Consider the following 57,671-nt stretch of genomic DNA (forward strand, 5'->3'; position numbering starts at 1 on the left):
CGCTACCCGTAGCGACGTGATCATGGCTACCGGCCGTTCGGACTACCCGAACCAGGTCAACAACGTACTGGGCTTCCCGTTCATCTTCCGCGGTGCCCTGGACGTACGCGCCAAGCGCATCAACGAAGAAATGAAAGTGGCCGCGGCCAATGCCCTGCGCGAACTGGCCAAGCTGCCGGTTCCTCAGGAAGTGTGCGACGCCTATGGCGGTATCAAGCTGGAATTCGGTCGTGAGTACATCATTCCGAAACCAATGGATGCCCGTCTGATCACCCTGATCTCCGACGCCGTTGCCAAGGCAGCGATCGAGACCGGCGTGGCGACCCTGCCGTATCCGAAGCACTACCCGCTGAAAAGCGTGGATGACGTGTTCAACGGCTAAGTCGTTGTAGCGCTTCAACCGAAAGCCCCGGCTCTGGTGAGTCGGGGCTTTTTGTTGTCTGCAGGTTATGTGGTGTCTGTCCGGCTGCCTTCGCGAGCAGGCTCGCTCCCACAGGGTTTAGTGTTGTTCGCGGATCTCATATGCACCGCTGATCCATTGTGGGAGCAAGCCTGCTCGCGAAGGCGGTGTCACAGGAAACCTGGGTGCTAAAAAGCCCCGCCTTCCAGAGAAGAGCGGGGCTTTTTGCATTGCGCGATGGGATCAGAACAAATCGATCGGCGCCGCTTCGTCCGCTGGTAGCGGGCTGCCCGGCGCATTGCCGTTGCCCAGCTCATTGACCGACGGTGGCGTGTCTTCGGCCTTGAACAGTTCGAAGTAAGCCCCAGGCGTGCCTGGAGTCGCTGCGCGGCCGCTGACCGGATCGACGCGCAGGCTCAGGATGCCTTCCGGCTCTGGTTGCGTGTGCGGCGGCAGGCCTTTGAGTGCCGCACCCATGTAGTTCATCCAGATCGGCAGTGCGACGGTGCCGCCGAACTCCTTGCGGCCCAGGCTTTCAGGCTGGTCGAAGCCGGTCCAGACGGTGGTCACGTAATCGGCGTTGTAGCCGGAGAACCAGGCGTCCTTGGATTCGTTGGTGGTGCCGGTCTTGCCGGCGATATCGCCGCGGCCCAGGGCCAGGGCGCGACGCCCGGTGCCAAGTTTGATCACGTCCTCGAGCATGCTGTTGAGGATATAGGTGGTGCGGCCATCGACAATGCGCTCAGCCACTGCCGGAGCCTGTGGTGCCGGTTGGACGGTCAGTGCTTCGCCCGGCGTGGCGTTGACCGTAAAGGCCCCGGCGACTGGCGCGGCGATACCGTCGCTGGCGGTATCGCCCTTGGGAACGCTCGGCGGGTTGGCGACAAACAATGTATCGCCATTGCGGCTTTCGACCTTGTCGATGATGTACGGGGTGATCTTGTAGCCGCCGTTGGCAAAAGTGCTCCAGCCGGTAGCGATTTCCATTGGCGTCAAGGTCGCGGTGCCCAACGCCAGGGACAGGTTGGGCGGCAGGTCCTGCTTGTTGAAGCCAAAGCGGGTGATGTAGTCGATGGTTTTGCCAACGCCCATCGCCTGCAGCAGGCGGATCGACACCAGGTTGCGCGACTTGTACAGCGCTTCGCGCAGGCGGATCGGGCCGAGGAAGGTATTGGTGTCGTTTTTCGGACGCCAGACCTTGTCCAGGTACTCGTCGACGAACACGATTGGAGCATCGTTCACCAGGCTGGCGGCGGTGTAGCCGTTATCCAGCGCGGCGCTGTAGACGAATGGCTTGAAGCTCGAGCCTGGTTGGCGCTTGGCCTGCAATGCGCGGTTGTAGTTACTCTGTTCGAAGGCGAAGCCGCCGACCAGTGCACGGATCGCACCGTTTTGCGGGTCGAGGGACACCAGCGCACCTTGGGCTTGCGGGATCTGGCTGAATTTCAGCGAATCGTCCGGTTGGCGCTGCACGCGAATCAGGTCGCCGACCTGCGCCACGTCCGACGGCTGCTTGGGATTGGCACCCACGCTGTTGGTGTTCAGGAACGGGCGAGCCCATTTCATGCTGTCCCAGCCTACGTGCTCGCTGCCCGTGCGGGTGAGGACCTGCAGGCCGTTCTTGTCGACCTGGGTGACGATGGCCGGCTCAAGGCTGCTGATGGTGCGCTGTTTGGTCAGTTCGGTCGCCCACGCCTCGCGGGTCTTGCCCGGCAGGCGTGATTCAGGGCCGCGATAACCGTGACGCTGGTCGTAGGTCATCAGGCCTTCGTGGACGGCGGTATTGGCCATTTCCTGCAGATTGCTCGGCACCGTAGTGGTGACGCGGAAACCTTCGGTGTAGGCGTCGCTGCCATAGCGGCCGACCATTTCGGCGCGGGCCATTTCGGCGATGTAAGGGGCATTCACTTCCGGTGTCGGCACGTGATAGCTGGCGTTCAGCGGCTCGTTGATCGCGGCGGTGTAATCGGCTTCGGTGATTTTGCCGAGCTTGTACATGCGCCCCAGGATCCAGTCGCGACGTTCCTTGCTGCGTGCCGGGTTGGCGAGCGGGTTGAAGCGTGACGGGGCTTTCGGCAAGCCGGCGATCATCGCCATCTGCGCCAGGCTGACGTCACGAATCGACTTGCCATAGTAAACCTGAGCTGCCGCTTCGATGCCGTAGGCACGGTTGCCCAGATAGATCTTGTTGACGTACAGCTCAAGGATTTCGTCCTTGGTCAGCTGCCGTTCGATTTGCAGGGCCAGAAGGATTTCAGTGGTTTTGCGAGAAAAACTGCGCTCGCTGGTCAGGAAGAAGTTCTTCGCCACCTGCATGGTGATGGTGCTGCCGCCGGACTGGATGTGGCCGCTTTTGACCAGTTGGCTGGCGGCGCGCATCAGGCTGCTGGGATCGACCCCGTAGTGATTGGCGAAGTTATCGTCTTCAGCACTTAGTAACGCATTGATGAAATTGGGGGGAATGTCGGCGAAACGGATCGGAGTGCGGCGCATTTCGCCAAACTCTGCAATCAGTTTGTTGTCGCTGCTGTAGACCCGCAGCGGAATCTGCAACTGGATGCTTCTCAGCGCCTCCACGGATGGCAATCCGGGGCTAAGGTAAAGAAACGCCCCGCTCAGACCCAAAAGCAGTCCGCAGAAAACCGCGACGATGGACCAACCGAGAAATTTCAGCAGACGAATCAAGGCTTTTGGATATCCAGGGCAAAAAATGAATTAGGCATCAGGGTTCAGGCTAAAGGCAAACAACCCGCGCTTGAGAAAAAGCGGAAAAAAACGCTCGGCATTATAAGCATTTTTCTGTCGCAGGCGTCATTGGCGGCTGCTGTCAAGACGGGCGGATGGAACGCAACACACATTACAGAGTCCGTAACTCACGGATAGTCATAGGGAATTGCTAGTGCCAGGACTCTTCAATAAAAAAGCCAATACGCTTTTGGGCATCGACATCAGCTCCACATCGGTAAAACTGCTGGAACTGAGCCGCCAGGGCGAACGCTATCGGGTCGAGGCCTATGCGGTCGAGCCACTGCCCGCCAGCGCGGTTATCGAGAAGAACATCGCCGAACTCGAAGGTGTGGGTCAGGCGCTCGCTCGTGTGCTGACCAAGGCCAAAACCAGCCTCAGGAACGTGGCCGTGGCCGTAGCCGGTTCGGCGGTGATCACCAAGACCATCGAGATGGATGCCGGTCTTTCCGACGACGAGATGGAAAGCCAGCTGAAAATCGAGGCCGATCAGTACATCCCCTATCCACTGGACGAGGTTGCCATCGACTTCGAAGTCCAGGGTGTGTCAACGCGCAACCCCGAGCGGGTCAATGTGTTGCTCGCGGCCTGCCGCAAGGAAAACGTCGAAGTTCGGGAAGCCGCCCTGACGCTGGCCGGCCTGACCGCTCGCGTGGTCGACGTGGAGGCTTATGCCCTGGAGCGATCATTCGGCTTGCTGGAAAATCACTCGGCAATCTCCGAGGGGCGCCTGGTGGCGGTGGTCGACATCGGCGCAACCATGACGACGCTGAGCGTGCTGCTTGGCGGGCGGATCATCTACACCCGTGAACAGTTGTTCGGTGGTCGTCAACTGACCGAAGAGATCCAGCGTCGGTACGGCCTGACGACCGAGCAGGCGGGGCTGGCGAAGAAGCAGGGGGGGTTGCCGGACGATTACGTCAGCGAGGTATTGCAGCCGTTTCGCGAGGCATTGGTGCAGCAGGTCTCGCGTTCACTGCAGTTTTTCTTTGCCTCCGGCCAGTACCACGCGGTCGATCACATTCTGTTGGCGGGTGGCACTGCGTCAGTCTCCGGTCTGGATCGACTGATCGAGCAGCAATTACGCACGCCGACGCAGGTGGCCAACCCGTTTTCCAACATGATGCTGAGCAGCAAGGTCAACGCCATGGCGCTGGCCAGCGACGCGCCCGCCCTGATGATCGCCTGCGGGCTGGCCCTCAGGAGTTTCGACTGATGGCGCGGATCAATCTTTTACCCTGGCGCGAAGAGCTTCGCGAAGAGCGCCGCAAGCGCTTTTTGTTGACGCTGGTCGGCGTGTTGGTGGGGGCGACCGGTGCGGTTTTGATCGCAAACCAGGTCATCAGTAACGCCATTGACCGGCAGGTTGCGCGTAACGATTACATCGGCCAGCAGATCGTCGTGGTCGACGAGCGGATCAAGCAGATCAGTGACCTCAAGGCTCGTCGCCAGCAATTGATCGAGCGCATGCGCATCATTCAGGACCTGCAAGGCAATCGGCCGATCAGCGGGCGAATTTTTGATCAGCTGGCCCGGACGCTGCCTGACGGGGTCTATTTCAGCGAAGTGAAAATGGTCGGCAAGACCTTGTCCATCACTGGCGCGGCGGAATCCAACAACCGTGTTTCCGACCTGATGCGCAATCTGGATGCCTCCGACTGGTTCGATGCGCCCAGCCTGACGGAAGTCAAGGCGACCACCGCCGGCCAGCTGGATCAGACGAATGTCTTTCAACTGACCGTTCGTCAGACCCAGCCTGCAGCGGTCGAGGGCGGGAAATGAGTCTGTCCGAATGGTTCGAAGGCCTGCGCAAGATCGATATCAATGATCTGGACACCCATAACATCGGCTCCTGGCCGCCGACGATCAAGGTTGTGGTGGGTGTACTGGTCATGGCGCTGGTGCTGGCGCTCGGTTACAGCTTTTCCACAGGTGAACTCGAGAACCAGCTCACTCTCAAGCGCGAGGAAGAGTCGACCCTCAAGGAGCAATTCGCGACCAAGGCTCATATGGCGGCGAATCTGGAGCTGTATACCCAGCAAATGAAAGAAATGGAGAACTCCTTTGGCGTACTGCTGCGGCAACTGCCCAGTGATACCGAAGTGCCCGGCCTGCTGGAAGACATCACCCGCACCGGCCTGGGCAGCGGCCTGGAGTTTGAAGAGATCAAGCTGCTACCGGAGGTCACCCAGCCGTTCTACATCGAGTTACCAATCCAGATTACCGTCACCGGCGCCTATCACGACCTGGCCACCTTCGTCAGCGGTGTGGCCGGACTGCCACGCATTGTCACCCTGCATGATTTCGACCTGGCACCGGTCAGTTCCGACGGCGGCCCCAAATTGCGTATGAGCATTTTGGCCAGGACCTATCGCTACAACGACGAGGGGCTGCACCCATGAGCCCGATTCGTGTTTTTTCCATGGTCGTGGTGTTAGTCCAGCTGACGGGCTGTGGTAGCGGTAATGACTTCAGTGATCTGGACGCCTACATGAACGAAATGCGCCTGCGGGCGCCGGGCAAGATTGAACCAACGCCGACATTCCGGTCTTACCCGACATTCACTTACAGCGCCGCCAACCTGCGCAGTCCGTTTTCCCGGCAGGTCAGGATCGACCTGGCCGGTCAGCCGCGCGGCTCGCGCAACGTCAAGCCGGACCCCAACAGGGTCAAGCAGTACCTCGAGGGCTTCAACATCGAGCAGTTTGAAATGGTCGGCACGATTTCCAATGCGTCCGGCTCCTTTGCGCTGCTACGGGGTGCCGGCGGGGTACACCGGCTTAAAGTCGGAGATTATCTGGGGCGTAACGATGGCCGGATCGTCGCTATCAACGCCTCGCAAGTCGATGTGGTGGAAATCGTCCCTGATGGCCAGGGGGCCTGGCTGGAGAGGCCGCGGACCCTCCCTTTGAAAGAACACTCATAGTGGAACTCGAATAATGAACAGGATTTTCTCCACCCTCGGTATGTCGCTATGGATAGCGCTGCTTTCGCCGATGGTACAAGCGGCCAACCTCAAGGCGCTGGATGTCGCTGCGCTGCCGGGGGACCGCGTCGAGTTGAAGCTGGCGTTCGATGGGCAACCTCCGAGGCCCCATGGGTATACGACAGAGTCCCCTGCACGGATCGCACTGGACTTGCCGGGTGTCGTCAGTCAGCTGGCGAACAAGACTCGCGACCTTGGCAGTGGCAATGCCCGAAGCGCGACGGTGGTCGAGGTCAAGGACCGCACGAGGTTGATCATCAATCTGACCCAGTTGACCCCTTACGACACACGGGTCGAAGGCAATAACCTGTTTGTGGTGGTGGGCCAGGGCGCCAAAAGCGCAGCACCCAGGCAGCCGGCCGCTGTAGTTCCAACTCCGACCCCGGCCCCGGCGCGTGCACCTGCAACAACGACGAAGGCTATCCGCGCGGTGGATTTTCAGCGCGGCACTCAGGGTGAAGGCAATGTGGTAATCGATTTGTCGGATCCGTCCATCGCGCCAGACATTCAGGAGCGCGAGGGCAAGATCGTTCTCGGTTTCACCAAGACCCGATTGCCCGAGCCGCTACGCGTGCGCCTGGACGTCAAGGACTTCGCCACACCGGTGCAATTCGTCAATGCCAGCGCCACAGGCGACAAGGCCACGATCACGATCGAGCCCAGCGGTGCCTTCGATTATTCGACCTATCAGACCGACAACAAGCTGACCGTGAGCATTCGCCCGATGACGGTAGATGACCTGCAGAAGCGTAACGCCGACCGCTACGCCTACAGCGGTGAAAAGCTCTCGCTGAATTTCCAGGACATCGATGTGCGTTCGGTACTGCAACTGATCGCCGATTTCACCAATCTCAATCTGGTGGCCAGTGACACCGTGCAGGGTGGCATCACGTTGCGTTTGCAAAACGTGCCCTGGGATCAGGCGCTGGACCTGGTGTTGAAAACCAAGGGGCTGGACAAACGCAAGATCGGCAATGTGCTGTTGGTGGCGCCGGCCGATGAAATCGCCGCCCGGGAACGCCAGGAGCTGGAGTCGCAGAAACAGATCGCCGAGCTGGCACCGCTGCGCCGGGAACTGCTGCAGGTCAATTACGCCAAGGCAGCCGATATCGCCAAGTTGTTCCAGTCGGTGACCAGTGCCGAGGCGAAAGTCGACGAACGGGGTTCGATCACCGTCGATGAGCGCACCAACAACATCATTGCCTACCAGACCCAGGACCGACTCGACGAGCTGCGGCGAATCGTGGCGCAACTGGATATCCCGGTGCGCCAGGTGATGATCGAAGCACGGATCGTCGAAGCCAATGTCGATTACGACAAGAGCCTCGGCGTGCGCTGGGGCGGTTCGATCCAGAACAAGGGCAACTGGAACACGTCAGGCGTGAGCAACGGCGCCAACGGGTCGTCCACCATCGGCACGCCGGGAAGCACCAGCACCAATACACCGTTCGTCGATATGGGGGCCGCGGCCAATACCTCAGGGATCGGCATCGCGTTCATCACCGATAACGTCTTGCTTGACCTGGAGCTGACGGCCATGGAGAAAACCGGCAACGGCGAAATCGTCTCGCAACCCAAGGTGGTCACGTCCGACAAGGAAACCGCAAAAATCCTCAAGGGCACCGAAATTCCCTATCAGGAAGCCAGCTCCAGCGGCGCTACTTCGGTCTCGTTCAAGGAGGCTTCGCTGTCGCTGGAAGTGACGCCGCAAATCACCCCGGACAACCGGATCATCATGGAGGTCAAGGTCACCAAGGACGAGCCGGACTACCTGAACAAGGTGCAGGATGTGCCGCCAATCAAGAAAAACGAGGTCAATGCAAAGGTGCTGGTGAACGATGGCGAGACCATCGTCATTGGTGGCGTTTTCTCAAATACTCAAAGCAAGGTTGTAGATAAGGTGCCATTTCTTGGCGATGTGCCGTATCTTGGCCGCCTTTTCCGGCGTGACGTGGTTTCGGAGAAAAAATCCGAGCTGTTGGTGTTTCTCACTCCGCGTATCATGAATAACCAGGCGATTGCTGTGAGTCGTTGATTCTGTGCGAAATTTGATTCTTGTAGGACCGATGGGCGCTGGAAAAAGCACCATCGGCCGGTTGCTGGCCAAAGAGCTGCGCTTGCCATTCAAAGATTCCGATAAGGAAATTGAATTACGCACGGGCGCCAATATCCCATGGATCTTCGACAAGGAAGGCGAACCGGGCTTTCGTGACCGTGAGCAGGCAATGATTGCCGAGCTGTGCGATTACGACGGTGTGGTGCTGGCGACCGGTGGTGGCGCAGTCATGCGCGAAGCCAATCGTCGGGCGCTGCATGCCGGTGGGCGGGTGGTTTATCTGCATGCGTCCGTCGAGCAGCAGGTCGGTCGTACCTCCCGCGACCGCAATCGGCCCTTGTTGCGCACTGCCGATCCGGCCAAGACCCTTCGTGACCTGCTGGCGATCCGTGATCCGCTGTATCGGGAAATTGCCGATCTGGTGGTGGAAACCGATGAGCGGCCGCCGCGAATGGTCGTGCTCGATATTCTCGAACGCTTGCAGCAGCTGCCTCCCCGTTAATGCGCGGCGCGAAATGCGCTATCCTCGGCGTCTGCCACAACCGCTCAAGGTTGTGGCGAACGGCTATCAAACGGCGTCACACCAGCAGGGGCCGTGGATCGTTAACTCAAGGCAGGAATCCTGATTCCATCTTCACTGTGGGGACACATGCAGACACTCAAGGTCGATCTAGGCGAGCGCAGCTACCCGATTCATATTGGCGAAGGTCTGTTGGATCAGCCTGAGCTGCTGGCCCCGCATATTCGCGGTCGGCAAGTGGCGATCATCTCCAACGAAACCGTGGCGCCGCTCTATCTCGAACGTCTGACCCGCAGCCTTGCGCAGTTTTCGGTGATTTCCGTGGTGCTGCCCGACGGCGAAGCCTTCAAGACCTGGGAAACCCTGCAACTGATTTTCGATGGTCTGCTGACCGCGCGGCATGATCGTCGCACCACAGTGATCGCCCTCGGTGGCGGTGTGATTGGCGATATGGCCGGTTTTGCGGCGGCCTGCTACCAGCGCGGCGTCGATTTCATCCAGGTCCCGACCACGTTGCTGTCGCAAGTCGACTCTTCGGTGGGCGGCAAGACCGGTATCAACCACCCGCTGGGCAAGAACATGGTCGGCGCCTTCTATCAGCCGAACGTTGTGCTGATCGACACTGCCTCCCTCAACACCCTGCCGGCCCGCGAGCTGTCCGCCGGTCTGGCCGAAGTCATCAAGTACGGGCTGATCTGCGACGAGCCGTTCCTGAGCTGGCTCGAAGACAACGTCGACCGCCTGCGCAGTCTGGATCAGCAAGCCCTGACCTATGCCATCGAACGCTCTTGTGCGGCCAAGGCCGCAGTCGTCGGGGCTGACGAAAAAGAGACTGGCGTGCGGGCTACGCTCAACCTGGGCCATACCTTTGGCCACGCCATCGAAACCCATATGGGGTACGGTGTCTGGCTGCATGGCGAAGCGGTCGCTGCTGGCACTGTAATGGCGTTGGAAATGTCCGCACGCCTGGGCTGGATCAGCGAACAGGACCGCGACCGCGGCATTCGTCTGTTCCAGCGCGCCGGCCTGCCGGTCATTCCACCTGAAGAGATGACCGAAGCCGATTTCCTCGAACACATGGCAATTGATAAAAAAGTGATCGACGGTCGTTTGCGCCTGGTGCTGCTGCGCCGCATGGGCGAAGCGGTGGTGACCGACGATTATCCGAAAGAGGTTCTACAGGCCACGCTGGGAGCGGATTACCGCGCCCTGGCTCAGCTTAAAGGTTAATAAGAACGCGATGACTAGTTTGCATGCCGACGAGGCTTTCCTCGGCCATTTCCAGTTGAGTCACGACCCTTTTGCTCCACGGGTGCCTGGCTTCAAGTTTTTCCCGGCCCAGCGCAAACCGGTGCTGGGGCAGTTGCACCACCTGGCGCGCTACAGCCAGTTGCTGCTGGTGGTCACTGGCCCGCAAGGCAGTGGCAAGACCCTCTTGCGTCAGGCCTTGGTGGCCAGCACCAACAAGCAGTCAGTGCAGAGCGTGGTGGTTTCCGCCCGGGGCGCTGGCGACTCTGCCGGCCTGCTGCGCCAGGTCGCCCAGGCGCTGGACATTGCCCAGGCCGAGACCGGTGCCATTCTGGATCAGGTGGTGCAGTTGGCACTCACCGGGCAGGAAGTCTATCTGCTGGTGGATGACGCCGAGCAGCTCGATGAGTCTGCGCTCGAGGCCTTGATGACGCTGGCCGCCGGTGCACCGGAAGGTCGCCCGCATGTGTTCCTGTTCGGCGAGACGTCGCTGATTGCCCAGCTTGAGGCTTTGCAGCTCGAGGAAGAGCGCTTCCACGTCATCGAGTTGCAGCCTTACACCGAAGAAGAAACCCGCGAATATCTGGACCAGCGTCTTGAGGGGGCGGGCCGGGGTATCGAACTTTTCACCGCGGATCAGATCTCTGATATTCACGAAAGCTCCGACGGTTGGCCTGGCAACATCAATCAGGTCGCCCGCGATGCGATGATCGAAGCCATGATTGCCAGCCGTTCAGCGGTGAAGCGTCCAAGTATGGGGTTCAATATGCCGAAGAAACACGTATTGGCGATTTCCGCCGTCGTTGTGGTCGCGGTGGCCGCCGCCTGGTTGATGCCGGGTCGCAGTAAAGCACCGACCGCAGGTGCACCAGCCAACGAGCAGGCGCAATTGCCGCTCGGCCAGGGTTCGGCGAACGGCGGTGCTCCGGCCGTCGAATTTGCAGGTAACACTCAGCCGATGCCACTGCCGTTGGTCGGTAATTCACAGCCGGTCATGCGCAAACCGCTCGCCGAAGCGGCTGGTGGCATCACCGAAGGCGATGATGGCGTGCCGGTGGAAGGTTCCAGCGCCACACCACCGACCGTGACCACGATTGCACCGCCTGCCGGCGTCCCTGCCGGCCCTGCACCGACGCCAGCGGCCAAGCCGGTACCTGCACCGACTCAGGTTGCTACCGCCAAGCCGGCACCGGCTCCAGCGCCAGCCGCCAAGCCTGCTCCAGCGCCCGCCAAACCGGCCGTTGCCGCTGCTGCCAAGCCTGTCGAGAAACCTGCCGAGAAGCCGGCCCCTGCGGCCAAGGCTGCTGGCGGTACCTGGTACGCCGGTCAGGCACCGGGCAACTACGTCGTGCAAATCCTCGGCACCAGCTCCGAAGCGACCGCGCAAAACTTCGTCAAGGAGCAGGGCGGCGAGTACCGTTATTTCAAGAAAGTCCTCAACGGCAAACCGCTTTACGTCATCACCTACGGTAACTTCGCCAACCGCGATGCAGCCGTTACCGCCATCAAGGCCTTGCCAGCGAAGGTTCAGGCTGGTAAACCTTGGCCTCGCTCTGTCGCCAGCGTCCAACAGGAACTGGCAACAGCTCGCTGAAGATTCGGCGGCCTTACCCAGGCCGCCTCTCCCGGCACCTCAAAATTTCTGCAAGGCATGCCGCCCTCAAGGCCGCATGCTTTGTGGTGTCTGCGTCACAGTAGTCTTTGAGTCGTTGCGGTCAAAATTAAAAAAGTTTTGACTAGCACAGCAGATCGCTTTAAACCTTTCACAAATGCGACATAGATTTGCGACATTTCGTCGTCAAATTTGTGAGGCCAAGTGTCGGTGTGTACAATGACCTCCCTTTTGCCCCCGCAAAGCTGGCGTACGTTCGGCGCGGACGGTAAGTGGTTGAATTGAAAAGAAATTTGCCTCGATAAGAGGCAGCCTGGTGAGAAAGTGTCTATGAAAGCAGGTCTGTACCAACCAGATGAATTCAAGGATAACTGCGGTTTCGGCCTGATAGCCCATATGCAGGGCGAGCCCAGTCATACCCTTTTGCAAACGGCCATCGAGGCCCTGACCTGCATGACCCACCGCGGTGGGATTAATGCCGACGGCAAGACCGGTGACGGTTGCGGTCTGCTGATTCAAAAGCCGGACGCGTTCCTGCGAGCCATCGCCCAGGAAACGTTCGGCGTCGCACTGCCCAAGCAATACGCCGTGGGCATGGTCTTCTTCAACCAGGACCCGGTCAAAGCCGAAGCTGCTCGCGAGAACATGAACCGCGAGATCCTGGCCGCCGGCCTGCAGTTGGTCGGCTGGCGCAAAGTGCCGATCGACACCAGCGTCCTCGGCCGCCTGGCCCTTGAGCGCCTGCCACAGATCGAGCAGGTGTACATCGGTGGCGAAGGCCTGAGCGATCAGGACATGGCCGTCAAGCTGTTCACCTCCCGTCGTCGCTCGTCCGTGGCCAACGCCGCCGACGTTGACCACTACGTGTGCAGCTTTTCCCACAAGACCATCATTTACAAAGGCCTGATGATGCCGGCGGATTTGACCGCCTTCTATCCAGACCTGAGCGATGAGCGCCTGCAAACTTCGATTTGCGTGTTCCACCAGCGCTTCTCCACCAACACCCTGCCGAAATGGCCGCTGGCCCAACCGTTCCGCTTCCTGGCGCACAACGGCGAGATCAACACCATCACCGGCAACCGCAACTGGGCCGTGGCCCGTCGCACCAAGTTCACCAACGACTTGATGGACCTGGAAGAACTCGGCCCGCTGGTCAACCGTGTTGGCTCCGACTCCTCCAGCATGGACAACATGCTCGAGCTGATGGTCACCGGTGGCATCGACCTGTTCCGTGGCGTGCGGATGATCATTCCGCCTGCGTGGCAGAACGTCGAAACCATGGACCCGGACCTGCGTGCGTTCTACGAGTACAACTCGATGCACATGGAACCGTGGGACGGTCCGGCGGGCGTGGTCATGACCGACGGTCGCTACGCGGTGTGCCTGCTCGACCGAAACGGTCTGCGTCCGGCGCGTTGGGTCACCACCAAGAACGGTTTCATCACCCTGGCATCGGAAATCGGCGTCTGGAACTACCAGCCTGAAGATGTGATTGCCAAAGGTCGCGTTGGTCCGGGCCAGATCTTTGCCGTGGACACCGAAACCGGTCAGATCCTCGACACCGACGCCATCGACAACCGTCTGAAGTCCCGTCATCCGTACAAGCAATGGCTGCGCAAGAATGCCCTGCGCATCCAGGCGACCATGGAAGACAACGACCACGGTTCGGCGTTCTACGACGTCGATCAGCTCAAGCAATACATGAAGATGTACCAGGTCACGTTCGAAGAGCGCGACCAGGTGCTGCGTCCGCTTGGCGAACAAGGCTACGAAGCCGTGGGTTCGATGGGCGACGATACGCCGATGGCCGTGCTGTCCCAGCGCGTGCGCACGCCGTACGATTATTTCCGCCAGCAGTTCGCGCAGGTCACCAACCCGCCGATCGACCCGCTGCGCGAAGCCATCGTCATGTCGCTGGAGATCTGCCTCGGTGCCGAGCGCAACATCTTCCAGGAATCGCCGGAACACGCCTCGCGCGTGATCCTCAGTTCGCCGGTCATTTCCCCGGCCAAGTGGCGTTCGCTGATGAACCTCGATCGTCCGGGCTTCGAGCGCGCGATCATCGACCTCAACTACGACGAAAGCGTCGGCCTCGAAGCGGCGATCCGCAACGTCGCCGATCAGGCTGAAGAAGCCGTGCGCGCCGGGCGTACCCAGGTTGTACTGAGCGACCGTCATATTGCCCCGGGCAAGCTGCCGATCCACGCCTCCCTGGCCACCGGCGCGGTGCATCACCGCCTGACCGAAAAAGGCCTGCGTTGCGACTCCAACATCCTGGTGGAAACCGCCACCGCGCGCGATCCGCACCATTTCGCCGTACTGATCGGTTTCGGCGCCTCCGCCGTTTATCCGTTCCTGGCTTATGAAGTGCTGGGCGACCTGATCCGTACCGGTGAAGTGCTGGGCGACCTCTACGAGGTGTTCAAGAACTACCGTAAAGGCATCACCAAGGGCCTGCTCAAGATCCTGTCGAAGATGGGTATCTCGACCATCACCTCCTATCGCGGGGCGCAACTGTTCGAAGCAATCGGCCTGTCCGAGGAAGTCTGCAACCTGAGCTTCAAGGGCGTGCCGAGCCGCATCAAGGGCGCGCGTTTCGTCGACATCGAAGCCGAGCAGAAAGCCCTGGCCACCGAAGCCTGGAGCCCGCGCAAGCCGATCCAGCAAGGCGGCCTGCTGAAATTCGTCCACGGTGGCGAATATCACGCGTACAACCCGGACGTGGTCAACACCCTGCAAGCCGCCGTGCAGCAGGGCGACTACAGCAAGTTCAAGGAATACACGTCGCTGGTGGACAACCGTCCGGTGTCGATGATCCGCGACCTGCTGAAAGTCAAAACCCTCGACACTCCATTGGATATGAGCGAAGTCGAGCCGCTGGAATCGGTGCTCAAGCGCTTCGACTCCGCCGGTATCTCGCTGGGCGCCCTGTCGCCGGAAGCTCACGAAGCCCTGGCCGAAGCCATGAACCGCCTCGGTGCGCGTTCCAACTCCGGTGAAGGCGGTGAAGACCCGGCGCGCTACGGCACCATCAAGAGCTCGAAAATCAAGCAAGTGGCCACCGGTCGTTTCGGTGTGACCCCGGAATACCTGGTCAACGCCGAAGTGCTGCAGATCAAGGTCGCCCAGGGCGCCAAGCCGGGCGAGGGCGGTCAACTGCCAGGCGGCAAGGTCAACGGTCTGATCGCCAAGCTGCGTTACGCAGTGCCGGGCGTGACCCTGATTTCGCCACCGCCGCACCACGACATCTACTCGATCGAAGACTTGTCGCAGCTGATTTTCGACTTGAAACAAGTCAACCCGAAGGCGTTGGTCTCGGTGAAGCTGGTAGCGGAAGCGGGCGTTGGCACCATCGCCGCCGGTGTGGCCAAGGCCTACGCGGACTTGATCACCATTTCCGGTTACGACGGCGGCACCGGCGCATCGCCACTGACCTCGATCAAATACGCGGGCGCACCGTGGGAGCTCGGCCTGGCCGAAACCCACCAGACCCTGCGTGGCAACGATCTGCGCGGCAAAGTCCGGGTACAGACCGACGGCGGCCTGAAAACCGGCCTCGACGTGATCAAGGCTGCCATCCTCGGCGCTGAAAGCTTCGGCTTCGGTACGGCGCCTATGATTGCTTTGGGTTGCAAATACCTGCGTATCTGCCACCTGAACAACTGCGCCACTGGCGTCGCGACTCAGAACGAGAAGCTGCGCAAGGATCACTACATCGGTACCGTCGACATGGTGGTGAACTTCTTCACCTACGTCGCCGAAGAAACCCGTGAGTGGCTGGCCAAGCTGGGCGTGCGCTCCCTCGAAGAGCTGATCGGCCGTACCGATCTGCTGGAAGTCCTCGAAGGCCAGACCGCCAAGCAGCATCACCTGGACCTGACCCCGTTGCTGGGCAGCGATCACGTGCCGGCAGACAAGCCGCAATTCTGTGGTGTTGAGCGCAACCCGCCGTTCGACAAGGGCCTGCTGGCCGAGAAAATGGTCGGCATGGCCACCTCGGCGATCAATGACCTGAGCGGCGCCGAGTTCGCCCTGGATATCTGCAACTGCGACCGTTCCATCGGTGCGCGGATCTCCGGTGAAATCGCCCGCAAACACGGCAACCAGGGCATGGCCAATGCGCCTATCACCTTCCGCTTCAAAGGCACTGCCGGTCAGAGCTTTGGTGTGTGGAACGCCGGTGGTCTGAACATGTACCTGGAAGGCGACGCCAACGATTACGTCGGCAAAGGCATGACCGGTGGCAAGCTGGTCATCGTTCCGCCGAAGGGCAGCGTCTACAAGACCCAGGACAGTGCCATTATCGGCAACACCTGCCTGTACGGCGCCACTGGCGGCAAGCTGTTCGCCGCCGGCACCGCGGGTGAGCGTTTCGCCGTACGTAACTCCGGAGCCCACACCGTAGTGGAAGGCACCGGTGATCACTGCTGCGAGTACATGACCGGTGGTTTCGTCTGCGTACTGGGCAAGACCGGTTACAACTTCGGCTCTGGCATGACCGGTGGTTTCGCCTACGTGCTCGACCAGGACAACACCTTCGTTGACCGGGTCAACCACGAACTGGTGGAAATCCAGCGGATCAGCGGCGAGGCGATGGAAGCCTACCGTAGCCATTTGCAACGCGTGCTGAACGAGTACGTCGAGGAAACCGACAGCGAGTGGGGTCGTGAACTCGCCGAAAACCTCGATGATTACGTGCGCCGTTTCTGGCTGGTCAAGCCCAAGGCTGCCAACCTGAAATCGTTGCTTTCCAGCACCCGTGCCAACCCGCAGTGATATGCGCCTGAAGAGTTTGATGAGGTTTTAACAATGGCTGAACGTCTGAATAATGACTTCCAGTTCATCGAGGTCGGGCGCAAGGATCCGAAGAAGAAACTGTTGCGTCAACGCAAGAAAGAGTTCGTGGAAATCTACGAGCCCTTCAAACCCCAGCAGTCGGCCGACCAGGCCCACCGCTGCCTGGGTTGCGGTAACCCGTATTGCGAATGGAAGTGCCCTGTGCACAACTTCATTCCCAACTGGCTGAAACTGGTGGCCGAGGGCAACATCCTCGCCGCCGCCGAGCTGTCGCACCAGACCAACACCCTGCCGGAAGTCTGCGGCCGGGTGTGCCCGCAGGACCGTCTGTGCGAGGGTGCCTGCACCCTCAACGACGGCTTCGGCGCGGTGACCATCGGTTCGGTGGAGAAGTACATCACCGACACCGCGTTCGCCATGGGCTGGCGCCCGGACATGTCCAGGGTCAAGCCGACCGGCAAGCGTGTTGCGATCATCGGCGCAGGGCCTGCGGGCCTGGGCTGTGCCGACGTGCTGGTGCGTGGCGGCGTGACCCCGGTGGTGTTCGACAAGAACCCGGAAATCGGCGGTCTGCTGACTTTCGGTATCCCCGAGTTCAAGCTGGAAAAGACCGTGCTGAGCAATCGCCGCGAAGTCTTCACCGGCATGGGCATCGAGTTCCGCCTCAACACCGAGGTGGGCAAGGATGTCACCATGGAGCAACTGCTCGCCGAATACGATGCGGTATTCATGGGCATGGGCACCTACACCTACATGAAGGGCGGTTTCGCCGGTGAGGACCTGCCGGGCGTGTACGATGCCCTCGACTTCCTGATCGCCAACGTCAACCGCAACCTGGGCTTTGAAAAGTCGCCGGAAGATTTCGTCGACATGAAGGGCAAGAAGGTCGTGGTGCTGGGTGGTGGCGACACGGCGATGGACTGCAACCGTACTTCGATTCGCCAGGGCGCCAAGTCGGTGACCTGCGCCTATCGTCGTGACGAAGCGAACATGCCGGGCTCGCGCAAAGAGGTGAAGAACGCCAAGGAAGAAGGCGTGAAATTCCTCTACAACCGCCAGCCGATCGCCATCGTTGGTGAAGACAGGGTCGAAGGCGTGAAGGTGGTCGAGACCCGTCTCGGCGAACCGGATGCCCGTGGCCGTCGCAGCCCCGAGCCGATCCCGGGTTCCGAAGAGATCATCCCGGCCGACGCCGTGGTCATCGCTTTCGGTTTCCGCCCGAGCCCGGCACCGTGGTTCGAGCAGTTCGAGATCCAGACCGACAGCCAGGGCCGCGTCGTGGCGCCGGAACAAGGCCAGTACAAGCACCAGACCAGCAACCCGAAAATCTTCGCCGGTGGCGACATGGTGCGCGGTTCCGACCTGGTGGTGACGGCGATCTTCGAAGGCCGTAATGCGGCGGAAGGGATCCTCGACTACCTGGGCGTTTAACCCCGTTCTAAGCTGCACCGCGATACCTGTGGGAGCTGGCTCGCCAGCGATAGCATCACCTTGGTCTGCCTGACAAACCGAGGTGTTTGCATCGCTGGCGAGCCAGCTCCCACAGTGTTTTGTGGTGTGACGAAAACCGCATTCCATTGCGACAAATTGACCCGATAGACAAAAGGCTGACCTGCATCCGTGCCTTTTGCGCCCGGCTCTGAGAAAATGCCCGCACTTTTTTTCCGGATGCCGACATGACTGCCCTGAAGAACGACCGTTTCCTGCGCGCCCTGCTCAAGCAACCCGTAGACGTCACCCCTGTGTGGATGATGCGTCAGGCCGGTCGCTACCTGCCTGAATACCGCGCCAGCCGTGCCAAGGCCGGTGATTTCATGAGCCTGTGCATGAACCCGGCGTTCGCTTGCGAAGTCACGATGCAACCCCTCGACCGTTATCCACAGCTGGACGCGGCGATCCTCTTTTCCGACATCCTCACCATTCCCGATGCCATGGGCCAAGGCCTGTACTTCGAAACCGGTGAAGGCCCACGCTTCAAGAAAGTCGTCAGCACCCTGGCCGACATCGAAGCCCTGCCGATTCCCGATCCGCAGAAAGACCTGGGCTACGTCATGGACGCAGTCAGCACCATCCGCCGCGAACTCAATGGTCGCGTGCCGCTGATCGGCTTCTCCGGCAGCCCGTGGACACTGGCCACCTACATGGTCGAAGGCGGCTCGTCGAAAGACTTCCGCAAGACCAAGGCCATGCTCTACGACAACCCGCAAGCCATGCACCTGCTGCTGGATAAACTCGCGCAGTCGGTCACCAGCTACCTCAACGGCCAGATCCTGGCCGGTGCACAAGCGGTGCAGATCTTTGACACCTGGGGCGGCAACCTGTCGGCGGCGGCGTACCAGGAGTTCTCCCTGGCCTACATGCGCAAAATCGTCAGCGGCCTGATCCGCGAGCACGAAGGTCGCAAAGTGCCGGTCATCCTGTTCACCAAGAACGGCGGCCTGTGGCTGGAAAGCATTGCCGACGCTGGCGCGGATGCCCTGGGCCTGGACTGGACCTGCGACATCGGCAACGCTCGTGAACGCGTCGGCAGCAAAGTCGCCCTGCAAGGCAACATGGATCCGACCGTGCTCTACGCCAAGCCTGAAGCCATCCGCGCCGAAGTTGGTCGTATCCTCGCCAGCTATGGCAAGGGCAGTGGCCACGTGTTCAACCTGGGACACGGCATCACGCCGGAAGTCGACCCGGAACATGCAGGCGCCTTCTTGCGGGCCGTACATGAGTTGTCGGCGCAGTATCACGAGTGATTGCTTCCAATAAAAAACGCCCGGCTCATGCCGGGCGTTTTTGTATGAGATACCAGGTCGTACTCGGTCCCTGTGGGAGCGGGCAAGCCCGCTCCCACAGGGATTTGTATCAGGCCTTTACACCGCCTAGCGGCGGCAGCTTTGCCAGTTTCAACGCCACCAGCAACGCGACCACCAGCAACCCGCCGATAAACATGCCGATGCCGTTCCAGCCGCCCAGATGCCAGAAATAGCCACCTGCGGTACCGGCGATGCTGCCACCGGCGTAATAGCAGAACAGGTACAACGACGACGCCTGACCCTTGGCCCTGGTGGCGCGGCGGCCGATCCAGCTGCTGGCCACCGAATGGGCGCCGAAGAAGCCGAAGGTGAAGACCAGCATGCCGAAAATCACCAGCGGCAGCGGCGTGAACATCGTCAGGGCGAGGCCGGCGATCATCAGCGCGATGGTGCTCCAGAGCACTTTGCGACGACCGAGTTTGTCCGCCAGCGCGCCGATTTTCGCTGAACTGTAGATACCCGACAGGTACACCACCGACAGCAGCCCGACAAACGCCTGCTCCATGTGATAAGGCTCGGCCAGCAAGCGGTAGCCGATGTAGTTGAACAGCGTGACGAACGCACCCATCAGCACAAAGGCTTCGAGGAACAGCAGCGGCAGGCCGGCATCGCGAAAGTGCATGGTAAAGCCGTCGAGCAAGCTGCGTGGATGCAGCGAACGGGCGCGGAAGTTGCGCGACTCCGGGAGGATTTTCCAGAACACCGCCGCCGCGATCATGGCCAGGCCGCCAATCACCAGCATTGCCGTGTGCCAACTGACGAAGTCGATCAACACGCCGGTAATCAATCGCCCGCTCATCCCGCCGATGGCGTTACCGCCGATGTACAGGCCCATCGCCAGGCCAATGTGGTGAGGGTGAATCTCTTCGCTCAGATACGTCATGGCGACCGCCGCCAGGCCGCTCAACGACAATCCGATCAGCGCGCGCATCACCAGCACGCCGTGCCAGCTCGGCATCATTGCGCTGGCCATGGTGAACAGCGCTGCGGCGAACAGCGCCGCGACCATCACCGGTTTGCGTCCGATGCGATCGGAGATCGGGCCGGTGATCAGCAGACCAATGGCGAGCATGCCCGTGGCCACCGAGAGAATCAGGCTGCTTTGCGCTGCGTTGATGGAATATTCGTGGGACAGCAGCGGCATCATTGGCTGCACGCAGTAGAGCAGGGCGAACGTCGCGAAGCCGCCACAGAACAATGCCAGCACCGTGCGCATGAACGCCGGCGTGCCTTTTTCGATATAGATCTCTTTGAGTTCAGCGACCACGTCGTCCTGTGCGGCAGGAGAAACTTCATGGGTGAGTGGAGCGACAGCAGTTTTCACGGTAGACCTCGGAGGAGCGCAGCCGGTCAGGCAATGAAAAAAGCATATAGCTGGCTAATGATTCAATCCAATATATTGTTCGACCTGTTTGATAGCTTAAACGACCTAATGGGGTTTCCATGGAATTGCGTCATTTGCGCTACTTCATTGCCGTCGCCGAGGAACTGCACTTCGGCCGCGCTGCACAGGTGCTGGGCATCTCCCAGCCGCCGTTGAGCCAGCAGATTCAGGCGCTGGAACAGGAGGTCGGTGCGCGTTTGTTCGAGCGTACCAATCGTCGGGTCGAGCTGAGCGAGGCTGGTCGGCTGTTTCTCGAAGAGGCGCGGCTGGTGCTGGCGCAGGTCGACAAAGCGGCAGACGTTGCGCGGCGGGCGCAGTTGGGGGAATTGGGCGAACTGAAGATCGGCTTCACCTCTTCAGCGCCGTTCAACTCGACGATCCCCCAGGCGATCTTCTCGTTTCGCCAGCGCTTCCCGGCGGTGCATCTGAACCTGCGGGAAATGAGCAGCACCCAGGTAGCCGATGCACTGGTAGATGAATCCATCGAAGTCGGGATCATGCGTCCGCTGGGGCTGCCCGATTCGCTCAGCGTGGTTGAGTTGATGCGTGAGCCACTGGTGGCGGTGCTCAGCTCCAAGGATCCGTTGGTGGAAGGCAGTGAAGAGGGCTTGTACCTGTCCGCCCTGGCCCTCGAACCCTTCGTGTTTTTTCCGCGCAGCTACGGCAGCGGGCTGTACGCCCAGTTGTTGAGCCTGGCGCGAGATGCGGGGTTCAGCCCGCATTTTGCGCAAGAGGCCGGGGAGGCGATGACCATTATTGGCCTGGTGGCAGCGGGCCTGGGAGTGTCGGTGTTGCCAGCGTCGTATCGGCGGATGCGTATTGATGGCGTGGTTTATCGGCCACTGCTGGATCCAGCGGCGGTGTCAGCGGTGTGGCTGGTGCAGCGCAAGGATCAGAAGTCGGCGATGGCCAGGGCGTTTGTGGAGTTGTTGACGAGGAAGGTTGAAGGTGTGGGCGTATGAGTGCGTGGATCTTCAGTCAAGACATTCAAAGTAACGGATCGAACTTAGTGGTTTTCCGGAATTTTGCGCAGAATCGATTTCTTTTGCCGAGTGCCAGGGATGCCACTTCTATACCAGCCACTCGGGATCGACAGGGAAAGCGTGCTTACGTTATCTCACAACTTGAAACAGACGAGTTTTCCGCAATAAAAACCGCGGTGCGCAAGGCGTTGGGATTGTGATGTCGCAGAAATTGGTGCAGAAAGGCGAGTTGCCATCGGTTGTCTACGATCCCCATTCGGACGATACTATCGACGTTCCCGAAAGGGGCTTGTGAGACTCTGAGGATCCTGGGCAACCAGCCATCGCAGAGCCAGGCAGGTACAGGGCGATGACAAGCCGACCTGTTTGTGAAGGGGCGCCGAAAGGCGCCCTTTGTCGTTTCCGGGGTTTCTGAAAACGGAAGGTTAAGTCACTGTAGGAGCGAGCCTGCTCGCGAAAAACGTCCAAACAACGTGTTCAATCAGGCAAAGCGCGTCACCGTTCACGAACATCGCGAGCAGGCTCGCTCCTACAGAAAATCAGAAGCTTCGCCACTGATTGTGGGACTTTTCTGAAGTGCTTCGAACAGGCTACAGCGCCTTGCGGCGCTGCCTACACCTACTCCAGAATCCGCCGGCTTGTGCGCTTTGAGGGCCGTCGCTAACTTGATTCGCGTCACTGATGGTCAGTGATCGGGTTTAGTAGCCCGTTTTCATATCTAGCGCATTGGCGCTCCTGATAGGCAGGTATGTCCATACCTGCCCTTGACGGTAGCTGTGCGCAGGGCGCCTTCGGGTGCGCCGGATTGATGTGGACCGGTCTACTAACCTGCGTACAGCTGCCACCCTTCTTTTTCAGGACGCTGACTCATGACCCATACGCCAAATCCACCGGACTCCGATCCGGACGCGCCACGCCAACCCAGTCCGATCTTCCTCATTGCCCCCGACATCGACAACCACACCCTGCTGGAATACGCCTGCGTATCGCTGGCCTCGGCAAATGTCATGGCGAGTGACTTCGCCAGAGACCTGAAGGGCTCGCAGGGCCACACGCTGTTGGGGATTCAGCAGTCGATCATGCTCGGAGAGCTGGCGGTGAACCGTGTGTTGGATAACCTTGATCAACCCTGATTGTCTGGGCCGGCGGGACCTTTGTGGGAGCGAGCCTGCTCGCGAAGGCGGCAATACAGGCGACATTTCTGTTGACTGACCTACCGCTTTCGCGAGCAGGCTCGCTCCCACAAGGGAGATGTTTGTTTACGACCAGCGCTTGAAAATCAACGACGTATTCACCCCACCAAACGCAAAATTATTGTTCATCACAAACTGGTTGCTCATCTGCCGGAACTCGCCGCGCAGGTAATCAAGTTTGCCGCAGTGCGGGTCGACCTCGTCGAGGTTGAGGGTGTGCACGTACAGGTCGCGGTTGAGCATTTCGATGCTGAACCAGGATTCCAGTGCGCCGCAGGCGCCGAGGGTGTGGCCGAGGAAGCTTTTCTGCGAACTGATGGGCATGTGTTCGCCGAACAGGCTGCTGGTGGCCAGGGTTTCGGCGATGTCGCCTTGCTCTGTCGCCGTGCCGTGACCGTTTACGTAGCCGATGTCCGACGGTTTGAGCCCAGCGTCTTCCAACGCCAGTTCCATGGCTCGGCGCATGGTGACTTGCTCCGGACGGGTGGTGTGCTGGCCGTCGGCGTTGCTGCCGAAGCCGACGATCTCGGCATGGATGTGCGCACCCCGGGCGAGGGCGTGTTCCAGTTCTTCCAGCACCAGCATGCCGCCGCCTTCACCGATCACCAGGCCGTCGCGAGCACTGTCGTAGGGACGGGGCGACAACTGCGGGGTGTCGTTTTTCAGGCTGGTGGCATAGAGCGCGTCGAAGACCATGGCCTCGGTCGGGCACAGCTCTTCGGCGCCACCGGCGAGCATCAGCGGCAGGCGTCCGAACTTGATGGCTTCGTAGGCATAACCGATGCCCTGGCTGCCACTGGTGCAGGCGCTGGACGTCGGGATCAGCCGGCCGGTAAGGCCGAAGAAAATGCTGATATTGGCCGCCGTGGTGTGCGGCATCATGCGCACGTAGGAGTTGGCGTTCAGGCCTTCGGCCACTGAGTTGAGCAGCATGTTGCCGAATGCCTTGATCTCGTCGGTGCTGCCGGTGGACGAGCCGCACGCGACGCCCATGCGCCCGTCCTTGATCGATTCGTCGCCCAGCAATCCGGCGTCGGCCAGCGCCTGTTCCGCCGCGCCGACCGCCAGCCGTGATACCCGGCCCATGCTGCGCAGCTGTTTGCGGGTCCAGTGCCCCGGCACCTTGAAATCATCGATGGGCCCGGCCAGGCGGGTGTTGAGTTCGGTGAAGCGATCCCATTCGTCCATCCGGCGTATGCCGCTGCGGTTGGCCGCGAAGTTGCCGACAATGGTGTCCCAGTCGCTGCCCAGTGAGGTGATGCCGGCCATGCCGGTGACGACGACGCGTTTCATCAACACAGGCCTCCATTGACGGCCAGAACCTGCCGGGTGATGTACGAGGCTTCCGCCGACATCAGGAAATTCACCGCGCCGGCCACCTCTTCGGGGGTGCCCATGCGTTGTGCGGGGATCATTTTCATCAGTTCTTCCACCGGCACGTTTTCATCGAGCATCGCGGTGTCGATCAGGCCGGGCGCGACACAGTTGACGGTAATCTTGCGCTTGCCCAGTTCGATCGCCAACGCCTTCGCCGCCCCGATCAAACCGGCCTTGGAGGCACTGTAGTTGACCTGGCCGCGGTTGCCGATCAACCCGGACACCGAGGTGATGCAAACAATTCGCCCGGCGGCGCGACGACGGATCATCGGCATCATCACCGGGTGCAGTACGTTGTAGAAACCGTCGAGGTTAGTGCGCATCACCACATCCCAATCATCCTCGCTCAGCGCCGGAAAAGCACCGTCGCGGGTCAGTCCGGCGTTGAGCACCACACCGTAATAGGCACCGTGGGTTTCCACGTCGGCTTCAAGGATGGTCTTACAAGCGGTGCGGTCCGACACGTCGAATTGCAGGATGCGCGCCTTGCGCCCCAAGGCCTCGATTTCGCCCTGCACCGCAATGGCGTCCGTCAGGCCGCTGCGGCAATGCAGCACGATGTCATGTCCGGCCTGGGCCAGGCGCAGGGCGATGGCGCGGCCGATGCCACGGCTGGAACCGGTGACCAGTACGGATTCAGTCATGATTGGGTTCCTTGGGGTTCATCAAGATATTGAGCCGGCTGAGGCGGGCGGTACACGTTCAGACGGGCGGTGGCGTGAATGTCCGGTGCGTTGATGTGGCATTCGAACACGCCCATGCCATTGTCGTCTTCCAGCGAGCGAATGCCGTGGATGGTCAGTTCGGTCCCCGCTGGAAAACTCTCGACGTTGCATTCGAACTTGCGACTGCCCAGCAGGAAGCCGAGCTCCACCGCATCCCCACGCTGGCGTGCATGGCAACCGGCGAAGAGCGCGACGCTCTGGGCCATCAGCTCAATGCCGACCCAAGCCGGCAGACTGCCGTCGGGGCGGTTGAACAGCCCGTCGGACTTGACCGTGAGGCGGGTATGAATCTGCTCCTCGTCGAACGCCAGGATCCGGTCGATGAGGATCATGTCGCCAGCGTGGGGCAGCAGTTCGGCGAGCGGCCAGTCAATCATGGGGCGTCTCCGATAATCAGGCTGACGTTGTTACCACCGAAGGCGAAGGAATTGCTCATCAGGTAGCGAGGACCTGTGGACGCCAGGCGATCGGTCGGGGTCACCCAATTCAGGGCGGGTAGCTCAGGATCCGGTTGACCGTCCCAGACATGCGGCGCCAGGGCGTGTTCATGATTGTCTGCGCTCAGGCTCAACCAGCAGAACGCCGCTTCCAGCGCGCCGGCCGCGCCAAGGGTGTGGCCGGTCATGGGTTTGGTCGAGGAGCAGGGCACGCCGACAGGGAACAGTGTGGCCACCGCCCGGCTTTCCATGGCGTCGTTGTGCTGGGTGGCGGTGCCGTGCAGGTTCAGGTAATTGATCTGTTGCGGTTGCAGGCCGGCGCGGTTCAACGCCTTGTGCATCGCTTGCAAAGCGCCTCGCCCAGCAGGTTCCGGCGCGGAAATGTGGTGCGCATCGGAGCTGGCGCCGCTGCCGAGCAGGGCAATCGATGGGTTGCCACCCGCCTGCTTGCTCATCAGGAACAGCGCGGCCGCTTCGCCGATGTTGATGCCGTTGCGGTTGACCGAGAACGGGTTGCAGCGCTGATCGGACACCGCTTCCAGCGCCGAGAAACCATTGAGGGTCAGTTTGCACAGGCTGTCGACGCCACCGCACAACACCACGTCGCAGACCCCGAGGTCGAGCAGGCGCTGGGCGCTCATCAGCGCCCTGGCGCTGGAGGTGCAAGCGGTGGAAATCACATAAGCGGGGCCGCTCAGTTGCAGCCAGTCAGCGAGAAAGCTGGCCGGCGCGCCGAGCTCCTGTTGCTGGTAGTCGTATTCCGCCGGGAATTGGTGCTCGCGGATGTAATGGGCCAGGCCCTGGCTGGCTTCGTCGATGCCCGACGTGCTCGTGCCAAGCACGACGCCGATACGGTCGCGGCCATACGTCTGGATCGCGTGATCGATGTCCTGGCGAATTTGCAGGGCGGCTTCCATCAGCAACTGATTGTTGCGGGTGTTTTGCCGGGACAGTCCGGCGGGAATCGCCGTCAGTTCGCCCCGCACCGCACCCACCGGCAAGGACCGCTGCGGCACCCAGCCGGCTTCGCTGCGCATGCCGGAACAATCGCCGGCAAACAGGTTGCGCGCAATTTCGTGCTTGTCACGGCCCAGGGAGCAGATGACCCCCAGGGCGTTCAGGTAGGCGGTCATGGTGCCTCCCCGCTCAGTGGCGTGACTTGGTATTTCGGACCTTTGGGCAGGTTCAATTCAAAGCTCATCGGTTGTGAATAGCGGACGTCCCAACGTTCCGGCAAGGCGCGTTGAGCGCCATGTTGCCAGGCGGCTGGATAGTTGCCGGACAGTTCGTCCTTGGGCGTGAGCGCAAACAACAACGCAGCGAACAGCTCACGGGCTTCCGGATTGGGCGGTAGCAGACCATCAGCACGCCACTCGCCGTCCACCAGTTTCTGACGAGCCTGGGGAATGCCCAGCAAGTCCATCATCGACCAGCGAATGGCCGGGCCTTCACGCTGGATCACCAGCACCCAGTCCTGACGCTGTTCGGCTTGCAGCCGCTGGATGTGCAGTTGCAGTGGCAACGACAGGTTGGGGGTTTGCTCGGGCAGCGGTGCCCGGCTGGCGCAAGCACTCAGCAGCAGAACAAAACCCAACAACAAAAATCGCAGAATACTCTCGACCCCTGTGGGAGCGAGCCTGCTCGCGAAGAGGGCATCACATCCAACATATCTATTGGCGGATGTACCGCTTTCGCGAGCAGGCTCGCTCCCACAGGGATTGAAGTTGAACATCACACAGCACCTTCAAGGGGTTTGCGCGCAACCACGTTGACCAGGGTTTCTTCCCGCTGGCCAAAGGGCTTCGGTTTGCTCAGGCCCAAACATTCCAACAGGCCAAAATCCTTGGCGCGGCTCCACCACAGGTACGGATAAGACACGTTTCGCGGGCCAAATTCGAAACCCTGTCGGCGAATCATCTCCAGGTACTGCGCGGCGCTTTTCTGCACGTGCATCGGGTGGCGGAACAGCCAGCGGATCACCCAGGTATCAATGTAAGCCTCGGTGGATTCGGCGAACAGCAGATAGCCGCCTGGCTTGAGCACACGGTAGAACTCGGCCAGTGCCTGCTCCTGCTCCACCAGATGATGAAAGGTCTGGTGGCAGAACAGCAGGTCAACGCTGGCGTCCGGTACATTGATACTGGCGCAGTCGCTGCCGATCAACTCCACCGTCATACCCTGATTGACCGCTTCTTCACGGCTGCGGTTCAGGCTGTGCGGGTCGGCGTCCACGCCGATCAAGCGCCCGGGCATGAAGGTCTGGCGCAGGTACTGGAATGACTTGCCCTGGCCGCAACCGGCATCCAGCAGCACCGGATGGCTTGGTGGGGCTTCGCTGAACAGGCTGCGCAAGTCGTTGACCGCCACGCGCAGCACATAGTGCTGCCAGGCATGGCTGCGCAGGAACCAAAGGCCGAATCGGGTTTCTTCGACGTAGTTGTCGCTCAAATAGCTCATGTCGCATTCCTTGCGCACAGTTCGGATATGACCTTCAACCGACGCTTGGCCTCGCTGACGAACGGATTGCGTTCGTCCCAGGCGTAACCGGCCAGGATCGAGCTGATCATGCGGCGGATTTCCGGCGAACTGCCCTCATGGAAAATCACATCCTGGAAAGTCCCCGAGTACCAGCCTTCGACGTAGCAACGGAAGGTATCGACGCCGCGCTTGAGCGGTTCGGCGAATTCTTTTTGCCAGTCCACCGCCTCACCCTGTAACTGGCGGTGCAGCACCCCGGCGGCCATGCTCGCCGAACGCATGGCGATGGTGACGCCAGAGGAGAACACCGGGTCGAGGAATTCCGCGGCGTTGCCCAGCAGCGCAAATCCAGGTCCATGCAGGGTTTTGACGTTGGCCGAGTAACCGCCGATGGTGCGCGCAGGCGTGTCCCATACGGCATTGTTCAGCACGCTGGCCAGACCTGGCGATTGGGCAATGAAACCGCGCAGGCAGTCGTCCAGATTGTCGGTGCGGCCCTCGAAGTGCTCGGCGGCCGCCACCACGCCCACCGAGCAGCGTCCGTTGCTGAACGGGATGGTCCAGAACCAGATATCGCGCTGGGTCGGGTGGGTGGTGATGAGGATCTTGGTGCGATCGAAAGCCGGGCTGTCGATAAAGTCTTCGACGTGGGTGAACACCGCCTGGCGCACCGGGAAGTTCGACGGTGCTTCGAGGTCGAGCAGGCGTGGCAGGACGCGCCCGTAACCGCTGGCGTCAAGCAGGAAATCAGCCTCGATGCGGTATTCGCTGCCGTCCTCGCGACGCACGCCAAGCTCTGGTTTGCCGTGATCGACAGTGACGCTGACGATGGCTTCGCCGTAACGGATTTCCACCCCTTGCAGCGCCGCCTGATCGGCCAGCAACTGGTCGAAATCGGCGCGCTGGACCTGGAAGGTCGTCGGTTTGCCATGGGTGAAGCTTTCGCTGAAATCGAAGGTGCTGTACTGCTCGCCCCAGGCAAATGCGGCGCCGGTTTTCAGCTGAAAACCGGCAGCGTTGACGGCGTCGAGCATGCCCGCTTCTTCGACGAAATCCAGGCAGTGGCATAACAGGCTTTCGCCGATGGAAAACCGTGGGAAATGCTGGCGCTCGATCACCAATACATCATGTCCCTTGCGCTTGAGCAGCGCGGCGGCGATGGCACCCGAAGGGCCTGCGCCGATAACCACGATCTGGCGATGTTCCGTTTCAACGGTTGGCATGAGGCCTCCTTGCCGGAGCGGCAGCGTTCAAGGGAATCCGGTGCATGCCGGCCAATGCCGGCAGCAGGGTCGCGACCAGGCCCATCAGCATGAGCGCAAAGTACAGCGCCGGGCTGATGAGCTGTTGTTGCAGCAGCAGGTTGAGAAACACGATCTCACTCAAGCCGCGAATGTTCAGCAGCACGCTTTCCCGCCAGCGGCTGGCACCCTGGAACGAGGCGCCGGCCCAGCCGAGACCGAGCCAGTTGCCCAGCAGTTTGCTGGCAATCGGCAACAGCAGCAACGCCGCCAGTTGCACCCAGCCAAGACTGTCCAACGCGCTGTGCACGTTGATTTGCACGATGCCGAAGGTAAGGATCAGCGGAATGGCCATGTAGGTCTGCAAGCGGCTCATCCAGATCGCCGGCAGCGGCAGTACCAGCGGCGCTTTCAACGCGGCCATGATCAACACATAGCCAATGCCGAAAATCAGCGCATTGAGCTTGTAGTGTTCGGCCACCACCAGCAGGGCGAAAAAGCTCAGGCTGTACAGCCAGAGTTGGCGTAACCCCAGCAGTCTCAGCAGCACGGGCAGGCAGGCGCCGGCCAACGGCAGCAAAAGGCTGCTCAGGTGCAGGGTGCCCTGGGCGATGGCAAACAGGGTCCAGCAGGTGAGGTCGATGAGGATCGCGGTCTGCACCAGCCGTCGGGTGGCGGCGGGCGGGTAATCGATATGCCGCAGGTACAGGTACAGCACCGGGATCGCGGTTATCGCGAACAACAGGCCGACCGCCAGTGAGCTGATCCAGGGTTGCGCCGGCAACAGCCAGACCGCCGTGGCGAGGCCGCAGGCAAACGGAATACAGAAGCTCGGCAAGGCGATTTTCAGGCTCTGGCGGTCCAGGTGCAGGTCGATCACGTCGCTGAGGATATAGCCCAGCAACAGTGCGAAACTGAGGCTATACAGGTTTTTCAGCCAGACCGGCGACACCAGCGCCGCGCCGCTCAATTGCCATTGCGGCTCGATCCAGAAGTACATCAGCAACGGCAGGCCAACGGTCGCCAACAGCAACTGACTGACGATCGGAATCAAGCCGAAGTGGCGACCGATTCGGGTCGCCACGGCGAACAGCGTCAGGGCCATTGCCCAAAACAGTGCAATCATCATGCTGTCGGCTCCGCGACCGTGGCCGCCTGCACCTGGCGACCGGCCCAGGGGGCGAGCATGAAACTGAACATCAGACCCAGGCTGACCGACAGGCCGAAATTACTCACTGCCGGCGTGCTCGACACCGCCAGCAGGCCGAAGGACAGCCAGGTGGTCAACGCCGCCAGCAAGGTGCCCAGCAGGCTGACGGCGGCGCCGCCGACTTGCTCGCGCATGAGGATCGCGTAGTCGACACTGATCGCCGTCACCAGCAGCAGTCCGAAAAGACTGAACAAGGTGAGCGGCTGCCCCAGCCAACCGAGGCTGGCGAGGCTGCACAGCGCGGCCAGCAGCGGCAGGGAGACGATGCGCAGTGCGCCGCCGAAGCCGAACGGCAGGATCAGCACCAGTACGATCAACACGCAGGAAGCAAGCTTCAGTTCTGCGGCACTGATCTGGGTCGCCGCGAAGACGTTGTTCAATTCACCCAGCCGATCCACCAGCGTCACCCCCGGCAAATCTTTGGCCTGGACCCGCAGCAGGGAAGGGTTGTTCAGGCCTTGCAGGCTGACCATCGCGGCCACGCCATCAGCGGTCGGCCCAAGCCACAACAGGCGATAAGGCTCGGCCAGGGGGCCGGACAGTGCGACGTCGATGTCTTCGACGGGCAGCGCCCGCAATTTCGTCAACTCCGCTTGCAGGGCCTCCACCGGCACGCCGACATCGAGCAACGGCTGCCAGAACTGCGGCAGTCTGTTCAACGCATCGCGCACCTGACGCTGTTCGTTCGGCGGACTGACCAGTTTATTGAGCGACAGGTAACCCTGGAGCTTTTCCAGGTTGACCAGTTGATCCAGGCGTTCGCTGAGCGCGGCCTGGCGCTCGAGCAATTGCTGTTGGTTGGCCGCCTGTACCAGAAAGAACTGGCTGGTGGGTTGATAGCCGGTAATCCGTGCGATGGTTTGTGCTTCGTCGGTCAATTGCTGCGGCGCACCGACCCATTGGCGGATGTCATTTTTCGTTTCGAGCTGCAACAGGCCGCCGGCGCAGAAGGCAATCAACAGCGCCAGCAGCACCGGCGTGTGCAAGCGCTTGAGCAATGCTTCACGCAGTCCCAGCAAAAACGCGGACACCCGCAATGGCCACTGTGCCGGCCGCAGCTCCACACCCTTGAGCAGTGCCGGGAGCAGGCACACGGCGGACAAATAGGCACCCAGCAGGCCCGCGGCGGAGAACACCGCGATCTGGGTCAGTGCCGGGAACGGGGTCCAGGCCAGCGCAAGGTAACCGATGGCGCTGGTGATCAGGCTCAGGGTCAGGCCCGGCAAGGTCAGGCGCAGGGCCGGCCAGCTGTGCCAGGGTTTCAGGCTCCAGCCTTTGGACAGGTAATGCAGCGGGTAATCGACCGCGACGCCGATCAGGCTCGAACCCAGCACCAGAGTCATCACATGCAGATGGCCAAACAGCGCCACGCAGGCTACTGCACCGAACAGCATGCCCACCAGCACGGGGACGAAAGCCAGCAACACACGCCAATTGCGGAATGCCAGCAACAGCAGCAACAGGATCCCGAACGTGGCACCGCCGCCGACCCAGGTGATCTCACGGCTGGCTTGCTTCTGACCGTTGGCGGCGTAAAGCAGGCCACTGGCCGCCAGCAGTTGCACACCGGACTCGGCGGCTTCCTCGCGGCTGTGTTGGAGCAGGTTGGCCACTTGCAGCGGCAGGTTCATGTCAAAGGCGTTGCCGGTGCTCCGCGCGCGCAGCAATACCCAGCTTTTGCCGTTGGCATCGGCAATCAATGCACCGCTGCCGATGTCCAGTTGCACCGAACCGTGTTGTGGCTGGCTGTTTTGGATGCGCCCGGTCAGGCCCAGCCAGTCGTCCTGGCTGGGCACCAGGCTGAAACCGGTGAAGGGGTCGAACAGCGCCTGCACCCGTTGCTGGATAAACGCGTCCGGGTGCTCGATCAGTTGCTGCCGGTCATCGGCCGAGAGCATCGCCAGTCGGCCTTGCAGCAGTTGCGTGCGCAGCGCCGGCAAGTCGGCTTGCAGGTTCCACTGGACCTTTTCGAACAGGCCGCTGGCTTGCCATTGATCACCCAGTCTTTGCGCCATGGCGATGGCTTGTTCGCGATGTTCATGGCCAACCAGCACCAGCATTTCGCGATTCAGCGGTTCTTGCATGCGTTGTTCGGCGCGCAGTTCCAGGGCGTCCGGCGCGGTGCCGGGCACCAGTTCCATCAGGTTGGCCGATACCGGTGCACCGTCGCGCCATTGCCAACCGGCGAGCACCAGCACTGCCAGCAGCAGGATCAGGAACAACCGCGGCAGACTGCGCTCACTCGGCAAAGTCATGTTGCTCCGCGTCGCTCAACGGTTGGGTGCTGGTGCTGTCCTGCATGCGCAACAGCGTGCTGTCGCCCTGGGTTTCCAGCAGCTCGATGCTATGCACCAGTTCGCCACCGGTGATGTTGATCTGATTGAACACCTGCTTGAGCAGCATCGAGCGTGGCACCAGCGTCAGCTTCCAGTGCTGTGCGTCGCCGTTCAGAGACAACTCGAAATCCCGTTGCAGTCCACTGCTGTCGCCCTGCAGCACGGCGAGAAACAAGCGGTTCTGCTCGGCACCGGCGCTCTTGCCCGGCAGCATTTGCCAGCCGCCGGCATCACGTCGGGCGATGCCCTTGGCGGTGATGCGGTAATCCTGCTGCAGCGGGGTTTTGAGCAGCCACAGCAATCCGTGGTTTTTCGCCAGGACGAAGGTGCCCTTGCTGGTCAGCGGCTGAGGCAGGGCGCGCAGGTGTTTTTCCTGGACGAAGTTGCCGTGGATGACGTCGGGTTTGGCCAGTTGATCGCTGAGCTGTTGCAGATCGAAGGCATGAGCCAGCCCCGGAACACCCAGCAACACACAGAAAACTGTAGGAGCGAGCTTGCTCGCGAAAAACCTGAGAGCGCCACGGAGTGTCAGGTGCCCAGCGTCATCGTTAACCACCATCGCGAGCAAGCTCGCTCCTACAGGGGAGCGGGGGTGGCAGAAAATCATGGCAGGGCCCTCTCGACAGCGTCGGTGAAGACCTTCGGCGAGGCCAGTTGCATCTCGCGGTTGCTCATATCGACGGCTACCTGCACGGAAACGGCGCGGGTCAGGCGTTCACCGGTTTCCAGATCGCTGATCAGGTAATTGATCTTCAAGCGGTTCTCCCACTCCACCAGATTGGCGCGCACGTTCAGCCGCTGGCCAAACACCGCGCCGCGCACATAACGCAGTTGCAGGTCGATCACCGGCCACGCGTAGCCCGTTTCAGACATGGCCGTGTAGTTATGGCCGATCTTGTCCAGCAACGCGCAGCGGGCGATTTCCAGGTATTTGATGTAATGGCCGTGCCAGACAACGTTCATGCTGTCGACGTCAAAGAACGGCACGAGGATTTCCGTATCGGTGTGGAGCACTCCCTTGCTACGCATGCAGCCTCCAGTGTTGTTCGGCGATTCGTTGCAGGCACAGGCGCAACTCGCCTTCCAGCGCGCGGTCTTCGATGACCGGCGGGAAGTCCCTGGACAATTCCTCGTGCATGGCGGCCAGGGCGGGTGGCAGCGGTCGTGCATCGTCCGCCTGTTCGCGCAGCCACACGCCCTGATTGGCAGCCAACAGCGTGGCGGCGGCGACCTGTTCGGTCAGTTCCAGCACGCGAATCGCATCACGGGCGGCGATGGTGCCCATGCTCACCTTGTCCTGATTGTGGCACTCGGTGGAACGGGAAAACACGCTGGCCGGCATGGTGTTTTTCAGCGCTTCGGCGGTCCAGGCGCTGGCGCCGATCTGCACGGCCTTGAAACCGTGGTTGAGCATCGCGCGCTCGGCGCTGGCACCGGACAAATTGCTCGGCAGTCCATGGTTATAGCGTTCGTCCACCAGCAGCGCGAGCTGGCGATCCAGCAGATCGGCGACGTTGGCCACCAGGTTTTTCAGGCTGTCCATGGCAAAGGCGATATGGCCGCCATAGAAGTGCCCACCGTGCAGCACGCGTTCGGCCTCGGCGTCGATGATCGGGTTGTCGTTGGCACTGTTGAGTTCGATCTCGATGAACGAACGCAACCAGTTCAGGCTGTCGGCCAGCACGCCGAGCACGTGGGGCGCACAACGCAGGGAATAGCGGTCCTGCAGGCGATGCAGCGGCGCGGTCGGTGCGTCGATCGCCAGATCCTTGCGCAACCACGCGGCGACTTGCATCTGCCCCGGGTGCGGTTTGGTGGCGAACAGGCGTTCGTCGAAGTGCTCCGGATTGCCTTGCAGGGCGACCACGTTCAGCGCGGTGATGCGGGTCGCCAGTTGCAGCAGGTAATCGGCGCGGGCGTAGGCCAGGCAAGCGAGCCCCGTCATCACCGCTGTGCCGTTCATCAGGGCCAGCGCTTCCTTGGGACGCAGCACCAGCGGCTGCCAGCCGAGTTCACGGTGCACATCGGCCGCCTGACGGCGTTCGCCACGGAACATCACTTCGCGCTCGCCGGACAGGGTGGCAGCGACATAGGACAGTGGCGTCAGATCGCCGCTGGCGCCTACCGAGCCTTCTTCCGGGATCAGCGGCAGGATGTCGTGTTCGAGGAAGGCTTGCAGGCGCTCCAGCAGTTCCACGCGCACCCCGGACACGCCGTGGCACAGCGACTGTAACCGCGCCGCCAGCACCGCCCGGGTGGCCTGGGCGTCGAGCAACTTGCCCAGCCCGCAGCCGTGGAACGTGTACAAATGACGGGGCAACGCCTCGACGTGATGCAACGGAACCGCCACCACGCAGGAATCGCCGTAACCGGTGGTCACGCCATAGATCACGCCTTCCTTGTCCAGCAGGGAATCGAGAAAGCGCGCGCCCTTGGCGATACGCTCGCGGTACGCGGGATCACCCTGCAACTGTGTCGGCGCCTGGCGGTTGGCCAGGGCCAACACGTCTTCGATGCGCAAAGGGAGTTCGCCGAAGGTTACCGGCTCAAGCGTTGGCGTCGTCATCGGTTTTCCAGAAAGGGTAAAAGTTGAACCATTGTTGAGGTGCTTCGAGGCAATAGTGACCCAGGCGCTGGGCATAGCGGGAAGCCCACTGATGAATGACCTGCTCGCGCTCGCTGCGGTTCCAGGTGATGGTGTCAGCGAAAGGTTCAATGGTCAGTCGATAGTCGCCGTCGGGCTTTTTCAGGCACAGCAGCAGGTTGATCGGGCATTTCAACAGGCCGGCCAGCAGCCAGGGGCCTTGCGGGAATTTTGCCGGGTGGCCGAGGAAGTCCACGGTCACGCTGCGCCCGCCATGCAAGGGTACACGGTCGCCGGCAATCGCCAGCCACTCGCCGCGTTCCAGGCGTTCGTGCAGTTGCAGCATGATCACCGGGTCCAGTTCGCTGACTTGGATCAGACGCAGATTGGTCGCACCGGCTTCGCCCAGCAACCGGTTGAACTGTGCGGCGTGCTTGGTGTGCACCAGCACGTTCATCGTGACCTTCTCACCAATCTCCGCCAGCGCGCGGCAGACTTCGAGATTGCCCAAATGCGCACCCACCAGCATCTGCCCGCGTCTGCCGCGCAGTTTGTTGCGCAGCAGCGCCGGGTCGATGATTTCGATCTGCTCGATGCTCAGCTTGCCGTTCCATACGTCGAGCTTGTCGAGCATGGAGTCGGCGAAGGCCATGAACTGGCCGAACACTCGCCACTGGGTCGGGCGCAGTTCGCTGCGACCGCTCCAATCGGCGAGCCGCCGCTGGTATTGCCAGGCGCTGTGGCGGGCGCTGCGACCGAACAGGAAAAAGTACAACACGATGCCGTACAGCAGCGGGCTCAACAGTCGGCGACCGAGCAGTCTGGCGGCGCCCGCGGTGAATTTCATCAGCCAGAAGCTGCCGCGTTCCTCGCGATCGGCCCAGTGTTGCTTGTCGGCGTTCATGCTCGCCACCGCCGCCAGAGAATCAGGGGCGAGCGCAGCAACATGCCGAAAAACAGCCGGGTGTGCATGCTCGAAATCAATACGTTGTCGTGGAACATCCGGAAGTGCGAAACGCCGTCCAGGGGGTAATGGACTTTGGTTTTCAGCCACTTCATCGGCTGATTGCGCCAGGCCAGGCGCACCAGAATGTCCGAGTCGAAATCCATGCGCTTGCCGATCTTCGCGGTGTCGATCAGTGCCAGGGCCGGTGGCAACGGATAGACGCGGAAACCGCACATGGAATCGCGGATCTGCAATGACAGGGTATTGATCCAGACCATGACGTGAGTCAGGTAGCGGGCGTACAAGCGACCTTTCGGCACGCTGGCGTCGTACTGCGGATAGCCACAAATCACGGCCTCGGGATAGGTGCGTGAGTGTTCGATGAAGCGTTGGACGTCCTGCAGGTCGTGCTGGCCGTCGGCGTCCACCTGCAAGGCGTGACTGAAGCCCAGGCGCGCCGCTTCACGCAGGCCGGTCATCACCGCACCGCCCTTGCCCTGATTGGTGGCGAGGCGGATCAGGTGAATGTTGTCACGCCGGGCCAGTTGGTCCAGAACAGTGGCGCAGGGCTTGTCGCTGGCGTCGTCCACCAGGATGCACGGCAAGTCGCTGGCCAGCAGCGCGTCGACCACGGTGGTGATCGCGGTTTCGTGGTTGTAGACCGGGATGACGGCGCAGGGGTTATGCATCTTTGGGTACACCTGAGGGATCGAGGTGTCTGCATCGCGAGCAGGCTCGCTCCCACAGGGGGGCTGTGGTGCTCACCCGCTCAGTGTGGGAGCGAGCCTGCTCGCGAATGAGTGCGCAGCACTCACCAATCTTAAGCATGCTCTGCCTCCAGCAATATCCGCCCGCTGGAGCAGGTGGCAGTTTCATTGCGATAGGTGAAATAGAGTTTGCTGCGGGTTGGGTCGAAGCGCAGGTGCAGCTGGACTTCATCCCCCGGACGCACCAGTTGCTGGAACTTCAGCACTTCCATGCCGGCGAATTTTGCCGGCAGGTTCATCAAGTGCTGGCCCAGGTTCAGCGCCCACTCCACTTGTACCACTCCCGGCAGCACAGGAGCCCGGGGAAAGTGGCCGCTGAAATAGGCCAGGTCCGGTGGCACGGCCAGTTGCAGGCTCCATTCGCCCTCGGTTTCAATCTGTTCCAGCACCTGCGGCACCTTGGGGCGTGGTGCCAGCAGCAGGGCTTCGACGTCGGCCTGGGGCAGTTTGCCTTGAGGGTTCAGCGGTAGTTGCCGCAGCAAGCGCCAGCGCCGTGGCAGGGCCAGGGCTTCACAATGCTGGCTCAGGTGTTGGCGCAATTCCTCGGTGAGGCTGCGTCGGCCTTGATTGCGCAAGGCGTGCAACCCGGCTTCGCTGAGAACCAACAGCACTCCCAGTGAAGCCCGGCTTTCCTGGACAACACCCAGCCGCGCTTCAGAGACCCACTCATGGGCCGCCAGCGCCTGTTCCAGCATTGGCAGCGAGATCCGTTTTTCTTCCAGTTTGACGATCCTGTCCAGTCGCCCGAGCAGTTCGAAACGGCCATCCGCCGCGATTCGCGCGGCATCGGCGGTGTGTTCGACGTGGCCGGCGGGCAAGTAGGGCGAGGTGATGAGCAATGCGCCGTCACTGTCCTGGCTCAGTGCGACATCCGCGAAGGGCTGCCACAGATCGAGTCCCTGGCGCCAGGCGATGCCCCCGGTTTCCGAACTGCCGAAAATTTCGGTCGGCCATTGATGCAGGCGTTCGTTCAGGCTCTGCGCCGCCTCGGCCGGTAATGCACCACCCGAAGAAAATACCCGACGCACTGCGCTCAAGGCTGGCCAGTCGAGATTGTCGCCCATTCGTTTGAGCAGCGCCGGGCTGGTGACCCAGGCGAAGGCCGGGTGTTCGCGACTGGTGCGTTGCAGGTCTTCCGGAAAGGCCAGTTGCAGGCGTACGAATGGGCGCCCGGCGCACAGCGGCCACAACACCCGAAACAGCAGGCCATAAATGTGTTGGGTGGCGACGCTGCCAATAATGCAGGCGGGGCCCAGGTCGGCACCCCACAGCCGTTCCAGGGCTTCGACTTCATTGACCAGCTGGCGCAGGCTTTTTTCGATGCGCTTGGACTCACCACTGGAGCCGGACGTGCACAGGCTCAGGGAGCAGTGATCCAGATCCAGCGCCGCAGCATTGAGAGGTGGGTGGCTGAAATCGTTCAGATGGGCGTCATTGGGCTGATCGGTCAACCACAGGTCGACTTCGCCCGACCAGCGCTGACGAGTCTGGGCTTGCAGGTCGGCCGGCAACAAAACGCTGACCCCGGCGCGCCAGGCGCCGAACAGGGCAATCGCCAGGTCGGCGGCGTCTGCCAGGTGCACGGCGATGCGTTGCACGCCCAGGGCTTGCAAGCCGGCGGCCAGGCTCAGGGCCTGTTCGCACCACTGCGCGTGATTCAATGCCGGGTCGGCCGTTACAGCACGCTCCGGCTGAGCCTTGAGCAACAGGTGCTCAAGTTTTATCCAATTCATGAGTGGCCTCGTACCCGTTGTCGTATGAGCCATTCAATGGCAAACATCAGACCTATCAATCCGTAGGAAATCAGGCCGGTGTACAACGTCCACCAGCTCAGCGGCGCCCAAAGCGTCAGGGCGGCGGCGCACAAACCGTTGCAGAGAAAAAAAACGCTCCAGGCGATGGTGACCTGGCGGGTGTAGCGAATGCCTTCGACGGGTAGATGCCCCTCACGCAGTTGGGCCAGGCGCTCAACGATCGGTGGACCGTAAATCAGACTCGACCCGAACAGCACTAGCATGAACCCGCTGATCAGTACCGGGTACCAGCGCAATAACGCCGGGCTGTCGAACAGCGCCAGCAACAGGCAGAACACGATGGCCACCGTGGCCATCCACAGGCTGCCCGGTCGCCGCCGTCCGGTCAGCGCCCGCGCCAGCCACAGACTGCCCAGCAGCAAACCGAACTGCCATGGCGCAAAATGTTCCATGCCGAAATACACCGCGAAGGGGTACAGCAGGCCTGCCAGCAGCAGGCCGAGGCCGATCAGTCGGCTCATGCGGCCGGTTGAACCAGGCGATAGACCGCCTCGACCACGTCACTGACAGTGCGCACCGATTTGAATTCCTCGGCGGCGATTTTCTTGCCGGTCTGACGTTTGATGTGATCGATCAGATCGACCGCATCAATGCTGTCGATTTCCAGGTCCTGGTACAGGTTGGATTCGAGGCTCACCCGTTCGGGGTCCAGTTCGAACAGCTCGACCAGGGCATCGCGCAGAGTGTTGAAAATGTCGTCACGAGTTTGCATGGTCCGGTCTCAAGCTGCCTGTTTTGCAGTGACGAACGCCGCAAGGCTCGCCACGTTGCTGAAGTGATTACGAGTGTCCTTGGCGTCGGCGTCGATTTTGATGCCGTACTTTTTCTGAATGGCCAGGCCGAGTTCCAGCGCGTCGACCGAGTCCAGGCCCAGGCCTTCGCCGAACAGCGTCTGTTGGTCGCCGATGTCTTCGGCGCTGATGTCTTCGAGGCCGAGGGCTTCGATGATCAACTCTTTGATGTCCCGGTTCAGGCTATCGGTGTTCAGATCGCTCATCTTCGGCGAGCTCCTTGATGAAGTAAGAATGCAAATGATCGTTGAGCTTGCGCGAGGCCTGAGGCGCCGGGCCCAGCACGGCGAACGCCTGTGGGTCTATATCGGCGCCGACACGGAAACTGAAGTGCACGCGGCGTTTGGGGATCCGATACCAGGGCTCGGCCTTGGTCAATGTCGTCGGGCTGACCTTGATGACCACCGGGGTGAGGATTTTCGCACCCCGCACGGCAATTGCCGCACCCCCCCGATGAAAGGCGGGCGCCTGGCCCGGATGGGTGCGGGTGCCTTCGGGAAAGATGATCAGGGTCTGGCCGCTTTTCAGCGCATCGGCGGCGGCATCGAGCATGTCCATGCTGCCATCGTTGCTGATGTATTCGGTACGGCGCAGGGGCGCGCGGGTGAACGGGTTTTCCCAGAGGCTTTGCTTGACCACGCAGTTGGCGTGGCGCACCAGGCCGATCAGAAACACCACATCGATCAGCGACGGGTGATTGGCGACGATCATCTGGCCGGGCCGTCCAAGTTTTTCCGCGCCCTGGATGTCGTAGGTCAGCACACCGGCGCGTGCCATGAACCGGACAAAAAACCAGAAGCAGCGACTGACGGTTTGCCGCGCGCGCAGCCGATGGGTCTGGGCATCGCCCGGCAGGCAACCCAACAAAGGGAAAACCACCAGGCGCAGGCACAGCCCGCCCAGCCCGAACAGGGCGAAGCTCGCGGCGGTGGCCAGCAGGCGCCAGTAATAGGCGTCGCGGTTCTTTTCTGTCACGGGTTGCGTTGCCAGGTCCATACACGATTTTTCCAGGCATGTTGGCAGGTGGTTTGCTGGCCAAGCAACACACGCAACAGATTCAGCGCGTGCGGCCAGCGGGATTTGGACAACGCATCCGCGGGGCTGTTCAGCGACAGCTGCCAGTCATTGCCGGGTGTGATCAGCAGGCCGACGGCATAAGGAAAAGGTACATCGTCGATCCAGGTTGAGTAAGCCTCGGGCGGCTGGTCCTCGGTCACCACCAGCAATACCGCGGGCGCACCTTCATCGAGCAGGGACGCCGCTTCCAGCATGCCGTGTTCCAGACCGTCACCGGCAGCGGCGAGCGCCGTCATTTCGCTGGTTTCACCGCGCATGATCGACCACAGGCCGATGATGGCGTTATGCACCGACAGGCTGAACTGTGTCGGCGACAGCGGCTGATCGGCGGCCAGATCGCTGAGAATGTCGAAGGTGCGTGGCGTTTCACCGTGACGGGAAACAAACACCAGCGGCAAGTCCTGACGACCTTCGGCCAGAGGCCAGCCGACACTGAACGCCATTCGCGCCAGGCGACTGAGGCGTCGGCGTTGCATGGCGGGCAGGAACGACACGTCGGGAGCGGCATCGCTGACCGGCAGCACGACCGGTCGTCGGCTCCAGGCCTGCCAATCGTCCACGCTTTCGAGCCCCGGGGCCCATGCGCGCCACTGGGCGATGTTGAAGTTGATCACAGACATTCATCCCGCCCCTGCGGGCTTCTTGACGCGGTGAGTGGTAGAAAACCACGACTCACTCTACGTGGCGCCTGGCGCCGAGTGGTGCGCATTATCCCGGTGCCGCGAACGTGTAGCAAATGCTGGTTACATTTTGCACAGCGCGATGGGCCGGTTAGTTCGTGAAAACTGCGCGTTTGAAAATTATTCACAATGCTAGCGCCCCGTCTGTCGGCTCTGGTGGCTGTTCACACCCGCGTTTGCCGCTTTTCTTGTGGGAGATTGCCGATGACCGAGTAGTCCCTGTGTCAGGGAGGTAGCTAAGCCATGCCGTGGACCACTACACTCGGTCATTCATTGATACACGGAGGTTTTGACATGCGGCGTGTGGTGTTCAATCAGAAAGGTGGTGTGGGCAAGTCCAGTATTGCCTGCAATCTGGCGGCGGTCAGCGCCACTGAGGGTTATCGCACCCTGTTGGTGGATCTCGATGCCCAGGCCAACTCCACTCAGTACCTGACGGGACTCACCGGCAATGACATTCCGATGGGTATTGCCGATTTCTTCAAGCAGACCTTGTCTTCCGGGCCATTTGCGAAGAAGAGCAAGGTCGATATTTATGAAACCCCGTTCGACAACCTCCATGTCATCACCGCCACGGCCGAACTGGCGGACTTGCAGCCCAAGCTTGAAGCCAAGCACAAGATCAACAAACTGCGTAAGTTGTTGGAAGAGCTTGACGCAGATTACGACCGGATCTACCTCGATACGCCGCCAGCACTGAATTTTTATGCGGTTTCGGCGCTGATCGCTGCCGATCGCGTGCTGATTCCTTTTGATTGCGACAGTTTCTCGCGCCAGGCGCTTTATGGCCTGTTGGCGGAAATCGACGAATTGAAGGACGACCACAACGAAGGGCTGGAAGTCGAAGGCATCGTAGTCAACCAGTTCCAGGCCCGCGCCAGCCTGCCCCAGCAAATGCTCGACGAATTGATTGCCGAAGGCTTGCCGGTGCTACCGGTGTACCTGGGCAGCTCGGTACGCATGCGCGAATCCCACCAGGCCAACACGCCGCTGATCCACCTCGACCCGCGGCACAAGCTGACGCAACAGTTCGTCGAGCTGCATATCCTGCTGGAAAACGCCTGATTCCTGCTACTGGCACGATCCATCAATGTGGGAGCGAGCCTGCTCGCGAAAGCGGTAGACCGATCAACAGAAATGTTGAATATGAGGCCCTCATCGCGAGCAGGCTCGCTCCCACATTTTGATCGACGCGGCCGTCAGATCCCCTGGCTACGCAACCAACTCATCAACTGCGGCAAAGGAAAAGCCCCGCTCTGGCGCGCGACTTCCCGACCGTTCTTGAACAGAATCAGGCTCGGTATCGAGCGAATCCCCAACTGCGCCGACAGCTGCTGATTAGCCTCGCTGTCCAGCTTGGCCAGCCGGCACTTGCCCGCCAACTGCACGGCCGCCTGCTCGAACACCGGAGCAAACGACTTGCACGGCCCACACCAGTCCGCCCACACGTCCACCAGCAGCGGCAGATCGCCCTTGATCTGGCTGGCGTAATCGCCTTGCTTCAGTTCAAAGGGTTTATTCAGCAGGACTTCGGACTTGCAGCGACCGCATTTGGGATGATCGTTCAGGCGCTCGGCAGGGATGCGGTTGAGGCCGTTGCAGTGGGGGCAGGGGATGAGGAGTGGGTCGGTCATGACGGAGGGTCCAGTAAAAGGCGGGTAGCCCTTATCTGGAGCCACCCGCTCAAATTTTCAATTGCGCTGCACCTCACGACGAACAACTGATCTCCAGATGCTTGCCCCACTCCGGCGGCCGTTCGGCGTAGCTTTCCATCCCCGGCTGTTCCTCGAAAGGCTTGCCCAGTACCGCGTGCAGCCGGCGGACCTCCGAGTAATCGCCTTTTTCCGCCGCATCGATAGCCTTCTGCGCAAGATAGTTGCGCAAGATATACAGCGGGTTCACGGCATGCATCCGTTGGCGACGCTGTTCCTGATCCAGTTCGCCTTCACGGGCAATCCGGGCTACGTAAAGTTCGCCCCAGGCATCGAAGCCCTTGATGTCGACGAAGTCATCGCGCAGACGGCGGACAGCCGCTTCGGGTGATTCTTCACCCAGACGGCGGAAGAACAGGCTGTAGTCGACGCCGCTGTTCTGCATCAGTTGCAGCAGTTGCTCCAATAGTTTCTGGTCGTCGTCTTCAGCGGTGGTGAGACCCAGGCGGCGGCGCATCAGGTCCAGGTAATGGGCCTGGAACAGCGGCAGGTACAGGCCGAGGGTTTCGCGCAGGGCCTCGACACTGATGAACGGCGTCAGGGCCTGGGCCAGGGCGCTGAGGTTCCATTGGCCGATCGGCACCTGGTTGCTGAAGGAGTAGCGGCCCTGATCGTCGGAGTGGTTACAGATGAAATTGGCGTCGAAATCGTCGAGGAAGGCGAACGGGCCGAAGTCGAAAGTAATACCGAGGATCGACATGTTGTCGGTATTCATCACCCCGTGGCAGAAACCATAGGCCTGCCACTTGGCGATCAGCTCGGCATTGCGCTCGACGATCTCGCGGAACATTGCCAGGTAGGGTTCCGGCTGTTCAAGGCACTCTGGAAAATGCATGGCGAGGACGTGGTCGCCGAGTTCTTTCTGCTGTTCTGGACGTTTGGTGTAGTAGAAGTATTCGAAATGGCCGAAGCGCACATGGCTCGGTGCCAGGCGCAGGACCATGGCCGCGCGCTCTTGTTTCTCGCGCCAGACCGGCGTGTCGGAGCCGATCACGCACAGCGCCCGGGTGGTCGGGATGTTCAACGCCTGCAGGGCTTCGGAGGCGAGGAATTCGCGGATCGAGGAGCGCAGCACCGCCCGTCCGTCACCCATGCGTGAAAAGGGTGTCTGCCCGGCGCCCTTGAGGTGCAGGTCCCAATGCTCGCCGGCCTCGTTGTACACCTCGCCCAGCAACAGGCCGCGACCGTCGCCCAGTTGCGGGTTATAGAAACCGAACTGATGACCGGAATAGACCATTGCCCTCGGGATCGCGTCGGCCCAGAGCTTGTGGCCGCTGAACAGCTCGGCGAACTCCGGGGTTTCGGCCACGGCCGGGTCGAGATCCAGCAGCGCCATGGCGGCGGGGCTGGCCACGACCAGGCGCGGATTGTCGATCGGCTCGGGCAGCACATGGGCGGAAAACGCATCGCCCAGGCGGTCGAAGCGATTATCGAAGGTCAGTTCGTCGAGGGCTTTCAAAGGCCGTCTCCAGCAGAATGTCCGAGCATTCTGCTGGGGAATGCCCGGTTAGTCGAGTTTGGCGGCAGGCGGTGCCAGCGGCGGTTGCTTGTCATCGTTGAGTGGCACGATGGTTTTGGCTTCCGGCTCGATCGGCACCATCTTGTATTCCTGGCCATGAAGGTTCTTGAGGTAAACCTCCATCTGCCGGAACGAGATGTTGATGTGCTGCTTCTTGAACTCGCGGTTGATGAAGCGGTTGACCTCATCGAGTACGGGGTTACGGTCACCGAGGTCACGCACGTGCATGCGCAGCTCGTGGTCGAGGGTGCTTTCGCCGAAGTTCAGGAAATACACGTGAGGTTCCGGGTCTTTCAGGACGCGCGGGTTATCACGGGCGGCCTTGAGCAGCAGTTCCTTCACCAGGTCCAGGTCGGAGCCGTAATCGACCCCGAGCTTGAGCGTCACGCGGGTGATGGTGTCGGTCAGGGACCAGTTGATCAGTTGTCCGGTAATGAACGTCTTGTTCGGGACAATGATGTCCTTGCGGTCGAAGTCGGTGATGGTCGTGGCACGGATACGGATCTTGCTGACCGTGCCCGACAGGTTGCCGATGGTGATGGTGTCGCCGATCCGCACCGGGCGTTCGAACAGGATCATGATGCCTGAGATGAAGTTGGCGAAAATCTCCTGCATGCCGAAACCCAGGCCTACCGATAGCGCCGCCACCAACCACTGCAACTTGTCCCAGCTGACGCCGAGGGTCGAGAGCGTCGAGACAAAACCGACCCCGGCGATCACGTAGGACAGCAGCGTGGTGGTGGCGTAGGCACTGCCCTGGGCCAGGTTCAGCTTCGACAGCACAAAGACTTCGAGCAGCCCCGGCAGGTTGCGCGCCAGGGCAAAGGTGATGCCGATGATGATCAGCGCACCCAGCATGTCGCCGATGCTGATCGGCACCATGCTCATGTTGGCACCGGTGCCACTGGTGTATTCGTAGAGGGTGATGTTGTCCAGGTACGAGAACACCGTGATCAGGTCGGCCCAGACCCAGTACAGCGCTGCCATGAAGCCGCCCAGCAGGGCCAGGCGGATCAGGCGCAGGGACTGTTCGTTGACCTTTTCGATATCCAGGGTCGGTTCTTCGATCACCGCTTCGCCGTCGCCGGCTTCCTTCGCGGCCTGGCGCTTGGCCAACGCGCGTTGGTAAGCCAGGCGTCGTGCCGCCACGCTGAGGCCGCGCACGAAGGTGGCTTCGATCACCAGCCAGAACATCAGCAGGTACAGGGTGTTGATCAACCGGTCGCTGAGTTTCAGCGCGGTGTAGTAGTAGCCAAAGCACACGGCGACGAACAGGGCCACCGGCAGGGCGGTGAACATGATGGCCACGGACTTGCGGAACAGCGAGGCGTGTTCGTGGGTCGGGCTGCTGATCAGCAGGCGGCTGAGCAGCCAGGTCATCAAGGCGTAGCAGGTGAGGACCACCGGCATACCCATCACGTCGTCAGCCAGGGCCGCCGGTTGCAGCTCGGCAACCGCCACCACCGCCACCAGCGCCATCACCACCATGCCGAGCCGGCGGACCCAACCGCGCAGGAATTCGACCTGAGGTTTTTCCCAGCGGAAATGCAGCTCTGCCACGCCGCCCGGTGCCAGGACCCGATAGGCGGTGTAGAACACCAGCCACGCCTGGGCCATTTGCAGCAAGGCCGAGCCCATGTAGGCGTTCTGCCCTCGGGCGTCGATTTGCAGGGCCAGGCCGCATAACGCCAGGCCCAGCGACACCGGCATCGCCAGCAGAATGTTGATCAAGATCGCCTGCGGGGTGTGCAACTGGCTGTCGCGCTTGAAGTGGCCGATGTCCTGGTGAACCTTGTTCAGTCGTGCATACAGGTTCTTGCGACGCCACAGCAGGGCACCGATCAGCAGCGCCAGCGGCAGGAACAGCAGCGGTCGCTGGGTCAGGCCATCGATCAGTTCGCTCAGGCTGGAGGCCAGGGGAAGCGCATCGATCTGACGTTTCAGGCGATCCGGTGTGCCGCGTATCCATTCCAGATCCAGCGGCTTGTTGCTGGGAATCCAGAACATTTGTTCGTCGAGCGTTGCCCGCAGGCTTTGCGCGGTACTGAGCAGTTGCTTCTGGTTCAGTTGCAGGGTGATGGACTCGTTGAGTACGGCACTCAGTTCGCGGTTCAACCGCTCCAGCAGATCCGCCCGGGTGGTGGCCAGTTCCAGCAGGCTTTTGCGCAGTTGCGGGGTGACTTGCTCGGGCGGTTGAGCCGACAGCAGGTTGTCGACGTAGGTGGCGGGGTTGCTGAGCAGCTCCCGTTGCTGGCTGACTTCGAACTGGTACAGGCGGATGTCGGCGATCTGGTCGGCCAGGTCTCGGTCGACCCTGAGGCGCGGCAAGGCCTGTTTCTGTTTGTAGAGAATCTTCGAGAGCAGCAGGCTGCCCTTGAGCACATTGATCTGCTCGTCCAGGGCCGCATCACTCTGGGTCACGCTGTCCAGTTGTTGCTTGGTCTGCAGGTTCTGCTGGGTGACCTCGTTGAGGCGGTCAGTGCTTTTGAGCAGATAGTCAGAGAGTTTCAGGTTGGCCGCGCTTTCAGTGGCCAGCAGGCTGCTGCCACCGGCTTTTTGCGCTTCGATGGACTGCTGCGTCACCGTCTCCTGGGATTGAGCCAGGCGTTTCTGGTTGATCAGGTTTTGCATTTCCTGGATTTCACGGTCCAGGCGATCGGACTTTTCCGTTAACAAGTCATGCTGACTGTTGCCCAGGTCTTGCAACTGGGTGTTGCCGGCCAGTTCCTGGCGACGTAGCGGGATCAGGGCGTTGAGGGCCGACAGTTCGGCGTTGAGCTGGTCGCGCTGCTCGGCGCTCAAGGTCTTGCCGCTGTCCTTGCCGGCCTTGAGGATATTGTTGATCTGCTGGATGCGCGTCTGGCTGGTGGAGATTTCCGCCTGGGCGCGCTCCGGGCGGGTCTGGGCGGTAATGATCAGGCTATTGGCGTCGGCCAGGGCCTTTTGCAGATCGCTTTGCTGGGTCGAGCGCTCGGTGAGCATTTGCTCAAGCTGCTGGATCGACTCTTTGGTGAAGCGTTGCGCGACCGGCACCTCGCTGCTGGCCTTGAGACGCGTCAGCTCGCGCTGGTTCTCGACGGTTTGCTTGGGGGCCGTGGCCAGGCGCTGCTTGAGGTCGCTGAGCTTTTGCTCGTAATCACGCCGGTTGTTGAGCTGTGTCAGCGTGGCTTGCAGGACCGACTGCAGGGCCTTTTGATCCGCCTCCGGCAGTTTGCGGTCGGCGATCTTGTCCAGGCTCGCCTGCACGGTTTCGCGGGTGGGTGGTTCGGCGGCTTGCAGCGTGCCGACGGAGAGACTCAGGCCCAACAGGACCAGGACGAAAAAAGTGCGCAGGCTTGACATAAAGACCGATTAAAAAACAGGACGAAGATTGGAGTTTAGAGGAACAAGCCGGGACCCGGGCGACTTCCTTCGGGGAATCTGACGCCCACTTTGCCGATCTTGTTCCCCTCCATGACCGCGACGGTCCAGATGGTGTTGTTCCATTCCACCTGGTCGCCGACCACCGGTGCGCCGCCCACTTTCTGGGCAATGAAGTGGCCCAGGGACATGTCCGGATCGATGCCTTCGACCTTCAACCCGTACAGGGCAGCAACCGCCGCCAGCTGGGCGTCTCCTTCGAGCACGAAGTCGCCGAAGAAGCGCAAATCGAGGCCCCGTTGTGGCGCTTGGCTGAACAGCTTTCCGAGGGCGGGAAGGTTGTGTTCGTGGCCGATTACGCAGAGCAAATCGTCGACTTCGAGCACCGTACTACCCGACGGATGGAGCAGTTGTTCACCCCGAAACAGGGCTGCGATGCGGGTGCCTTCGGGCATTTTCAGTTCACGAAGGTGCGAGCCGATGCACCATTTTTCGGCGCCGAGACGATAAACGAACAGCTCCCATTCGCTGGTGACATGGACTTCCAGCGCGGAGCGCGAAATCGGCGCGGGCTCCGGTGGTACCGTCACCTTCAGCAGTTTGGCGATCCACGGCAGGCTCGTGCCCTGAACCAGCAGCGACACCAGCACAATAAAGAAGGCGAGGTTGAAGTAGAGCTGGGCGTTGGGCAGGCCCGCCATCAGCGGGAACACCGCCAGAATGATCGGCACTGCGCCGCGCAAGCCGACCCAGGAAATGAACGCCTTTTCGCGCCCATGGAAGGCCTTGAACGGTAGCAGACCGACCACTACCGACAGTGGCCGGGCGAACAGGATCATCCACAGCGCCAGGCCCAATGCCGGCAATGCAATGGGCAGCAAGTCGTGGGGGGTGACCAGCAGCCCCAGCACCAGGAACATGCCGATCTGCGCCAGCCAGGCCATGCCGTCGAGCATGTGCAGAATGCCATGGCGACTGCGCACCGGCCGATTGCCGATCACCAGGCCGCACAGGTACACCGCCAGGAAACCGCTGCCATGCAGGGCGTTGGTCAGGGCAAACACCACCAGGCCGCCGGCGATGACCAGAATCGGATAAAGGCCGGTGGCCAGGTTGATACGGTTGACCAATTGCAGCATGAGCCAGCCACCGCCCAGACCGATGATTGCACCGATACCGAACTCGCGCAGCAGGTGGGTCAGCAGGCTCCAGTGCAGGCCGGTCTGGCCGCTGGCGAGCATGTCGATCAGGGTCACGGTGAGGAACACCGCCATCGGGTCGTTGCTGCCGGATTCGATCTCAAGGCTGGCGGTCACCCGCTCGTTCAGGCCTTTGCCACCCAGCAATGAGAACACCGCCGCGGCGTCGGTGGAGCCGACAATAGCGCCGATCAGCAGGCCTTGAATCAGGTTCAGATTGAACAGCCAGGCAGCGGCCATGCCGGTCAGCCCGGTGGTGATCAACACGCCGACCGTTGCCAGTGACAAGGCTGGCCATAACGCCACGCGGAAACTCGACACCCGGGTGCGTAAACCGCCATCCAGCAGGATCACCGCCAGTGCCAGGTTGCCGACCAGATAAGCCGTGGGGTAGTTATCGAAAATGATGCCGCCGCCATCGACCCCGGCGGCCATACCCACGGCCAGGATGATGACCAGAATCGGAATGCCGAGGCGCGAAGAAAGTGAACTCACCAGAATGCTCGCACCTACCAGCAACGCGCCGATCAAGAACAGGCTGTTGATGGTCGTCGCATTCAAAGGCAGTACTCCAGAAAGCTGAAAGGCGGGCACAAACTGACCATGCAGTCTGCGTGCCAGCGATTCTAACCTGTTGAAATGTGATGCTGTCAAAAAGGTTTTGCAGATCAATAAAACCCAATCTGCAAATACAGCCGACCCCTTGTAGGAGCTGGCTTGCCAGCGAAGAGGCCCTCAAATATTGCGATGTTCTTGAGGTCGCCTTCGCTGGCAAGCCAGCTCCTACGGGATGGTGACTACCCTTTATTACAGGCTGAATCGCCCGACCATATTGTTCAGATCCAGTGCCAATCGCGACAGCTCGCTACTGGCCGCGCTGGTCTGGTTGGCACCGGTGGCCGACTGCACCGACAGATCGCGAATGTTCACCAGATTGCGGTCCACTTCGCGGGCCACTTGCGCCTGTTCTTCGGCGGCGCTGGCGATCACCAGGTTGCGCTCGTTGATTTCCACGATAGCGCTGTTGATGGTGTCGAGCGACATCCCGGCGCCGCGGGCGATGTTCAGGGTCGACTCGGCGCGCTCGGTGCTGTTGCGCATCGAATCCACCGCGTGCTCGGTGCCGCTCTGGATGCTGCCGATCATGCGTTCGATTTCGCTGGTCGACTGTTGGGTGCGGTGCGCCAGGGCCCGCACTTCATCCGCCACTACCGCAAAGCCGCGACCGGCCTCACCGGCGCGCGCCGCTTCGATGGCCGCGTTGAGGGCCAGCAGGTTGGTCTGGTCGGCCAGGCCGCGAATCACGTCCAGTACCTTGCCGATATCGCGCGATTCATTGGCCAGATCGCTGATCAGCGTGGCCGTGCTCTGCACGTCAGCACTCATGCGTTCGATGGCGCTGACGGTTTCCTGCACCAGGTCACGACCATCACCGGCAGAGGTGGTGGCGTTCTTCGAGGCTTCGGACGTGCTGACGGCATTGCGCGCGACCTCCTCCACGGCGCTGGTCATTTCGTTGACCGCTGTAGCGGCCTGTTCGATTTCGTTGTTCTGTTGAGTCAGACCGCGGGCGCTTTCGTCGGTCACGCTGTTGAGTTCTTCGGCGGCAGAAGCCAATTGAGTGGCCGAACCGGAAATCCGTTGCAGGGTGTCGCGCAGCTTGTCCTGCATCCTGGACATCGCTTGCAGCAGGCGGCCGGCCTCGTCCTCGCCATCGACGGTGATTGGGCGCGTCAGGTTGCCTTCGGCGATTTGCTCGGCGGCATTCAAGGCGTTGGCGATCGGTTTGGTGATGCTGTTGGTCAGCAACCAGGCGAGCAGAAGGGTCAGGCCGGTGGCGATCACCAGCAGGGTGATCACCAGAGAGAATGCCGAAGCGTACTGATCGGCGGCTTGCTGGTTGGTGTCGAGGGTCTGCCGGGTGTTGATCTCCAGCAGCGTGTTCAGCACCGTGTTGATCGCTTCGGAGTTGTTCAGCAAATCGGTGTTGAGCAGGCTGCGCAGTTCGTCGACCTGATTATTGCGAGACAGGGTCTTCATCCGGTCTTCGATCTGGCGGTATTGTCCCAGCAGCTGCACGTACTGATCGTAGGCCGCACGTTCCTGCGGGCTGGCGATCAGTTTTTCGTAAGTGGCCTGGGCCGTGCGAATCTGCTGATTACGCAGTTCGAACAGTTCCATGGTTTTTTGCTGAACATCCGGTTCACGGTTCACCAGCAAACGATAAGAGAGCACACGCAAACGCAGGGTCAGCTGGGTGAAGTCGTCGAGGCTCTTGATGCTCGGCACACTGTTGTTGGTGATGTCTTCGGCGGCGCCACGGATCTTGCTCATCTGGTTCAAGGCAAACACTCCCAGAACCATCATCAAGCCACCGATCAGTGCGAAGCTGAGGAACGCTCGAGGGGCGATATTCATATTACGAAGGGACATGGTATTTACCGAATGGAACGCACCTGAGCGGTGCCGGAGCTGACGTATGAACGACTTATCGGTCATGCGACTGAAGTCTTGAGCCTCGTGGGAGCAAAGCTTGCTCGCGATGGACGTTAACGATAACGCGCTTATCCAGACTGCCCGCGTAAACGTTAACGTCCATCGCGAGCGTGCTCGCTCCTGCAAAAGGAAAAGGGGCGGGCGACGAAGTGCAGGAACCAGATCGGCCAATCACAGTCTTTAAAGTTCGCGAGAAGGTCACCGGTCAGGAAAATCAAGGCCTTGCGCCTGTTTAACCCTGGCATCCGCGGTGACTTTTCTTTATCGTACGCGCCCTTTGAAAATGCCTGGAAAATCAAAATGTTGGAAGCATCCCTAAGCCAATTGGAACAGCTGGTCAGCGACCTGGTACAACAGAACCAAACCCTGCTCGGCACCAACCAAGCCCTGAGCGCCGAACTGGCCCAGGCCAAGGATGAAAACGAGAGCCTGCAACTGAGCCTGATGGAACAGGAAGAGAAACAAGGCGCCACCGCCGCACGCATCCAGGCCCTGGTTGAGCGCGTCAGCGCTGGCCCTGTCAGCGCATGAGTTACGGCCCAGGGGTAAAAGTCGTCTCGATCCTGGGGGAGGACTATTCGATCAAGGCACCGGCCGGGGAAGAGCAGACCCTGCTGGATGCTGCATTGATGTTGAAGGCTGCCCTGGCAGAGACCAAAAAGAAATACCCGACCCTGATCGGTGATCGACTGCTGGTGCTGGCCGCGATGAATCTGTGTTCCCAGCAGATTGAAATGCAAAAGCAGCACAAGCTCGAACTCGACCGTTACCAAGAGCAAGTCAGCGCCACGGTTGAAGTGATCTCCAAGACGATCAATCAGGCCTGATCGGCTTTGCGCACAACCAAAGAATAAATTGTCGGTTTAGTTGTATACAATCGGCACGGCTGTTGCAGTGTTTCAGCCTCTTATTCTTTGGGGGTGCTCCATGCAGTTCTGGCGACGCAGTATTCAATGGCAGTTGATCTTGAGCATGGGCACCGCCTTGCTGGTCAGCGTGCTGATCGTGGTTGGCATTTATACCCTCGTGGTCAACCGCCTCGCCCAGCGCTATCTGGTCGAACAAGCGCTGCCATCGAGCATCGAGGCGATGCGCAACGACATCGAGCGCATCCTCGTTCAACCGCTTACCGCCGCCAAGGACATCGCCAGCAATAGCATGGTGCGCGACTGGTTGGCCGGGGGTGAGAACAGTAGCCAGACCTCCACATTTGCACAGTATCTGGAAGGCATTCGCGCCGGGCACAAGGCCTTTACCGCGCTGATTATCGGGACTGCTTCCAGCCATTACATCACCGAAAAAGGTCTGGACCGGACCCTGAGTCGTTCCAATCCCAGAGACGCCTGGTTCTACTCGTTCCTCGACAGCAGCCAGCCACGTACCCTCAATATCGACAACGACACGGCTACCGGAGAATTGGCGCTGTTCATCGACATCAAGGTCGAACAGGCCGGCAAAGTCGTGGGCGTCGCCGGGCTCGGACTGAGCATGAAAGAGCTGTCGGAGCTGATCCACAACTTCAGTTTCGGAACGCGCGGAAAGGTCTATCTCGTGCGCTCCGACGGTTTGATTCAGGTTCACCCCGAAGCGCGATTCAGCGGCAAACGTACCTTGGCCGAGCAAATCAGCGAGCCGGCGGCGCGTGCGGTCATGGGTCAACTTTCCGCCACCAGCAGCAGCTTTGTGCGCGAGGGCGAAGATTATCTGGCGCTAAGCCTGCCGCTGCGGGATCTGGGCTGGACGCTGGTGGCCGAAGTGCCGCAGTCGCAAATCTATGCCGAAGCACGCCGTGCCATGTGGATGAGTAGCGGTATCGGCCTGGCGGTGGCACTGGTATGCCTGTTGCTGGTGGTGTTGCTGGCCCGAGGGCTGGTGCGGCCGATTCGTCAGGTAACAGCCGCGCTGGTCGCCATTGGTAGCGGTGGTGGAGATTTGACCCAGCGGCTGGATTCCAGTCGCGCCGATGAGTTGGGTGACCTGGCTCGCGGCTTCAATCGATTCCTCGACAGCCAGCGCGACATGATCGGCGAAGTTCTGACCACCAGCGAGCGCTTGCGCACGGCGGTCGGCCAGGTGGCGCGGGTGGTGGATAACACCGCCGAGCGTTCCGGTCGTCAGCAGGAGATGACCGACATGGTTGCCACGGCGGTCCACGAAATGGGCCTGACCGTGCAGGACATCGCGCAGAACGCCGGCCATGCAGCGCTCGCTTCGCAGACGGCTCGTGATGAGGCCATGCAGGCGAGGGAGGTGGTGGGCGGCTCGATTCGCCATATCGAAAGCATGTCCGACGAAATCGGTGTCGCCGCCAGCGCCGTGGGCGAGCTGGCCGATCAGGTGGCGTCGATCGATCAGGTGCTGGCGGTGATTCGCGGGATTTCCGAGCAGACCAACCTGTTGGCCTTGAATGCGGCCATCGAAGCGGCGCGGGCCGGGGATATGGGGCGCGGGTTTGCCGTGGTCGCCGATGAAGTTCGCACGTTGGCTCGACGCACGCAGATCTCTACCGATGAAATCCAGCAGATGATCGCCAGCCTCAAGCAGGGCGCCGAGAATGCGGTGTCATCGATGCATGCCGGGCAGGCGGCAACGGGCACCGGTGTTGAGTCGAGCCAGAGGACAGGAGCGTCGTTGACGGCGATAACCGGGCAGGTCGAGCACATCAGCGACATGAACCAACAGGTCGCAACGGCGACAGAAGAGCAATCGGCGGTGACCGAGGAGATCAACCGCAATGTGCAGGGGATTTCCGATCTGGCGCGGGCGACGGCGGGGGAGATCAGGGCTTGTCGGGATGACTGTCAGACGTTGCAGCGGTTGGCCGATGATCTGGCGCGGCAGGTGGGTGGGTTCAAGCTGAGTTGATGCGTTGTCTGTGCCGGCCTCATCGCGGGCAAGCCCGCTCCCACAGGGTTTGTGTGTTGAACACATTATTGTGAGCAACTGAGATCACTGTGGGAGCGGGCTTGCCCGCGATTGGTTTTCAGCAGCACCGAAAGGCTATGGTCAGAACCACTCATCCTGCATGCCCAGGCAAACATCATCCCGCGCCTCAAGAATCGCCAGTTCATGGTGGCATCCCGGAATTTCCCAGGTCAGGAAATAACGCGCCGCCTGCAACTTGCCTTTATAGAAACCCACATCCGCCGCATTGCCCTTGGCCAATCCTTCCTCGGCTCGGATCGCCTGTTCCAGCCAGCGCCAGCCAATCACCGTGTGGCCGAAGACTTTCAGGTACAGCGCAGAATTCGCCAGACTGCTGTTGACCTTGCCCTGCGCCAGATCGGTCAGCAGACCAATGGTCACGGTTTGCAGTCGCGCCACCAGTTTTTCCAGTGGTTCACGCAGGGCGGCAAGCGATTCATGGGCCTGGGCACGTTCGGCGGTGTCGGCGATCAGGCGGATCAGTTGCTTGAGTCCCGCACCGCCGTTCTGCGCCAATTTGCGACCCAGCAGGTCCAGCGACTGAATGCCGTGGGTGCCTTCATGGATCGGGTTCAGGCGATTGTCGCGGTAGTACTGCTCCACCGGGTATTCGCGGGTGTAACCGTGGCCGCCGAGGATCTGGATCGCCAGTTCGTTGGCCTTCAGGCAGAACTCCGACGGCCAGGATTTGACGATCGGCGTCAGCAAATCCAGCAGCTCGTGGGCCTGTTTGCGTTCGGCTTCGATCCCGAGGGTGGTGGTATCGTCGAACAGTCGCGCGGCATACAGGCCAAGGTCGAACGAGCCTTCGACGTAGGCTTTCTGGGTCAGCAGCATGCGTTTGACGTCGGCGTGCTGGATGATCGCCACCGGTGCGGTGTTCGGGTCCTTGCTGTCCGGCACACGACCTTGCGGACGTAAACGTGCGTATTCCAGCGAGTACAGATAGCCTGCGTAACCGAGCATCACCGCGCCCATGCCGACGCCGATCCGCGCCTCGTTCATCATCTGGAACATGTAGCTCAAGCCATGGTGTGCCTTGCCCACCAGATAGCCGACGCATTCACCGTTATCGCCGAAGTTCAGCGCGGTGGACGTGGTACCGCGCCAGCCCATCTTGTGGAACAGCCCGGCCAACAGCACGTCATTGCGCTTGCCCAGGCTGCCGTCATCGTTGACCAGGAACTTGGGCACGATAAACAGCGAAATACCCTTCACCCCGGCCGGCGCATCCGGCAACTTGGCCAGGACCATGTGCACGATGTTTTCCGACAGTGGGTGATCGCCGCCGGAGATGAAAATCTTGTTGCCCTTGAGTCGATAAGTGCCGTCGGCCGCAGGCTCGGCGCGGGTACGAATATCCGACAACGATGAACCCGCGTGGGGTTCGGTCAGGGCCATGGTGCCGAAGAAACGCCCGTCGATCATCGGTTGCAGGAAGCGACGTTTCTGCTCCTCGGTGCCGAAGCTTTCGATCAGGTTCGCCGCGCCCATGGTCAGGAACGGGTAAGAGGTCGACGCCGCGTTGGCCGATTGAAAATGCGCGAAGCAGGCTTGGGACAGCAATGTAGGGAGCTGCATGCCACCGGCATCGAAACTGCGCGCGGCATTGAGGAAACCGGCTTCGAGGAAGGCGTCCACCGCCGGTTTCACTTCCGGAATCAGAATCGCCTGACCGTCCTCATAGCGCGGTTCGTTCTCGTCACCCTTGCGGTTATGCGGCGCGAAAAATTTCTCGGCGATGCTGCGGGCGGTGCCGATGGCGGCATCGAAGGTTTCGCGGTTGTGCTCGGCAAACCGCTCACGCTGGGTCAGGCCTTCGGCATCAAGGACTTCATACAGCTCGAAAGCCAGATTGCGGGAACTGAGCAGCGTCTCGGACATGGCGGCCTACCTTTTATTGGAAGGGGCCGAGTCTAGGCGTGGGAATAGAGGCTGAACAGGATGATTGATGAGGGTGATGGTAGGGTGCGGCTAGCGCTAATCAAATGTGGGAGCGAGCCTGCTCGCGAAGAGGCCGGCACATCCAAAATTAATGTTGGATGATGAACCGCTTTCGCGAGCAGGCTCGCTCCCACAGGGGATATTGCAGACCGGGCAGCCATTGCGGTTGCCCGTTCTTATTGCGGTTTAACCGATGGTCATCAAGCTCGCATTACCACCCGCCGCCGCCGTGTTAACGCTCAGCGCGCGCTCAATCACCAGGCGTTCCAGCGCAATGTTGGATTCACCTTGTGACAGACCCTGCACACCCACGATCGCGCCGGCACGCTTGGCCACTTGCTGGCAGACCGCGCGCAACTGGTCGGAATGGCCGTGATGCAGCACGGCATCAAACACCACCTCGTCCTTGTTCCAGTCGGACACCAGCTTGATGCGTGTCTGAATCTCCTTCGGCAGGCGTGCGAACAGCGCCTTGCTCAGTTCAGCTTCCGGCCAGACCGCCGAACCGCCAACGGCCAGTACCGCCGCCAGCTGGGTCAGCAGGTCACCTTCGACTTCCGCCAGGCACAGTACGTGCTCGCGCGGCAGGATCGCATAGCTGTTGCGCTCGCCGGTCGGGCCGGCCAGTACGCGGGTCACACCGCTTTGCGATTGCGCGGCGAACTGCACGCACAGGGTGCTCAGGTCGGCGAACTTGTTGTTGTCGGCCCAGGCTTTCAGAGCGTTGAGCGGCTTGCTCATGGCGTCACGCAGGCGCACGTCCGGTGCCACGGCAGCATCACCGCGAGCGAAGGATTGTTCGATGGCATCGGTAGGACGCGTCGACAACAGGCGGTACAGGTACAGCGGGCCTCCGGCCTTCGGACCCGTACCCGACAGGCCTTCGCCGCCGAACGGTTGCACACCGACCACGGCACCGACGATGTTGCGGTTGACGTAGACGTTACCGGCGTTGACGGTGTCGATCACCTTGGCGATGGTCTCGTCGATGCGGGTGTGTACGCCCAGGGTCAGGCCGTAACCGGATGCGTTGATCTGAGCGATCAGTTGATCGATGTCCTTGCGCTTGTAGCGAACCACGTGCAGCACCGGGCCGAAGATTTCCCGTTGCAGTTCATCGAAGCTTTCCAGTTCGATCAAAGTCGGCATCACGAAGGTGCCGCGTTTGACTTCTTCGGCGTCGGCGATGGCCACCTGGTACACGTTGCGACCTTTGTCGCGCATGGCCTGGATGTGCTTCTCGATGCCGGCCTTGGCTTCGGCGTCGATTACCGGGCCGATGTCCACGGACAGGCGCTCCGGGTTGCCGAGACGGCTTTCAGCCA

General features: G+C 61.0%; 47 protein-coding genes and 2 pseudogenes (2 of these 49 only partly in view). 19 read left to right on the top strand and 30 right to left on the bottom strand.

Features of this window, described 5'->3' with window-relative positions:
• Window positions 1-382, top strand: the final stretch of a protein-coding gene (locus tag LAB08_RS01835) for a malic enzyme-like NAD(P)-binding protein (RefSeq protein ID WP_096513799.1). Its footprint begins 887 nt before the window's first position; 382 of the gene's 1,269 nt are visible here — the last part of the coding sequence; its start codon lies off the left edge, out of view; it ends in the stop codon at window positions 380-382.
• A gap of 261 nt (window positions 383-643) precedes the next feature.
• On the opposite strand, the gene LAB08_RS01840 is transcribed toward LAB08_RS01835, so the two are convergent.
• Entirely contained in the window at window positions 644-3,082 is a 2,439-nt protein-coding gene (locus LAB08_RS01840; protein WP_436799351.1) for a penicillin-binding protein 1A, read from the bottom strand.
• Window positions 3,083-3,299: 217 nt separating this feature from the next.
• Between LAB08_RS01840 and LAB08_RS01845 the strand changes: the two genes are divergently transcribed.
• From LAB08_RS01845 to hemE, 11 genes are all read left to right on the top strand, one after another.
• Window positions 3,300-4,361, top strand: a complete 1,062-nt coding sequence (locus tag LAB08_RS01845; protein WP_096513797.1) for a pilus assembly protein PilM — start codon at window positions 3,300-3,302, stop codon at window positions 4,359-4,361.
• Complete coding sequence (locus LAB08_RS01850; protein ID WP_096513796.1) at window positions 4,361-4,927, top strand: PilN domain-containing protein; 567 nt, start codon at window positions 4,361-4,363, stop codon at window positions 4,925-4,927. Before LAB08_RS01845 ends, LAB08_RS01850 begins: the two co-directional genes overlap by 1 nt.
• Window positions 4,924-5,547: a type 4a pilus biogenesis protein PilO gene (pilO, locus tag LAB08_RS01855; protein WP_096513795.1), complete on the top strand. Its 624-nt coding sequence runs from the start codon at window positions 4,924-4,926 to the stop codon at window positions 5,545-5,547. Before LAB08_RS01850 ends, pilO begins: the two co-directional genes overlap by 4 nt.
• Window positions 5,544-6,071 (top strand): pilus assembly protein PilP, encoded by a 528-nt coding sequence (locus LAB08_RS01860; RefSeq protein WP_096513794.1) that lies wholly within the window; start codon window positions 5,544-5,546, stop codon window positions 6,069-6,071. The genes pilO and LAB08_RS01860 overlap by 4 nt, the downstream gene beginning before the upstream one ends.
• Before the next feature lie 13 nt (window positions 6,072-6,084).
• Window positions 6,085-8,166 carry a type IV pilus secretin PilQ gene (locus LAB08_RS01865; RefSeq protein WP_096513793.1) on the top strand — a complete coding sequence of 694 codons (2,082 nt, stop codon included), beginning with the start codon at window positions 6,085-6,087 and terminating at the stop codon, window positions 8,164-8,166.
• A 4-nt stretch (window positions 8,167-8,170) separates the two neighbouring features.
• Window positions 8,171-8,689, top strand: coding sequence for a shikimate kinase AroK (gene aroK / locus LAB08_RS01870; RefSeq protein WP_056725695.1), 519 nt, complete (start codon window positions 8,171-8,173; stop codon window positions 8,687-8,689).
• Window positions 8,690-8,836: 147 nt separating this feature from the next.
• A complete protein-coding gene (gene aroB, locus LAB08_RS01875; RefSeq protein WP_096513792.1) occupies window positions 8,837-9,937 on the top strand; it encodes a 3-dehydroquinate synthase in 1,101 nt (366 codons plus the stop codon).
• A gap of 10 nt (window positions 9,938-9,947) precedes the next feature.
• Window positions 9,948-11,549, top strand: coding sequence for an AAA family ATPase (locus tag LAB08_RS01880; protein WP_096513791.1), 1,602 nt, complete (start codon window positions 9,948-9,950; stop codon window positions 11,547-11,549).
• Between the two features lie 348 nt (window positions 11,550-11,897).
• Window positions 11,898-16,343, top strand: a complete 4,446-nt coding sequence (gene gltB / locus LAB08_RS01885; protein WP_096513790.1) for a glutamate synthase large subunit — start codon at window positions 11,898-11,900, stop codon at window positions 16,341-16,343.
• A 33-nt stretch (window positions 16,344-16,376) separates the two neighbouring features.
• A complete protein-coding gene (locus tag LAB08_RS01890; protein ID WP_096513789.1) occupies window positions 16,377-17,795 on the top strand; it encodes an FAD-dependent oxidoreductase in 1,419 nt (472 codons plus the stop codon).
• Between the two features lie 245 nt (window positions 17,796-18,040).
• Window positions 18,041-19,108, top strand: coding sequence for a uroporphyrinogen decarboxylase (hemE, locus tag LAB08_RS01895; protein ID WP_096513788.1), 1,068 nt, complete (start codon window positions 18,041-18,043; stop codon window positions 19,106-19,108).
• 109 nt (window positions 19,109-19,217) lie between these two features.
• On the opposite strand, the gene LAB08_RS01900 is transcribed toward hemE, so the two are convergent.
• Window positions 19,218-20,435, bottom strand: a complete 1,218-nt coding sequence (locus tag LAB08_RS01900; protein WP_372237732.1) for an MFS transporter — start codon at window positions 20,433-20,435, stop codon at window positions 19,218-19,220.
• A gap of 176 nt (window positions 20,436-20,611) precedes the next feature.
• On the opposite strand from LAB08_RS01900, the gene LAB08_RS01905 reads away from it, so the two are divergent.
• Together LAB08_RS01905 and LAB08_RS01910 are read left to right on the top strand one after the other, a co-directional pair.
• On the top strand, window positions 20,612-21,514 hold the full coding sequence (locus LAB08_RS01905; protein WP_096513786.1) for a LysR family transcriptional regulator: 903 nt from the start codon (window positions 20,612-20,614) through the stop codon (window positions 21,512-21,514).
• 890 nt (window positions 21,515-22,404) lie between these two features.
• A complete protein-coding gene (locus tag LAB08_RS01910) occupies window positions 22,405-22,668 on the top strand; it encodes a DUF6124 family protein (protein ID WP_096513784.1) in 264 nt (87 codons plus the stop codon).
• 126 nt (window positions 22,669-22,794) lie between these two features.
• On the opposite strand, the gene LAB08_RS01915 is transcribed toward LAB08_RS01910, so the two are convergent.
• The 20 genes from LAB08_RS01915 to LAB08_RS02010 all read right to left on the bottom strand — a co-directional run bounded on the left by LAB08_RS01915 (window position 22,795) and on the right by LAB08_RS02010 (window position 41,131).
• On the bottom strand, window positions 22,795-24,021 hold the full coding sequence (locus tag LAB08_RS01915) for a beta-ketoacyl-ACP synthase (protein WP_096513783.1): 1,227 nt from the start codon (window positions 24,019-24,021) through the stop codon (window positions 22,795-22,797).
• Window positions 24,021-24,749, bottom strand: a complete 729-nt coding sequence (gene fabG, locus LAB08_RS01920) for a 3-oxoacyl-ACP reductase FabG (protein ID WP_096513782.1) — start codon at window positions 24,747-24,749, stop codon at window positions 24,021-24,023. The genes LAB08_RS01915 and fabG overlap by 1 nt, the downstream gene beginning before the upstream one ends.
• Window positions 24,746-25,207 carry a hotdog family protein gene (locus LAB08_RS01925; RefSeq protein WP_096513781.1) on the bottom strand — a complete coding sequence of 154 codons (462 nt, stop codon included), beginning with the start codon at window positions 25,205-25,207 and terminating at the stop codon, window positions 24,746-24,748. Before LAB08_RS01925 ends, fabG begins: the two co-directional genes overlap by 4 nt.
• Window positions 25,204-26,400: a beta-ketoacyl-[acyl-carrier-protein] synthase family protein gene (locus tag LAB08_RS01930; protein WP_096513780.1), complete on the bottom strand. Its 1,197-nt coding sequence runs from the start codon at window positions 26,398-26,400 to the stop codon at window positions 25,204-25,206. The genes LAB08_RS01925 and LAB08_RS01930 overlap by 4 nt, the downstream gene beginning before the upstream one ends.
• Window positions 26,397-26,879: a hypothetical protein gene (locus tag LAB08_RS01935; protein ID WP_096515589.1), complete on the bottom strand. Its 483-nt coding sequence runs from the start codon at window positions 26,877-26,879 to the stop codon at window positions 26,397-26,399. The genes LAB08_RS01930 and LAB08_RS01935 overlap by 4 nt, the downstream gene beginning before the upstream one ends.
• Window positions 26,880-26,998: 119 nt before the next feature.
• A complete protein-coding gene (locus LAB08_RS01940; protein WP_096513779.1) occupies window positions 26,999-27,724 on the bottom strand; it encodes a class I SAM-dependent methyltransferase in 726 nt (241 codons plus the stop codon).
• On the bottom strand, window positions 27,721-28,968 hold the full coding sequence (locus LAB08_RS01945) for an NAD(P)/FAD-dependent oxidoreductase (RefSeq protein WP_096513778.1): 1,248 nt from the start codon (window positions 28,966-28,968) through the stop codon (window positions 27,721-27,723). Before LAB08_RS01945 ends, LAB08_RS01940 begins: the two co-directional genes overlap by 4 nt.
• Window positions 28,955-30,115 (bottom strand): cation:proton antiporter, encoded by a 1,161-nt coding sequence (locus LAB08_RS01950; RefSeq protein ID WP_096513777.1) that lies wholly within the window; start codon window positions 30,113-30,115, stop codon window positions 28,955-28,957. Before LAB08_RS01950 ends, LAB08_RS01945 begins: the two co-directional genes overlap by 14 nt.
• Window positions 30,112-32,451, bottom strand: coding sequence for an MMPL family transporter (locus LAB08_RS01955; protein ID WP_096513776.1), 2,340 nt, complete (start codon window positions 32,449-32,451; stop codon window positions 30,112-30,114). The genes LAB08_RS01950 and LAB08_RS01955 overlap by 4 nt, the downstream gene beginning before the upstream one ends.
• The gene (locus LAB08_RS01960; protein ID WP_096513775.1) at window positions 32,435-33,139 is read right to left on the bottom strand and encodes an outer membrane lipoprotein carrier protein LolA; all 705 of its coding nucleotides are present in this window, start codon (window positions 33,137-33,139) and stop codon (window positions 32,435-32,437) included. Before LAB08_RS01960 ends, LAB08_RS01955 begins: the two co-directional genes overlap by 17 nt.
• Entirely contained in the window at window positions 33,136-33,561 is a 426-nt protein-coding gene (locus LAB08_RS01965) for an acyl-CoA thioesterase (RefSeq protein ID WP_096513774.1), read from the bottom strand. The genes LAB08_RS01960 and LAB08_RS01965 overlap by 4 nt, the downstream gene beginning before the upstream one ends.
• The gene (locus LAB08_RS01970) at window positions 33,554-35,098 is read right to left on the bottom strand and encodes an HAL/PAL/TAL family ammonia-lyase (RefSeq protein ID WP_096513773.1); all 1,545 of its coding nucleotides are present in this window, start codon (window positions 35,096-35,098) and stop codon (window positions 33,554-33,556) included. The genes LAB08_RS01965 and LAB08_RS01970 overlap by 8 nt, the downstream gene beginning before the upstream one ends.
• Window positions 35,079-36,020, bottom strand: coding sequence for a lysophospholipid acyltransferase family protein (locus LAB08_RS01975; RefSeq protein WP_096513772.1), 942 nt, complete (start codon window positions 36,018-36,020; stop codon window positions 35,079-35,081). Before LAB08_RS01975 ends, LAB08_RS01970 begins: the two co-directional genes overlap by 20 nt.
• Complete coding sequence (locus tag LAB08_RS01980; RefSeq protein ID WP_096513771.1) at window positions 36,017-36,751, bottom strand: glycosyltransferase family 2 protein; 735 nt, start codon at window positions 36,749-36,751, stop codon at window positions 36,017-36,019. Before LAB08_RS01980 ends, LAB08_RS01975 begins: the two co-directional genes overlap by 4 nt.
• Before the next feature lie 131 nt (window positions 36,752-36,882).
• A complete protein-coding gene (locus tag LAB08_RS01985) occupies window positions 36,883-38,562 on the bottom strand; it encodes an acyl-CoA synthetase family protein (protein ID WP_096513770.1) in 1,680 nt (559 codons plus the stop codon).
• Window positions 38,559-39,104: a COG4648 family protein gene (locus LAB08_RS01990; protein ID WP_096513769.1), complete on the bottom strand. Its 546-nt coding sequence runs from the start codon at window positions 39,102-39,104 to the stop codon at window positions 38,559-38,561. The genes LAB08_RS01985 and LAB08_RS01990 overlap by 4 nt, the downstream gene beginning before the upstream one ends.
• Complete coding sequence (locus LAB08_RS01995; RefSeq protein WP_007992314.1) at window positions 39,101-39,355, bottom strand: acyl carrier protein; 255 nt, start codon at window positions 39,353-39,355, stop codon at window positions 39,101-39,103. Before LAB08_RS01995 ends, LAB08_RS01990 begins: the two co-directional genes overlap by 4 nt.
• 9 nt (window positions 39,356-39,364) lie before the next feature.
• A complete protein-coding gene (locus LAB08_RS02000; RefSeq protein WP_077045064.1) occupies window positions 39,365-39,640 on the bottom strand; it encodes a phosphopantetheine-binding protein in 276 nt (91 codons plus the stop codon).
• Complete coding sequence (locus LAB08_RS02005) at window positions 39,618-40,430, bottom strand: lysophospholipid acyltransferase family protein (protein ID WP_096513768.1); 813 nt, start codon at window positions 40,428-40,430, stop codon at window positions 39,618-39,620. Before LAB08_RS02005 ends, LAB08_RS02000 begins: the two co-directional genes overlap by 23 nt.
• A complete protein-coding gene (locus LAB08_RS02010) occupies window positions 40,406-41,131 on the bottom strand; it encodes a beta-ketoacyl synthase chain length factor (protein WP_096513767.1) in 726 nt (241 codons plus the stop codon). Before LAB08_RS02010 ends, LAB08_RS02005 begins: the two co-directional genes overlap by 25 nt.
• Window positions 41,132-41,485: 354 nt before the next feature.
• Here LAB08_RS02010 and LAB08_RS02015 point away from each other — a divergent pair, with 354 nt between their 5' ends.
• On the top strand, window positions 41,486-42,256 hold the full coding sequence (locus tag LAB08_RS02015) for a ParA family protein (RefSeq protein WP_096513766.1): 771 nt from the start codon (window positions 41,486-41,488) through the stop codon (window positions 42,254-42,256).
• Window positions 42,257-42,390: 134 nt separating this feature from the next.
• Here LAB08_RS02015 and trxC read toward each other — a convergent pair whose 3' ends face one another.
• The 6 genes and pseudogenes from trxC to LAB08_RS30690 all read right to left on the bottom strand — a co-directional run.
• The gene (gene trxC, locus LAB08_RS02020; RefSeq protein WP_096513765.1) at window positions 42,391-42,825 is read right to left on the bottom strand and encodes a thioredoxin TrxC; all 435 of its coding nucleotides are present in this window, start codon (window positions 42,823-42,825) and stop codon (window positions 42,391-42,393) included.
• 73 nt (window positions 42,826-42,898) lie between these two features.
• Window positions 42,899-44,362 carry a protein adenylyltransferase SelO gene (selO, locus tag LAB08_RS02025; protein WP_096513764.1) on the bottom strand — a complete coding sequence of 488 codons (1,464 nt, stop codon included), beginning with the start codon at window positions 44,360-44,362 and terminating at the stop codon, window positions 42,899-42,901.
• A gap of 48 nt (window positions 44,363-44,410) precedes the next feature.
• Window positions 44,411-47,764, bottom strand: a complete 3,354-nt coding sequence (gene mscK, locus LAB08_RS02030) for a mechanosensitive channel MscK (RefSeq protein ID WP_096513763.1) — start codon at window positions 47,762-47,764, stop codon at window positions 44,411-44,413.
• Window positions 47,765-47,799: 35 nt separating this feature from the next.
• Window positions 47,800-49,542 carry a potassium/proton antiporter gene (locus LAB08_RS02035; protein ID WP_096513762.1) on the bottom strand — a complete coding sequence of 581 codons (1,743 nt, stop codon included), beginning with the start codon at window positions 49,540-49,542 and terminating at the stop codon, window positions 47,800-47,802.
• Window positions 49,543-49,788: 246 nt separating this feature from the next.
• Entirely contained in the window at window positions 49,789-50,661 is an 873-nt protein-coding gene (locus LAB08_RS30685) for a methyl-accepting chemotaxis protein (protein WP_436799352.1), read from the bottom strand.
• Window positions 50,644-51,480 (bottom strand): annotated as a pseudogene (locus tag LAB08_RS30690) (MCP four helix bundle domain-containing protein); the annotation flags it as partial. The pseudogene LAB08_RS30690 and the gene LAB08_RS30685, both read right to left, overlap by 18 nt.
• 297 nt (window positions 51,481-51,777) lie before the next feature.
• On the opposite strand from LAB08_RS30690, the gene LAB08_RS02045 reads away from it, so the two are divergent.
• The 4 genes and pseudogenes from LAB08_RS02045 to LAB08_RS30700 all read left to right on the top strand — a co-directional run bounded on the left by LAB08_RS02045 (window position 51,778) and on the right by LAB08_RS30700 (window position 54,342).
• On the top strand, window positions 51,778-52,008 hold the full coding sequence (locus tag LAB08_RS02045) for a hypothetical protein (RefSeq protein ID WP_056852308.1): 231 nt from the start codon (window positions 51,778-51,780) through the stop codon (window positions 52,006-52,008).
• Window positions 52,005-52,304 (top strand): cell division protein ZapA, encoded by a 300-nt coding sequence (locus tag LAB08_RS02050; protein ID WP_096513760.1) that lies wholly within the window; start codon window positions 52,005-52,007, stop codon window positions 52,302-52,304. Before LAB08_RS02045 ends, LAB08_RS02050 begins: the two co-directional genes overlap by 4 nt.
• 145 nt (window positions 52,305-52,449) lie before the next feature.
• Window positions 52,450-53,478: pseudogene (locus LAB08_RS30695) on the top strand (HAMP domain-containing protein); the annotation flags it as partial.
• Window positions 53,479-53,610: 132 nt separating this feature from the next.
• Window positions 53,611-54,342 carry a methyl-accepting chemotaxis protein gene (locus LAB08_RS30700; protein ID WP_436799353.1) on the top strand — a complete coding sequence of 244 codons (732 nt, stop codon included), beginning with the start codon at window positions 53,611-53,613 and terminating at the stop codon, window positions 54,340-54,342.
• A 141-nt stretch (window positions 54,343-54,483) separates the two neighbouring features.
• Here the strand turns inward: LAB08_RS30700 and LAB08_RS02060 are convergent, their stop codons facing one another.
• Both LAB08_RS02060 and putA read right to left on the bottom strand, forming a co-directional pair.
• On the bottom strand, window positions 54,484-56,286 hold the full coding sequence (locus tag LAB08_RS02060; RefSeq protein ID WP_096513758.1) for an acyl-CoA dehydrogenase: 1,803 nt from the start codon (window positions 56,284-56,286) through the stop codon (window positions 54,484-54,486).
• A 246-nt stretch (window positions 56,287-56,532) separates the two neighbouring features.
• Window positions 56,533-57,671: the final stretch of a trifunctional transcriptional regulator/proline dehydrogenase/L-glutamate gamma-semialdehyde dehydrogenase gene (gene putA, locus LAB08_RS02065; protein WP_096513757.1), read on the bottom strand. It continues 2,815 nt past the right edge of the window; only the last 1,139 of its 3,954 coding nucleotides appear in the window; its start codon lies beyond the right edge, outside the window; it ends in the stop codon at window positions 56,533-56,535.

The sequence above is a fragment of the Pseudomonas izuensis genome, from assembly GCF_002356535.2.
Classification (GTDB): Bacteria; Pseudomonadota; Gammaproteobacteria; order Pseudomonadales; family Pseudomonadaceae; genus Aquipseudomonas; species Aquipseudomonas izuensis.

Coding starts and splice junctions, on each gene's coding strand:
- LAB08_RS01850 (WP_096513796.1), top strand. CDS start 4,361: ATGGCGCGGATCAATCTTTTACCCTGGCGCGAAGAGCTTCGCGAAGAG.
- pilO (WP_096513795.1), top strand. CDS start 4,924: ATGAGTCTGTCCGAATGGTTCGAAGGCCTGCGCAAGATCGATATCAAT.
- LAB08_RS01860 (WP_096513794.1), top strand. CDS start 5,544: ATGAGCCCGATTCGTGTTTTTTCCATGGTCGTGGTGTTAGTCCAGCTG.
- LAB08_RS01865 (WP_096513793.1), top strand. CDS start 6,085: ATGAACAGGATTTTCTCCACCCTCGGTATGTCGCTATGGATAGCGCTG.
- aroB (WP_096513792.1), top strand. CDS start 8,837: ATGCAGACACTCAAGGTCGATCTAGGCGAGCGCAGCTACCCGATTCAT.
- LAB08_RS01880 (WP_096513791.1), top strand. CDS start 9,948: ATGACTAGTTTGCATGCCGACGAGGCTTTCCTCGGCCATTTCCAGTTG.
- gltB (WP_096513790.1), top strand. CDS start 11,898: ATGAAAGCAGGTCTGTACCAACCAGATGAATTCAAGGATAACTGCGGT.
- LAB08_RS01890 (WP_096513789.1), top strand. CDS start 16,377: ATGGCTGAACGTCTGAATAATGACTTCCAGTTCATCGAGGTCGGGCGC.
- hemE (WP_096513788.1), top strand. CDS start 18,041: ATGACTGCCCTGAAGAACGACCGTTTCCTGCGCGCCCTGCTCAAGCAA.
- LAB08_RS01905 (WP_096513786.1), top strand. CDS start 20,612: ATGGAATTGCGTCATTTGCGCTACTTCATTGCCGTCGCCGAGGAACTG.
- LAB08_RS01910 (WP_096513784.1), top strand. CDS start 22,405: ATGACCCATACGCCAAATCCACCGGACTCCGATCCGGACGCGCCACGC.
- LAB08_RS01915 (WP_096513783.1), bottom strand. CDS start 24,021: ATGAAACGCGTCGTCGTCACCGGCATGGCCGGCATCACCTCACTGGGC.
- fabG (WP_096513782.1), bottom strand. CDS start 24,749: ATGACTGAATCCGTACTGGTCACCGGTTCCAGCCGTGGCATCGGCCGC.
- LAB08_RS01925 (WP_096513781.1), bottom strand. CDS start 25,207: ATGATTGACTGGCCGCTCGCCGAACTGCTGCCCCACGCTGGCGACATG.
- LAB08_RS01930 (WP_096513780.1), bottom strand. CDS start 26,400: ATGACCGCCTACCTGAACGCCCTGGGGGTCATCTGCTCCCTGGGCCGT.
- LAB08_RS01940 (WP_096513779.1), bottom strand. CDS start 27,724: ATGAGCTATTTGAGCGACAACTACGTCGAAGAAACCCGATTCGGCCTT.
- LAB08_RS01945 (WP_096513778.1), bottom strand. CDS start 28,968: ATGCCAACCGTTGAAACGGAACATCGCCAGATCGTGGTTATCGGCGCA.
- LAB08_RS01950 (WP_096513777.1), bottom strand. CDS start 30,115: ATGATGATTGCACTGTTTTGGGCAATGGCCCTGACGCTGTTCGCCGTG.
- LAB08_RS01955 (WP_096513776.1), bottom strand. CDS start 32,451: ATGACTTTGCCGAGTGAGCGCAGTCTGCCGCGGTTGTTCCTGATCCTG.
- LAB08_RS01960 (WP_096513775.1), bottom strand. CDS start 33,139: ATGATTTTCTGCCACCCCCGCTCCCCTGTAGGAGCGAGCTTGCTCGCG.
- LAB08_RS01965 (WP_096513774.1), bottom strand. CDS start 33,561: ATGCGTAGCAAGGGAGTGCTCCACACCGATACGGAAATCCTCGTGCCG.
- LAB08_RS01970 (WP_096513773.1), bottom strand. CDS start 35,098: ATGACGACGCCAACGCTTGAGCCGGTAACCTTCGGCGAACTCCCTTTG.
- LAB08_RS01975 (WP_096513772.1), bottom strand. CDS start 36,020: ATGAACGCCGACAAGCAACACTGGGCCGATCGCGAGGAACGCGGCAGC.
- LAB08_RS01980 (WP_096513771.1), bottom strand. CDS start 36,751: ATGCATAACCCCTGCGCCGTCATCCCGGTCTACAACCACGAAACCGCG.
- LAB08_RS01985 (WP_096513770.1), bottom strand. CDS start 38,562: ATGAATTGGATAAAACTTGAGCACCTGTTGCTCAAGGCTCAGCCGGAG.
- LAB08_RS01990 (WP_096513769.1), bottom strand. CDS start 39,104: ATGAGCCGACTGATCGGCCTCGGCCTGCTGCTGGCAGGCCTGCTGTAC.
- LAB08_RS01995 (WP_007992314.1), bottom strand. CDS start 39,355: ATGCAAACTCGTGACGACATTTTCAACACTCTGCGCGATGCCCTGGTC.
- LAB08_RS02000 (WP_077045064.1), bottom strand. CDS start 39,640: ATGAGCGATCTGAACACCGATAGCCTGAACCGGGACATCAAAGAGTTG.
- LAB08_RS02005 (WP_096513768.1), bottom strand. CDS start 40,430: ATGGACCTGGCAACGCAACCCGTGACAGAAAAGAACCGCGACGCCTAT.
- LAB08_RS02010 (WP_096513767.1), bottom strand. CDS start 41,131: ATGTCTGTGATCAACTTCAACATCGCCCAGTGGCGCGCATGGGCCCCG.
- LAB08_RS02015 (WP_096513766.1), top strand. CDS start 41,486: ATGCGGCGTGTGGTGTTCAATCAGAAAGGTGGTGTGGGCAAGTCCAGT.
- trxC (WP_096513765.1), bottom strand. CDS start 42,825: ATGACCGACCCACTCCTCATCCCCTGCCCCCACTGCAACGGCCTCAAC.
- mscK (WP_096513763.1), bottom strand. CDS start 47,764: ATGTCAAGCCTGCGCACTTTTTTCGTCCTGGTCCTGTTGGGCCTGAGT.
- LAB08_RS30685 (WP_436799352.1), bottom strand. CDS start 50,661: ATGTCCAGGATGCAGGACAAGCTGCGCGACACCCTGCAACGGATTTCC.
- LAB08_RS02045 (WP_056852308.1), top strand. CDS start 51,778: ATGTTGGAAGCATCCCTAAGCCAATTGGAACAGCTGGTCAGCGACCTG.
- LAB08_RS02050 (WP_096513760.1), top strand. CDS start 52,005: ATGAGTTACGGCCCAGGGGTAAAAGTCGTCTCGATCCTGGGGGAGGAC.
- LAB08_RS30700 (WP_436799353.1), top strand. CDS start 53,611: ATGGTTGCCACGGCGGTCCACGAAATGGGCCTGACCGTGCAGGACATC.
- LAB08_RS02060 (WP_096513758.1), bottom strand. CDS start 56,286: ATGTCCGAGACGCTGCTCAGTTCCCGCAATCTGGCTTTCGAGCTGTAT.